The organism is Paenibacillus sp. DS2015, from assembly GCF_050433705.1.
Taxonomy (GTDB): Bacteria; Bacillota; Bacilli; order Paenibacillales; family Paenibacillaceae; genus Paenibacillus_AQ.
The window spans coordinates 115,344-173,014 of the sequence record NZ_JBNPWS010000004.1 but is presented as its reverse complement, the minus strand read 5'-3'; the positions used below and the strand labels follow the sequence as shown (position 1 = coordinate 173,014).

The 57,671-nt window shown below is 40.8% G+C and carries 55 protein-coding genes, 2 tRNA genes, 1 pseudogene and 1 riboswitch (2 of these 59 cut by a window edge); of the genes and pseudogenes, 51 read left to right on the top strand and 7 right to left on the bottom strand.

The window, feature by feature from the left end; all coding sequences use genetic code 11:
• From J2T13_RS05855 to J2T13_RS05820, 8 genes are all read left to right on the top strand, one after another.
• Positions 1-133 carry the 3' portion of a FeoA family protein gene (locus tag J2T13_RS05855; protein ID WP_429369240.1) on the top strand. It extends 119 nt beyond the left edge of the window, so the window shows 133 of its 252 coding nt (coding positions 120-252); its start codon lies beyond the left edge, outside the window; its stop codon occupies positions 131-133.
• Between the two features lie 18 nt (positions 134-151).
• Positions 152-382, top strand: coding sequence for a FeoA family protein (locus tag J2T13_RS05850; protein ID WP_429369238.1), 231 nt, complete (start codon positions 152-154; stop codon positions 380-382).
• 85 nt (positions 383-467) lie between these two features.
• Entirely contained in the window at positions 468-2,522 is a 2,055-nt protein-coding gene (feoB, locus tag J2T13_RS05845; RefSeq protein ID WP_429369236.1) for a ferrous iron transport protein B, read from the top strand.
• Between the two features lie 282 nt (positions 2,523-2,804).
• On the top strand, positions 2,805-3,764 hold the full coding sequence (locus J2T13_RS05840; protein WP_429369234.1) for an aldolase catalytic domain-containing protein: 960 nt from the start codon (positions 2,805-2,807) through the stop codon (positions 3,762-3,764).
• 283 nt (positions 3,765-4,047) lie between these two features.
• Positions 4,048-4,121 (top strand) — tRNA-Pro (locus J2T13_RS05835).
• A gap of 10 nt (positions 4,122-4,131) precedes the next feature.
• Positions 4,132-4,202: transfer RNA gene (locus J2T13_RS05830), tRNA-Gly, on the top strand.
• 269 nt (positions 4,203-4,471) lie between these two features.
• A complete protein-coding gene (locus J2T13_RS05825) occupies positions 4,472-5,212 on the top strand; it encodes a hypothetical protein (RefSeq protein WP_429369232.1) in 741 nt (246 codons plus the stop codon).
• Between the two features lie 261 nt (positions 5,213-5,473).
• The gene (locus J2T13_RS05820; protein WP_429369230.1) at positions 5,474-5,650 is read left to right on the top strand and encodes a hypothetical protein; all 177 of its coding nucleotides are present in this window, start codon (positions 5,474-5,476) and stop codon (positions 5,648-5,650) included.
• Between the two features lie 104 nt (positions 5,651-5,754).
• On the opposite strand, the gene J2T13_RS05815 is transcribed toward J2T13_RS05820, so the two are convergent.
• Complete coding sequence (locus J2T13_RS05815; RefSeq protein ID WP_429369228.1) at positions 5,755-5,901, bottom strand: hypothetical protein; 147 nt, start codon at positions 5,899-5,901, stop codon at positions 5,755-5,757.
• A 112-nt stretch (positions 5,902-6,013) separates the two neighbouring features.
• Between J2T13_RS05815 and abc-f the strand changes: the two genes are divergently transcribed.
• The 4 genes from abc-f to J2T13_RS05795 all read left to right on the top strand — a co-directional run bounded on the left by abc-f (position 6,014) and on the right by J2T13_RS05795 (position 13,785).
• Positions 6,014-7,861 (top strand): ribosomal protection-like ABC-F family protein, encoded by a 1,848-nt coding sequence (abc-f, locus tag J2T13_RS05810; RefSeq protein ID WP_429369226.1) that lies wholly within the window; start codon positions 6,014-6,016, stop codon positions 7,859-7,861.
• 626 nt (positions 7,862-8,487) lie between these two features.
• Positions 8,488-9,522, top strand: coding sequence for a phenylalanine--tRNA ligase subunit alpha (gene pheS / locus J2T13_RS05805; RefSeq protein WP_429369224.1), 1,035 nt, complete (start codon positions 8,488-8,490; stop codon positions 9,520-9,522).
• Positions 9,523-9,549: 27 nt separating this feature from the next.
• Complete coding sequence (pheT, locus tag J2T13_RS05800) at positions 9,550-12,000, top strand: phenylalanine--tRNA ligase subunit beta (protein WP_429369222.1); 2,451 nt, start codon at positions 9,550-9,552, stop codon at positions 11,998-12,000.
• Between the two features lie 141 nt (positions 12,001-12,141).
• Positions 12,142-13,785, top strand: a complete 1,644-nt coding sequence (locus tag J2T13_RS05795; protein ID WP_429369220.1) for a hypothetical protein — start codon at positions 12,142-12,144, stop codon at positions 13,783-13,785.
• 70 nt (positions 13,786-13,855) lie between these two features.
• Here the strand turns inward: J2T13_RS05795 and J2T13_RS05790 are convergent, their stop codons facing one another.
• Positions 13,856-14,242 (bottom strand): cytochrome C oxidase subunit II, encoded by a 387-nt coding sequence (locus tag J2T13_RS05790; RefSeq protein WP_429369218.1) that lies wholly within the window; start codon positions 14,240-14,242, stop codon positions 13,856-13,858.
• Positions 14,243-14,450: 208 nt separating this feature from the next.
• Between J2T13_RS05790 and J2T13_RS05785 the strand changes: the two genes are divergently transcribed.
• Positions 14,451-15,557 (top strand): GGDEF domain-containing protein, encoded by a 1,107-nt coding sequence (locus tag J2T13_RS05785; RefSeq protein WP_429369216.1) that lies wholly within the window; start codon positions 14,451-14,453, stop codon positions 15,555-15,557.
• A 72-nt stretch (positions 15,558-15,629) separates the two neighbouring features.
• On the opposite strand, the gene J2T13_RS05780 is transcribed toward J2T13_RS05785, so the two are convergent.
• On the bottom strand, positions 15,630-15,986 hold the full coding sequence (locus J2T13_RS05780) for a phage holin family protein (RefSeq protein ID WP_429369215.1): 357 nt from the start codon (positions 15,984-15,986) through the stop codon (positions 15,630-15,632).
• 151 nt (positions 15,987-16,137) lie between these two features.
• On the opposite strand from J2T13_RS05780, the gene J2T13_RS05775 reads away from it, so the two are divergent.
• The 3 genes from J2T13_RS05775 (at position 16,138) to J2T13_RS05765 (ending at position 19,690) form a co-directional block, all read left to right on the top strand.
• Complete coding sequence (locus J2T13_RS05775) at positions 16,138-18,504, top strand: endonuclease MutS2 (protein ID WP_429369213.1); 2,367 nt, start codon at positions 16,138-16,140, stop codon at positions 18,502-18,504.
• 42 nt (positions 18,505-18,546) lie between these two features.
• Positions 18,547-18,966, top strand: coding sequence for a DUF350 domain-containing protein (locus J2T13_RS05770; RefSeq protein WP_429369211.1), 420 nt, complete (start codon positions 18,547-18,549; stop codon positions 18,964-18,966).
• A 160-nt stretch (positions 18,967-19,126) separates the two neighbouring features.
• A complete protein-coding gene (locus tag J2T13_RS05765) occupies positions 19,127-19,690 on the top strand; it encodes a hypothetical protein (protein WP_429369209.1) in 564 nt (187 codons plus the stop codon).
• A 99-nt stretch (positions 19,691-19,789) separates the two neighbouring features.
• Here J2T13_RS05765 and J2T13_RS05760 read toward each other — a convergent pair.
• Positions 19,790-20,026: pseudogene (locus J2T13_RS05760) on the bottom strand (amino acid oxidase); the annotation flags it as partial.
• Positions 20,027-20,138: 112 nt separating this feature from the next.
• On the opposite strand from J2T13_RS05760, the gene J2T13_RS05755 reads away from it, so the two are divergent.
• The 13 genes from J2T13_RS05755 to J2T13_RS05695 all read left to right on the top strand — a co-directional run bounded on the left by J2T13_RS05755 (position 20,139) and on the right by J2T13_RS05695 (position 30,193).
• A complete protein-coding gene (locus J2T13_RS05755) occupies positions 20,139-20,375 on the top strand; it encodes a hypothetical protein (RefSeq protein ID WP_429369207.1) in 237 nt (78 codons plus the stop codon).
• Positions 20,376-20,415: 40 nt separating this feature from the next.
• Positions 20,416-20,793 (top strand): spore coat protein, encoded by a 378-nt coding sequence (locus J2T13_RS05750; protein WP_429369443.1) that lies wholly within the window; start codon positions 20,416-20,418, stop codon positions 20,791-20,793.
• Between the two features lie 184 nt (positions 20,794-20,977).
• Positions 20,978-21,478 (top strand): Lrp/AsnC family transcriptional regulator, encoded by a 501-nt coding sequence (locus tag J2T13_RS05745; RefSeq protein ID WP_429369206.1) that lies wholly within the window; start codon positions 20,978-20,980, stop codon positions 21,476-21,478.
• 17 nt (positions 21,479-21,495) lie between these two features.
• Positions 21,496-22,704: an aminotransferase class I/II-fold pyridoxal phosphate-dependent enzyme gene (locus J2T13_RS05740; protein ID WP_429369204.1), complete on the top strand. Its 1,209-nt coding sequence runs from the start codon at positions 21,496-21,498 to the stop codon at positions 22,702-22,704.
• 91 nt (positions 22,705-22,795) lie between these two features.
• Positions 22,796-23,053 (top strand): aspartyl-phosphate phosphatase Spo0E family protein, encoded by a 258-nt coding sequence (locus J2T13_RS05735; RefSeq protein WP_429369202.1) that lies wholly within the window; start codon positions 22,796-22,798, stop codon positions 23,051-23,053.
• Positions 23,054-23,233: 180 nt separating this feature from the next.
• Entirely contained in the window at positions 23,234-23,770 is a 537-nt protein-coding gene (locus tag J2T13_RS05730; protein WP_429369200.1) for a hypothetical protein, read from the top strand.
• 158 nt (positions 23,771-23,928) lie between these two features.
• The gene (locus tag J2T13_RS05725; protein ID WP_429369198.1) at positions 23,929-24,501 is read left to right on the top strand and encodes a cob(I)yrinic acid a,c-diamide adenosyltransferase; all 573 of its coding nucleotides are present in this window, start codon (positions 23,929-23,931) and stop codon (positions 24,499-24,501) included.
• Positions 24,498-25,457, top strand: a complete 960-nt coding sequence (locus tag J2T13_RS05720) for an RluA family pseudouridine synthase (protein WP_429369196.1) — start codon at positions 24,498-24,500, stop codon at positions 25,455-25,457. Before J2T13_RS05725 ends, J2T13_RS05720 begins: the two co-directional genes overlap by 4 nt.
• A 27-nt stretch (positions 25,458-25,484) precedes the next feature.
• Positions 25,485-25,850, top strand: coding sequence for an arsenate reductase family protein (locus tag J2T13_RS05715; RefSeq protein WP_429369194.1), 366 nt, complete (start codon positions 25,485-25,487; stop codon positions 25,848-25,850).
• Between the two features lie 175 nt (positions 25,851-26,025).
• Positions 26,026-26,913 carry a 5'-3' exonuclease gene (locus tag J2T13_RS05710; protein ID WP_429369192.1) on the top strand — a complete coding sequence of 296 codons (888 nt, stop codon included), beginning with the start codon at positions 26,026-26,028 and terminating at the stop codon, positions 26,911-26,913.
• Positions 26,913-28,028, top strand: coding sequence for a phosphodiester glycosidase family protein (locus J2T13_RS05705; protein WP_429369190.1), 1,116 nt, complete (start codon positions 26,913-26,915; stop codon positions 28,026-28,028). The genes J2T13_RS05710 and J2T13_RS05705 overlap by 1 nt, the downstream gene beginning before the upstream one ends.
• 108 nt (positions 28,029-28,136) lie before the next feature.
• A complete protein-coding gene (locus J2T13_RS05700) occupies positions 28,137-29,021 on the top strand; it encodes an ROK family protein (protein WP_429369188.1) in 885 nt (294 codons plus the stop codon).
• A 158-nt stretch (positions 29,022-29,179) separates the two neighbouring features.
• Positions 29,180-30,193 carry an HRDC domain-containing protein gene (locus tag J2T13_RS05695; RefSeq protein ID WP_429369186.1) on the top strand — a complete coding sequence of 338 codons (1,014 nt, stop codon included), beginning with the start codon at positions 29,180-29,182 and terminating at the stop codon, positions 30,191-30,193.
• 61 nt (positions 30,194-30,254) lie between these two features.
• Here the strand turns inward: J2T13_RS05695 and corA are convergent, their stop codons facing one another.
• Positions 30,255-31,190 (bottom strand): magnesium/cobalt transporter CorA, encoded by a 936-nt coding sequence (gene corA / locus J2T13_RS05690; RefSeq protein WP_429369184.1) that lies wholly within the window; start codon positions 31,188-31,190, stop codon positions 30,255-30,257.
• A gap of 457 nt (positions 31,191-31,647) precedes the next feature.
• Positions 31,648-31,772: riboswitch (SAM riboswitch) on the top strand.
• Positions 31,773-31,894: 122 nt separating this feature from the next.
• On the opposite strand from corA, the gene metA reads away from it, so the two are divergent.
• The 20 genes from metA to J2T13_RS05590 all read left to right on the top strand — a co-directional run bounded on the left by metA (position 31,895) and on the right by J2T13_RS05590 (position 54,903).
• On the top strand, positions 31,895-32,830 hold the full coding sequence (gene metA / locus J2T13_RS05685; RefSeq protein WP_429369182.1) for a homoserine O-acetyltransferase MetA: 936 nt from the start codon (positions 31,895-31,897) through the stop codon (positions 32,828-32,830).
• A gap of 27 nt (positions 32,831-32,857) precedes the next feature.
• Positions 32,858-34,042 carry an aminotransferase class I/II-fold pyridoxal phosphate-dependent enzyme gene (locus J2T13_RS05680; RefSeq protein WP_429369180.1) on the top strand — a complete coding sequence of 395 codons (1,185 nt, stop codon included), beginning with the start codon at positions 32,858-32,860 and terminating at the stop codon, positions 34,040-34,042.
• A complete protein-coding gene (locus tag J2T13_RS05675; RefSeq protein ID WP_429369178.1) occupies positions 34,039-35,208 on the top strand; it encodes a trans-sulfuration enzyme family protein in 1,170 nt (389 codons plus the stop codon). Before J2T13_RS05680 ends, J2T13_RS05675 begins: the two co-directional genes overlap by 4 nt.
• A gap of 263 nt (positions 35,209-35,471) precedes the next feature.
• A complete protein-coding gene (gene mqnC / locus J2T13_RS05670; RefSeq protein WP_429369176.1) occupies positions 35,472-36,608 on the top strand; it encodes a cyclic dehypoxanthinyl futalosine synthase in 1,137 nt (378 codons plus the stop codon).
• 243 nt (positions 36,609-36,851) lie between these two features.
• A complete protein-coding gene (locus tag J2T13_RS05665) occupies positions 36,852-37,757 on the top strand; it encodes a putative sporulation protein YtxC (protein WP_429369174.1) in 906 nt (301 codons plus the stop codon).
• Between the two features lie 371 nt (positions 37,758-38,128).
• Positions 38,129-40,066: a threonine--tRNA ligase gene (gene thrS / locus J2T13_RS05660; RefSeq protein WP_429369172.1), complete on the top strand. Its 1,938-nt coding sequence runs from the start codon at positions 38,129-38,131 to the stop codon at positions 40,064-40,066.
• 349 nt (positions 40,067-40,415) lie between these two features.
• The gene (locus J2T13_RS05655) at positions 40,416-40,964 is read left to right on the top strand and encodes a 3D domain-containing protein (RefSeq protein ID WP_429369442.1); all 549 of its coding nucleotides are present in this window, start codon (positions 40,416-40,418) and stop codon (positions 40,962-40,964) included.
• Between the two features lie 118 nt (positions 40,965-41,082).
• Complete coding sequence (locus tag J2T13_RS05650) at positions 41,083-41,268, top strand: hypothetical protein (protein ID WP_429369170.1); 186 nt, start codon at positions 41,083-41,085, stop codon at positions 41,266-41,268.
• A 206-nt stretch (positions 41,269-41,474) separates the two neighbouring features.
• Positions 41,475-42,449 (top strand): cell wall-active antibiotics response protein LiaF, encoded by a 975-nt coding sequence (gene liaF / locus J2T13_RS05645; protein ID WP_429369168.1) that lies wholly within the window; start codon positions 41,475-41,477, stop codon positions 42,447-42,449.
• A gap of 4 nt (positions 42,450-42,453) precedes the next feature.
• Complete coding sequence (locus J2T13_RS05640; protein ID WP_429369166.1) at positions 42,454-43,512, top strand: sensor histidine kinase; 1,059 nt, start codon at positions 42,454-42,456, stop codon at positions 43,510-43,512.
• A complete protein-coding gene (locus J2T13_RS05635) occupies positions 43,513-44,163 on the top strand; it encodes a response regulator (protein WP_429369164.1) in 651 nt (216 codons plus the stop codon).
• A gap of 220 nt (positions 44,164-44,383) precedes the next feature.
• On the top strand, positions 44,384-46,024 hold the full coding sequence (locus J2T13_RS05630) for a S1C family serine protease (protein WP_429369162.1): 1,641 nt from the start codon (positions 44,384-44,386) through the stop codon (positions 46,022-46,024).
• Positions 46,025-46,179: 155 nt separating this feature from the next.
• Positions 46,180-46,869 carry a response regulator transcription factor gene (locus tag J2T13_RS05625; RefSeq protein ID WP_429369160.1) on the top strand — a complete coding sequence of 230 codons (690 nt, stop codon included), beginning with the start codon at positions 46,180-46,182 and terminating at the stop codon, positions 46,867-46,869.
• A gap of 2 nt (positions 46,870-46,871) precedes the next feature.
• On the top strand, positions 46,872-48,347 hold the full coding sequence (locus tag J2T13_RS05620) for a sensor histidine kinase (RefSeq protein ID WP_429369158.1): 1,476 nt from the start codon (positions 46,872-46,874) through the stop codon (positions 48,345-48,347).
• Between the two features lie 43 nt (positions 48,348-48,390).
• The gene (locus J2T13_RS05615; RefSeq protein ID WP_429369156.1) at positions 48,391-49,350 is read left to right on the top strand and encodes a 4-hydroxy-3-methylbut-2-enyl diphosphate reductase; all 960 of its coding nucleotides are present in this window, start codon (positions 48,391-48,393) and stop codon (positions 49,348-49,350) included.
• Positions 49,351-49,573: 223 nt separating this feature from the next.
• Positions 49,574-50,632, top strand: coding sequence for a 3-deoxy-7-phosphoheptulonate synthase (gene aroF / locus J2T13_RS05610; RefSeq protein WP_429369154.1), 1,059 nt, complete (start codon positions 49,574-49,576; stop codon positions 50,630-50,632).
• A gap of 265 nt (positions 50,633-50,897) precedes the next feature.
• Positions 50,898-52,322, top strand: coding sequence for a type I glutamate--ammonia ligase (glnA, locus tag J2T13_RS05605; RefSeq protein WP_429369152.1), 1,425 nt, complete (start codon positions 50,898-50,900; stop codon positions 52,320-52,322).
• A 347-nt stretch (positions 52,323-52,669) separates the two neighbouring features.
• Positions 52,670-53,758 (top strand): 3-phosphoserine/phosphohydroxythreonine transaminase, encoded by a 1,089-nt coding sequence (gene serC / locus J2T13_RS05600; protein WP_429369150.1) that lies wholly within the window; start codon positions 52,670-52,672, stop codon positions 53,756-53,758.
• Between the two features lie 228 nt (positions 53,759-53,986).
• Entirely contained in the window at positions 53,987-54,451 is a 465-nt protein-coding gene (gene trmL / locus J2T13_RS05595) for a tRNA (uridine(34)/cytosine(34)/5-carboxymethylaminomethyluridine(34)-2'-O)-methyltransferase TrmL (RefSeq protein WP_429369148.1), read from the top strand.
• Positions 54,452-54,651: 200 nt separating this feature from the next.
• Positions 54,652-54,903 carry an AbrB/MazE/SpoVT family DNA-binding domain-containing protein gene (locus J2T13_RS05590; RefSeq protein ID WP_429369147.1) on the top strand — a complete coding sequence of 84 codons (252 nt, stop codon included), beginning with the start codon at positions 54,652-54,654 and terminating at the stop codon, positions 54,901-54,903.
• A gap of 348 nt (positions 54,904-55,251) precedes the next feature.
• Here the strand turns inward: J2T13_RS05590 and J2T13_RS05585 are convergent, their stop codons facing one another.
• Both J2T13_RS05585 and J2T13_RS05580 read right to left on the bottom strand, forming a co-directional pair.
• On the bottom strand, positions 55,252-56,319 hold the full coding sequence (locus J2T13_RS05585) for a phosphodiester glycosidase family protein (protein ID WP_429369145.1): 1,068 nt from the start codon (positions 56,317-56,319) through the stop codon (positions 55,252-55,254).
• Positions 56,316-56,723: a hypothetical protein gene (locus J2T13_RS05580; protein ID WP_429369143.1), complete on the bottom strand. Its 408-nt coding sequence runs from the start codon at positions 56,721-56,723 to the stop codon at positions 56,316-56,318. The genes J2T13_RS05585 and J2T13_RS05580 overlap by 4 nt, the downstream gene beginning before the upstream one ends.
• Before the next feature lie 171 nt (positions 56,724-56,894).
• On the opposite strand from J2T13_RS05580, the gene J2T13_RS05575 reads away from it, so the two are divergent.
• Together J2T13_RS05575 and J2T13_RS05570 are read left to right on the top strand one after the other, a co-directional pair.
• Positions 56,895-57,557 (top strand): response regulator transcription factor, encoded by a 663-nt coding sequence (locus tag J2T13_RS05575; protein WP_429369141.1) that lies wholly within the window; start codon positions 56,895-56,897, stop codon positions 57,555-57,557.
• A 98-nt stretch (positions 57,558-57,655) separates the two neighbouring features.
• Positions 57,656-57,671, top strand: partial view of a PLP-dependent aminotransferase family protein gene (locus tag J2T13_RS05570; RefSeq protein WP_429369139.1) — the start only. 1,211 nt of this gene lie beyond the right edge of the window; the window shows 16 of its 1,227 coding nt (coding positions 1-16); the start codon lies at positions 57,656-57,658; the stop codon falls past the right edge of the window.

Sequence of the window (57,671 nt, the reverse complement as noted above, 5' to 3'; positions counted from 1 at the left end):
GGGATTAGGGATGCTTCCAGGAACACAGATTACAATCATTTCAGAGAACGGTGGAAATCTGATCGTGTGTGTAAAAGATTCTAGATTAGCCTTAAGTAAAGGTGTTGCACAGCAATTATGGGTAGTTGTGTAGATGATTGGAGGAATTAGGATGGAAGTAACATTACAAGATTGTAGACCGGGAGATAAAGCTATCATCTTAGCTATTAAAGGGGAAGGACCTGTTAGAAGACGACTTATGGATATGGGGGTGACGAGGGGAACAGAAGTTATCGTTCGAAAAGTAGCCCCTATGGGTGACCCCATGGAAGTGAACATTAGAGGATACGAGTTAACCTTTCGTAAAGCAGAAGCAGACCAAATTATGGTTCAGAAACTATAGCACAACGGGCTGCATACATGTGCAGCTCTTTAAACGCCATACCATTGAGAATCATTATTAATTCTGAATCACAGGAGGATTGTGCATGACCTATAGATTCGCACTTGTAGGCAATCCAAATTGCGGAAAAACAACCCTGTTCAATGAGGTTACGGGGAGTACGCAGCATGTGGGGAACTGGCCGGGAGTAACCGTAGAGAAGAAAGAGGGAAAAGCCAGGAGATTTAAAGAACATATTCAGATTGTAGATCTTCCCGGTATTTATTCTCTGTCTCCGTACTCGTTAGAAGAGATCATCGCAAGAGATTATATATTAGATGAGAAACCTGATGTAGTCATTAATATTGTAGATGCAACGAATATTGAAAGAAATCTGTATTTGACAACACAGCTACTTGAGCTGGGTATCCCCGTTGTCATTGCACTAAATATGATGGATTCGCTTGAAGCGAAGGGTGATAAGATTGAAATCAGCAAATTAGAGAAAGAACTCGGGGTCCCGATCATCCCCACATCAGCTAACAAAGGTATGGGTGCAAGAGAACTAATAGAGAAGGCGCTTCAAATGGTTCAAAGTGTAGCCACAAGCACGGAGACGCTAAGTTTGCCTACTCTAGTTATTTTTGAAGAGAAGGTTGAGGAAAGTATAAGTCTAGTAGTTGATGCCATGATACACAAGTGGAGCAATCATCGTTATCCTCTTCGCTGGGCCGCGGTGAAATTATTGGAAGGGGATGAAACAGTAGTTGTCAAAACCGGGCTAGGTAATGATGCAATAGATGTTATTAGACCATTGCGTGATCAGCTTGAGAAAGAATATGACAATGATATAGAATCTATTTTTGCCGATCAGCGGTATAAGTATATTTCGAGGGTTGTCGGTAGGTCTGTTAGAAAGAAGAGAATCTCGGGAGAGTTAACGGTGTCTGACAAAATCGACAAAATTCTAACGAATCGCATTCTGGCTATTCCCTTATTTCTATTAGTCATGTATGTGATGTTTACAATTACTTTCGGATTTGTTGGGAGCTTCACCATTGATTTCATTGATCACTTCATGAATGTAACTTTAGCGGATATGACGACTACATTATTACATCTAGCAGGGGCTGCAGATTGGCTAGAGTCACTCATCGTTGGTGGGATCATAGCCGGTCTTGGTAGTATTCTTATATTCGTACCCCAGATTATGATTCTATTCTTCTTTCTAGCCATATTGGAGGATAGCGGGTATATGTCTAGGGCTGCTTTTATTATGGATCGATTACTTAGAAAGATAGGACTCAGTGGCAAATCATTCATTCCTATGATTATGGGAATCGGATGTAGTGTGCCAGCGATCATGGCAACTAGAACGTTGGAGAATGAGAAAGACAGAAGATTAACGATCATTTTGACACCGTTTATATCTTGTGGAGCACGTCTACCAGTGTATGCTTTATTTGCCGCGGCTTTCTTTGCAACTTCACAAAGTACAGTCATTTTCTCGCTTTATATTCTCGGCATGGTTGTAGCTATACTTTCTGGTATTTTACTTCGGAAAACGATCTTTAAAGGAGAAGCTGAACCTTTTGTGATGGAACTTCCACCCTATCGTATTCCTACTCTTAAGGGTCTGACGATTCATATGTGGGACCGTGGGAAAGGTTTTATTAAAAAAGCCGGTACAGTCATCTTTGCAGCATCCGTTATTATATGGTTTGGACAAACATTTAGCTTCTCGTTGAGTCAGGTTGACGATGTGAGTGATAGTATTTTTGGAGCAGTAGGAAACTTCATTGCACCCGTGTTTGCCCCGCTGGGCTTTGGAGATTGGAGATCATCGGTTGCGTTACTTACGGGATTCGTGGCAAAAGAGGCTGTTGTAGCTACTATGGGTATTCTTAATAATCTAGGTGAAGTGGGAGAAGATTCAGTACAGCTTATGGCTTCGCTCCAGCTATATTTCACTCCGCTGAAGGCCTACGCTTTCATGACATTCACATTGTTGTATATGCCTTGTATTGCTGCATTTGCGGCTATCAAGAGAGAAATGAACTCATGGAAGTGGACACTCTTTGCTGTGGGATATCAGACGGCAACAGCTTGGATTGTAGCTTTTATCATCTATCAGGGGGGACGGTTGGTCGGGCTAGGGTAGTCGCAGGGAAATTCATGAGAAAGAAGAGATCATAATGATAAATTGGATTCTTGGTGGATTAATCGTGTTCTTCGTATTATGGATTATCCTTAAGAATGTTCGAAGCCTGCACAAGGGGGAAACAGCCTGCTCGGGATGTTCTCTCCAAGAAACCTCTAATTGTTCCTGTCCGCTTACACAACCACTGGATGAATAATTCGGTGGTTTTTATATTGCTTTACATCGCGATCTGCATTAAAGTATGATGAACTAATATTGTAAGGCTGAAAGGAGAAAATATTGATGAAAGTAAACCACAGTAAAATTGTTGATTGTACAATTCGTGATGGAGGTCTAGTTAATAACTGGGATTTCAGTGTTGAATTTGTACAAAATTTATATGCCGGTCTAAATGAAGCCGGGGTTGATTATATGGAAGTTGGGTATAAGAACTCTCCTAAGTTGCTGACTGGTGCTGAGAATGCGGGTCCTTGGAGATTCCTGAATGATGATTTCCTACGGAAAGTGATTCCGCAAAAAGGGAACACTAAATTGTCTGCTTTAGTAGATATTGGGCGCGTAGATGAGAGCGATATCCTGAATCGCGAGGAGAGTATGCTTGATCTGATTCGGGTAGCTTGTTACGTTAAAGATGTAGATAAAGCGCTACAGCTTGTGAAGCTATTCCATGAGCGTGGCTACGAGACAACATTGAATATTATGGCTCTGTCTAATGTTATGGAGAATGAATTAATTGAAGCTTTTGAAATGATCAAAGATAGTGTTGTTGATGTTGTATATATTGTTGATTCTTATGGAAGTCTGGATCACAATGATATCAAATTTTTAGTGGACAAGTTTAAGACTCATCTTCCAAATAAGCGTCTAGGTGTCCATGCTCATAACAATTTACAGCTTGCTTTCTCTAATACACTCGTGGCTTCTGAGCTTGGTGTTGAACTGCTGGATGCATCCGTATACGGTATGGGCCGTGCGGCGGGTAACTGTCCTACGGAATTGTTAGTTTCGCAGTTAAAGAATACGCCTTATAAGCTTCGTCCTGTACTAGATGTCGTTGAACGTTTAATGATTCCTCTACGTGAGAAGGAAGAGTGGGGCTACATCATTCCTTATATGATTACGGGTTCATTGGACGAGCATCCGCGTTCGGCTATGGCTATACGGTCTTCGAAAGATAAGGATAAGTCTGTAGATTTCTATGATAAATTGACGACTCCAGAAGTAACTTTTGAACAAAAATAATATGTATTTACGTACGTTATTACATATACCAATGTAATGTCTGAAAAGGGAATCAATGAGAATTAGCTCTACATTGATTCCCTTTTGTAAAAATATAAGAAAGTATAAGTTTCACTTGATACTATGTTCCTTATATTTCCGTTGAAACGGGTGCCGTCTTTGAAAAAGGACGGCATTGCCGTTTCTACTTGTCTAAATTAATAAAAAAACTTGCAAATGTGATCTAAACATGATATATTATTACTTGTCTTCGGAGAGAGTAATTCATTATCGAAGAGCATAACGGGACGTAGCTCAGCTTGGTAGAGCACCTGGTTTGGGACCAGGGGGTCGCATGTTCAAATCGTGTCGTCCCGATACGACCTTCGCGGGTGTAGTTCAATGGTAGAACTTCAGCCTTCCAAGCTGATAGCGTGGGTTCGATTCCCATCACCCGCTTCCTTTATAAAAAAAAAGCCTCTGCGCTGCAGAGGCTTTTTTTTGTCTTTCGGTAGTTGTATAAATTCTATTCTGGTTGCAACCGTTGTTTGGTTTTAAGTAAGTAATGAAAAATTTCAGGTGAAATGGGTTTTGTTTTGTCGTTTTGTTGTTAGTGATTAGATGACATAATATTAACTCTATTCGTAAATAATGTTAATATTATGTCATTCATCGGTTCATATGCTCTGATATAATTTCTGCTAGGTAGATGAAAGGGGATTATGGTGTTGAAAAAAGAGCTTGCTGTAGTGATGTTGTTGAGTGTCATTTTACTTTCAGGATGTGGACCAGATAAGCCTGCAACGGTGACGCCAGATTCGAGCGAGTCGCCGAGTAAACAAGTAGCAACACAGCGGGTACAAGATACTGATGCAAAAGAGATTGGAACCTCGGAGAATGAAAAGGTGAAACTTTATTCAATAACGGATGGGGTAAAGCTAGATATTAACGGTAACCAAAAAGATTTTGTTTGGAATGTACCTGTTGATACTGGAACTGCTCCGCAGGTATTTTATACGGATGTTACAGGTGACGGAAAAGAAGAAGCCGTAATTATCATCCAGACTGGGCGAGGAACAGGCTTAGACAATTATGATATTCATGTCGTTAGCGACAAGGATCTATCCGAATTCAAAGTCCAAAGCTATGAGGAGATTGTTGCTGATCAGCTTGAAACGCATGTTGCTAAAAAGGGTGACGATACGTTAGCGATTTCAGTTAAAGCACAAGGAAAAGAATATAACTTCAATTATGGGTTTGATCCAGTGCCGGATCACAAGCAAGATAGCCTTGCTTTTGGTGGTGTATATATTTATTATTTGGAGAATCAAAAAATAAAATTGAACCTCGGGGGGGCTGTGGTCGGGTCTACCACATATGTGTGTGATTTTAATGTCACTTATAAATTCGACAGTGCGAAGAATGAATTTGTTGCGGATCAAATTGAAGTTAAACCTATTGAAAAATAGACAAAAAACTTGTCCCAAGTCTTTAGCAAGCTTTTTGTCTGTTGTTCTTAGATGTTGGAATAATTGAAGAACATATGTTGACCTTCCAGGATCTTAGAAGTGACAACTACCCATATATCACTCATTTTATATAAGAGTTTCCCATTTTCAGTTTTGCTATTTGCTTGAAAAGACCGACTTGAGTATAAAACAATTTGTCGCCGATTGGGTTTTGAAAGATGCTCAGAATTTTAGCAACGTTCACGCAGTTTCTCCGTACGTATGACTTTACTGGAGGTCAAACAGAAATTTATCGATGCACCGGATATTTTTAACTCTAGTGCCTTTAAGCAAGCTATAGAGCGTTCCGGATTTGAGGTGGATTCTCAAGAAGACTTTACGGCCCTAACTGCCCCAAAGGGATTATTGATACATGGAATTACGTATGATACAATGTAAGCGTTAAACTAAACAAATTCTAGACAAAGAAGAGGTAACCACGACGCCCATGAAGTAAACCATCTATTTCTCTATAAACTGCATGTAAATGAAACAGGCAGTCTCTACAGTGTGTAGGGGAGAGGATAGGTGTGTCCAATTTTGGGGTTATCGTCATCGTTAGGGTTTGTTGACGATTCTTCTTTGTTGAGCCATATCATCATTTTACTATCCCACTGTAGGCCTGCGCTTACGGTTTTTTGTGTTTTCAAGGTTATGAGTTACGGTGTTAATTCCTTGATGTCGTCCATAACCCGAGAAAATGGTTCAGCAATCCGTCTGTAAAACGAATAGTTGCTGATATTTAAAGAGGGGATGATTTATATGATGAGCATTTTAAAGGGTAGGGGTTTAGGAAAAGAGTGGAATGGTAAATTGTGCTTTGAGCACGTAGACATAGAGATTTATGAAGGGGAAAGAATCGCCTTGTGTGGGAGTAATGGCGTGGGGAAGAGTACTCTTTTTCAAATATTAACTGGTGAGGTAGAACCAAACAAAGGTACGGTTGAGCGTCATTTGCCAGTAGAACATTGGGGAGTTATGCAACAACATGGAGATCACTTGTTGAATTTAACGACATTACAAGCGGCTCAGTATGACAGTCAGGAACTCTGTGAGATCAAGCAGCAACTGCTAGGATGCGAGAATGAGCTTCAGCATATTTCCTCAGATCAGAGTCATTCATTGCTTGAGGCTTATGGGCATTGGATGGCACAATACGAGCAATTAGATGGCTTTAGGTGGGAAATTGAACTAGAGAAGATCTTGACGATGCTTCAGATTAGCTCTGAGCTATGGGGAGTTCCATTCGCCCAGTTAAGCGGGGGTCAAAAAACGAGGGTGCGTCTGGCTTCCCTCCTCGTTCGCAGACCTCAATTCCTCATGTTAGATGAGCCGACAAATCATTTGGACGAATCAAGTATGCTGTGGTTAGAACAATGGCTGTTACATTATGAGGGGACCGTATTATTCGTATCTCATGATAGAACATTCTTAGATCGAGTAGCTACTGGAATTGGTGAGTTAACTGAAGCGGGCTTGAAGAAATATAAAGGAAATTATAGTGACTATCGACGCGAAAAAGATAGGGAATTGAGGGAACAAGAAGCACTTCATAAGAAGCAACAACAGGCTCGTGAAGCGCTAGAAGAATCCATAAGAAGATATCAAGACTGGTTCAACAAAGCAGATCGTGCAGCAACGAAACAAGAAATGCCGAGCACAGTTAGTTATTATAAAGCGAAAGCCAAGAAGAACATTTCTCGTTATCATGCTAAGCAAAAAGAAATGGAAAGGCTTGATGCAGAGAGCGTGCAGAAGCCGCGGAGTGGTCCTAAATTAAACATGCAGATGGGGACGGGGTCTTTTGCTGCACGTAATCTAGTGAGACTTGAGCAGGTTGATTTTGAATTTAAGGGACATCGTATGTTGTTTAATAAGCTGGATTATATTGTAGCTCGAGGGGATCGGATTGCGATTAGAGGGGCTAATGGCACAGGCAAATCGACACTATTGAAGCTGATCATGGGGCATACGATTCCTAACACAGGTGAAGTTCGGCATCATCCAGCACTGACTATCGGATATTTCTCCCAAGAATTAGATGGCTTGGATGATGAACAGACGTTACTGGAAACCTTGTTAGGCTTACCAGATATGACGGAGTCATATGCAAGAACCATTCTAGGGTGTTTTCTCTTCTCGCGTGAGGATGTATTCAAGAAGGTAGGCGTTCTTAGTATGGGAGAAAGGTGCCGGATAGCCTTTGTACAGCTTTATTTCAGTGGCGCTAATCTGCTTGTGCTCGATGAACCGACGAATTATTTAGATATCGTAACACGTGAGGTTATTGAAGATGTTCTTCAAAAATACCCTGGAGCACTTGTTGTAGTCTCCCATGACCGAATGCTTGTACGGAAGCTAGCAAATCGTCTATTGACGTTATCTAACGAGCATGAACCACAAATGTTCGAAGGAACGATAGAAGAAGAGGAAGAACGTATAAGTATGAAAGGGCAGTCAGGGGTGTGGAATTCATCTAATGACAATGCACGAATTGAATTAGCATGGGAGCTGTCAAGATTGTTGAATGAAGATGAAGGAACGGAACAGGAGAATACTTCGAGAATAGAGAAAATTCGCATGCTACGTAAAGATCTGGAAAGGCTATAGGATCTATACTCAATATAAGCATAATTTTAGTGCTGAAAAAGGGACTAGACTTGCCAGCATTCACAATTATGCATATAATAATGATCAATAGAGTGTGTTTTTGTTATTAATGAAATGCAATGATGGAGAAGAGTAAGTAGTGCCTCTATACAGGGAGGAGACGCCTTTAGATTGAGAGCGTTTCTACAGATATAGGCTACTGAAGTTCCCTCCGGAGCAGTTCCTTGAACTTGATCATAAAGAAGGCTTTTTTAATTTATGGTTGATAAGCGTAGAGGGTATCGGTTCACGATCCGTTATAATCGTCTAAAAGTGAGAAAGTGATGCTTGGATGGACAGAAGCCTTAAGTATTATAGCTTCAACTGAGCATGATTTCTAACAAGGGTGGTACCACGGTCTTTTCGTCCCTTTTTTCGGGGAGGAAGGGCCTTTTTTGTTAAAATATAAGAATTTATATGCTGTACATAATAAATGATCCTTATATTTTTACGAGAAACGGATGCCGTCCCTTGAAAGGACGGCGCAGCCGTTTCTTCTTATAATTTATTACTATTTTGGAGCAAAATGGATTATGAATGTTCATTATTTATTGCATTTAAGTGAAATCAGGGGGGCATGAAAGGCTATGAGAGACAAGTTAAAAGCATTAAAAATTGAGGCGTTAGCTCATTTGCAAGATGTGTTAGATCCTCAAACATTAAACGATTTACGTGTGAAGTATTTGGGTAAAAAGGGAGCGTTAACGGAGATTTTACGAGGAATGGGCTCTTTGAGTGCGGAAGAGAGACCCCTTGTCGGACAGGTGGGGAATGAGGTTCGTGCAGCGATTGAGGAAGTTATTGAGGCTAAGCAGAATGCTTTTCAGCGGGCAGAAACAGAACAACGTCTTCAAGCTGAGCAAGTGGATGTTACGTTGCCAGGTAGAAGAATGACCCAAGGAGCCATCCATCCTCTGAATAAGGTTATTCAGGATATGGAAGAGATCTTCATCGGTATGGGTTACAGCATTGCTGAAGGACCTGAAGTGGAGACTGACTATTATAACTTTGAAGCCTTAAATCTTCCTAAGAATCACCCCGCTCGTGATATGCAGGATACGTTCTATATTACTGAGGAGTTATTGATGCGTACTCAGACGTCTCCAGTACAGATTCGTACGATGCAAGCCATGGAAGGTGAGGTTCCAGTCAAAATCATTTGTCCTGGTAAAGTATATCGTCGTGATGATGATGATGCTACTCACTCTTTCCAATTCAATCAAATTGAGGGTCTTGTTATTGATAAGAACATTCGTATGAGTGATCTAAAAGGAACCTTGCAGCAGTTCGTGCAAGAAATGTTCGGTCCGAATACTCAGATTCGTTTGCGTCCTAGCTTCTTCCCCTTCACAGAGCCTAGTGCTGAAGTAGATGTTACGTGTGTGAAGTGTGGTGGAAGTGGTTGTCGGATGTGTAAGCATACAGGCTGGCTTGAAATTCTAGGTTGCGGTATGGTGCACCCGAAGGTACTTGAAATGGGTGGTTATGATCCGGAGGAGTATAGTGGATTCGCTTTTGGTATGGGTGTTGAACGCATCGCCATTTTGAAATATGGAATTGACGATATTCGTCATTTTTACAATAGTGATATGAGTTTCTTGAAGCAATTTGCACGGATTTAATCTCGACAAGAAGGAAGGGAGATAGATATGAAGGTATCAATGGCATGGTTAAAGGATTATGTTGCGTTAGACAATGTTACGGCTGAGGATTTAGCTGAACAGATCACGCGTGCAGGAATAGAAATCGATGAGATTGAGAACCGCAATAAGGGTGTAAATAAAGTAGTGGTTGGGTATGTGAAGAGCAAGGAGAAGCACCCTGATGCAGATAAGTTGAATATATGTATTGTAGATGCAGGACAGGGTGAGGATCTACAAATTGTGTGTGGTGCCAAGAATGTGGATGCGGGTCAGAAGGTCCCTGTAGCCCTTGTGGGAGCTGTCATGCCTGGGGGTATGGAGATCAAGAAGGCTAAGCTACGTGGTGCTGCATCACACGGTATGATCTGTTCAGCCAAAGAATTAGGCATCAATGATAAGTTGTTACCGAAAGAACAACAAGAAGGAATCCTAGTACTTCCTGAGTCTGTAGAGATTGGGACCCCAATAAGTCAATTTCTGGATCTGGACGATCAGGTATTGGAATTCGATTTAACACCGAATCGCTCCGATTGTCTTAGCATGCGTGGTGCTGCCTACGAAGTGGGAGCTATTCTAGGACGTGAAGTGAAAATGCCGTCCCCTGAGAAAGATCTTGTGGAAGTTAGCGATGTCGCGGCAGATCATATCTCAGTAACTGTTAGTGCACCGGATCATTGTAGTCACTATGCAGCCAGATATATTACGAATGTAACGATTAAGACTTCACCACAGTGGTTACAGAACCGCCTTATGGCCGCAGGCGTACGCCCCATTAACAACATTGTGGATATTACGAATTACGTCATGCTTGAATATGGTCAGCCTCTTCATGCCTTTGATGCTGATAAGCTTGCGAATGGCGCAATTGATGTTCGTTTAGCTCAAGCTGGAGAGACATTAACGACATTGGACGGACAAGAGCGGAAGCTTGAGCCTCACATGCTATTGATTACAGATGGCGTGAAGCCTGTAGCACTTGCAGGCGTTATGGGCGGCGCCAATTCTGAAGTCACTGAGAATACAGTAAGTATACTGTTAGAATCAGCTAAATTCGATGGAGGGACAGTACGTAAAACTTCCCGTCAATTAGGTCTTCGTTCTGAAGCGAGCCTACGTTTTGAGAAAGAGGTAGATCCGGGTGCAGTGATTACTGCATTGAACAGAGCTGCTTATTTAATCGCTGTTCATGCTGATGGTTTGGTGCATCAAGGCGTAGTTGAGAGCATCGTTACACCTAAGCAGGAGCTTATTGTTTCGATTACACTGGAAAAACTGAATCGGGTGTTGGGTACAGAACTGTCAATGCTGGAAGTGAAAACGATATTAACTCGTCTTCATTTCGATTGTGCAGATTCAGCACATGGTTTGATTGAAGTGAGCGTGCCTACACGGCGTGGTGATATTACAAGTGATGTTGACCTAATCGAAGAGATCGCTCGTTTATATGGATACGACAATATTCCTACAACACCTATCGAGGGGCCAACAACGCCAGGGGCTTATACGAAGCCACAAGCTTTAAGACGTGATCTACGTAGATTGCTGACGCATGGAGGATGGCAGGAGTTAATTAGTTACTCTTTTACCCACCCAGAGCAAACCGCTGTGTTTCCAGCATTAACTGTGGGGAGTAAGCCGGTTAGATTATCTATGCCTATGAGTGAGGAGCGCAGTGTTCTTCGTACGAGTATCATCCCGCAATTACTAGATGCTATGGCATATAACGTTAACCGCAAACAAACAGATTTGGCATTGTTTGAAATGGGAAATGTATTCTTCTCGGAGGAAGAACAATTAACGACTCAACCGAAGGAAATCCCAGTACTTGCATTTCTACTTAGTGGTAACCTTGGACAGAAGCAATGGAATGTTAATCCAGTGAAGGTAGACTTTTTTGATCTAAAAGGTGCGCTAGAAACATTGTTCGAGCATTTAGGTCTACAACAAGATGTAACCTATGTCGCGAATCAACCCGAGGGGTATCATCCAGGTCGTTCAGCTTCTATCTATTTAGAGAATAATGGAGGAGCTAAGGTATTGTTAGGTACGCTTGGTCAGGTACACCCTCAGCTTCAGCATGATCGAGATTTAGAAGACGTTTATGTGGCAGAAATGTTACTTAAACCTCTTTATGACTATACGAATTATGATGTGAGATATCGCGAATTACCTAGATATCCAGCTGTTGAGCGTGATATCGCTCTTGTTGTAGATTCTCAAGTGGAAGCGGGTGCCCTGCTAGCGGTAATTCGTGAAACAGCAGGTAATTTACTGCAAACTGTGCAAGTATTCGATGTGTATACAGGTAGTAAACTTGGTGATAACAAGAAGAGCGTAGCGATTTCGCTCGTATATCGTCATCAGGAGCGGACGTTGACAGATGAGGAAGTGACTTCGTTGCATGGGAATGTTGTTGCAGCTCTTGAACAAACTTTTGCAGCTGAATTAAGAAAATAGCAGGAATTAAACGAAGTCACATCGAATCCATAGAAATAGAGATTCGGTGTGGCTTTTTTACCAACAAATAAAGGATATAAGATCTTATTCAATATAAAGATAACAGCAAGAATAAACACCCATGTGAAGGAGGGCAAAACAGTGAATATACCTGATCGTACACGTGTCACCGTCGAAATTTACGGGACTTCTTATAAACTGGTTGGAAGTAGTTCAGAATATATGAAAAAAATTGCTAGTTACGTCGACGAAAGAATGAACAGTATATCAAAGAATCATTCACGGCTAGATACACCTAAACTTGCAGTGTTAGCAGCTGTCCACATCGCTGAGGAAGCTATTCAAACGCAGGAAGTTCGCAATGAATTAAAACTACTAACGGGTGAGCGGAGTGAATTAAGAGCTGAGGTTTCTCAGCTTCAAGCAGTTCGTGTTGAACAACAGCAACGGCTTGTGAAGCAGCAAGAAGAATACGAGGATAAGCTCAAGGAGCAAGGAATAGCGTATGCTCAGCTCGAGCTGGCTAAGAATGAGGCTCTTGAACAACTTGGACGGACTAAGGATGAAGCAATCCAACAGCTTGAACGTGATAAGGCAGAGGCTATCCAACAGCTTGAACGTGATAAGGCAGAGGCTATCCAACAGCTTGAACGTGATAAGGCTGAAGCTATCCAACAGCTTGAACAAGATAAGGCTGGAGCTATCCAACAGCTTAAAGGTGATAAGGCTGAACTTATGAAGCAGCTTGAACAACACAAGACTCTCCTTAAGGAGGAGAGTCTTAAGAAAGATCAGTTGGTGCAAAGTCAGGCCAATCTGGAACAGAAGCACAAGCAGAAGATTCAAGATTTAGATAAGCAAATGGTGGAATTACGGAGTAATCATTCGCAGCAACAGGTTAAACTTCGTAATGTGGAACAGGATTTGAAGAAGAGTCAAGAAGGGCATTCTCAATTGATCGAGCAGCATAAGATAGTTGTAGATCGCGAACAAACTTTGAAGACTGAACAGCAATCTCTTTTAAGTAAAGTTACGAAGCAAGAAACGCAATTGAATCAAATGAAGAATGATTTAACAAAGTCTGAGAGTGAACGGCAGACTCTGCAAAAGGCTGTTGGTGAATATAGTGATTCTTCTCGTAAATACGAAGGGGAAGTACACAGATTAACTGCGGAATTAACATCGTGGAAGATGCTTGCCGACAAACGAAATGAAGAGATCTCAGAATTGGAATTAAGGATCCTAGAAAGTACCGAACAGAATGAGACCCTCGAAGTGGGAATGAAGTCACTCCACGATGAACTCACTGTTCAGAAGGAATTGTATGAGCAGACTATGCGTACGTATCAATCAGCTGAAGAGGCAGTGATTGATCTTACTAAACAATATGAAGAGGTACAGGGATTGCTACAAGTATCTAACCAGAATCTTACGACATGGAAACAACAGTATGAAGAGTTATCTCTACAACAATCAGCTTGGGGTGCTGAGCAATTAAAGCTTCAGGAGGAGCTGGATATTTGGCAGCAAGAGATTGCGGTGTCAGAACAACAAGTAGAAACGCTTCAAGGTGAGAAGGAGACTGTAGCGACAGAACTACGAGAGATAGGTGAATCATTCGAGTTAGTAGCGAATCAATATCGACTATTGCAGGTAGAACATGAAATGCAGGTAGAACAGGCTGGACAAATGGAGGAAGAACATCGTCTACTCCGCGAAGAATATGCTAAACTGCAAAGTGAATATAACGAGTGGATTGAATTGATTGAACAGGATCAGAATTGAATGAAGAAAAAAATCCCCTTATGATCCCTAGAAGGATGTTATCCTTGAGGGGGCATAAGGGGATTTAATATTATTCGACAATGATTTTTGAAATCATAGATGTGTGGCCTGTACCACAGAAGACGGAGCAAGTGATTTCATATGTGCCGGCTTTATCTGGTGTAATAACTTTAGAAGAGTTTTTTTGATCAAGTTGAAGGTTCAAGCCTGGAATAAGTACACCATGGTTTCCTTCAGCATTATCAAATATGATTTTGACAGGTACACCCTTCTTGAGATGGTATTCTTTCTGGTCGAAGTTATAGTTAGTCGCCTTAATGACTAACTCCTCGCTTGGAGCAACGCCAGTTTCTGTCAGTCCACTATTTGTGGGAGCTGCGTTGTCATTATTACCTCCACATGCTGCTAAAGATAGAATAAGGAAGCAGGATATGATAATTGCAAGTGTCTTTCTCATAAATTCCCTCCGATAATGTTGGATAGTGTGACAAATACAGTAATATTATACCTCAATATGTGATCAATCGCATGTATTCATTTGAATGATTAGTGAACAAGAAGTAACAAAATGATTTACAGGTATATAGATTTAGTTATAATGGGTATTACATCATATTGGATAAAAGTAGGGGATAGATATTCATACGGAAGTAATACTAGAAGGCGTGTGGCACCGTAAAATTATTAATGCATATTGGGCTATAGTCGGTATGATTTCAATTGCACAAGTCATTCTGATCATGCCTGAAGGACTAGGAATCATGGAATTAAGCAAGTTGGATATTAAATTGAATTGGCGTGCCATTCTTAATGGGGGTATGCTGTTATTGATGGTTTTCATGGAGTTCTGGTTACATTATGGAAGGAAGTTTAAGAAACAGAAGATTGTGATATGTGGATTTTTATTATCCTATTCATTGTATTTCATCGGACCCATGATGTACGCATCACCATTTGTCTTATTGTTGCCTGTGCTAGTTTCTTTGGTATATTTAGACTGGAAATTAGTCGTTAGCTATTCTATCTCTTGTATTCTGTTATACAGCGTTATTTATTTCTTTCTCGAATATACTATATATGCTAAACCGATGTATGAGTTTATTTATACGGAGTGTGTATTTATCGTCTTTATTATGATTGCGAGGACGATTATAATTCGAGTAAACGAATTCAAAGAGCATTTGGAGAACGTCATTAAATCGGAGCAACAATTGATGGTTGAAAAGACGATCTCCGATAAATTATTGAAAATAGACGCGTTAACAGGTTTATACAACCACAAAACATTTCATGAATATTTAGAAGTACTGCTAGAGCAATGCGAGAACAATCAGTTGTCTCTGTCTCTAGCTCTGATTGATATCGACAATTTCAAACAGGTTAATGATACTTATGGCCATAGGGTAGGGGATTTAGTGTTAGAAGATTCAGCTAATAAGTTAACGTCTCTAATGATGCCCAATGATTTCGCAGCACGTTATGGAGGGGAAGAATTTGCAGTTATATTTACGGATAAAACGGCAGATGAAGCTGTAGCGATGGCAGAAGGAATTAGGCAGGGGATTGAACAATTGGTTCATCCGTATATGGAGAACAAACCTATAACCGTTAGCATAGGATTATGCGTATACCACCAAGGTTATGGTAAAGAAAATTTATTCCATAACGCAGATCAGGCGCTTTATGAAGCTAAACGTTCTGGAAAGAATCGTGTGGTAACAGCAGATGAATGTGAAACAAGAGCAGCTATAATAGCCGCAGAGCGGATGTAACCTATGATATTAGACAAGCCCCTGTCATATACAGGGGCTTGTCTTGTGTGTACCAAGGAATAGCGTTGTGCACTACCCTTTACTACGACCAGCTTCATAGGGGGTAGATACCGGAATGAACAGGTCGATAATGCCAATGACTAGTGCAGCAAGTAGAGCACCTAGCATAGTTACGCTAACACCACTGACGATGAATTGGGCGATATAGATCACCAAGGCACTGATGATAAATCCAACAATCCCTCGACCAAAGGGGGTAATCTTTTTGCCAAATATACCTTCTACTACCCAACTCAGTAAGGCAATGACCAGAGCTAACATTAATGCACTCCAGAAACCCCCGACTGAGAATTGAGGTACGATCCAGCCTACAATCATTAATACAATTGCAGCTACAATAAATCGGACGACATGCCCTAAGAAATGCATGTAAAGACCTCCTTTAGACATAAGAACTATGGTATTCGAGAGTTAGTGTATTCAATTTTCCCGAATGTTATGTATTGATGGAATCGTAAATGGCGAATTCGTGGTAATTTCGTTATAATAAAGTGATGATTGAAAGGAGTAGTGAGTATTCTTGGACAATAAGATTTTTAAAACTTTAGATTATCGTAAAATTTTAAATAAATGTGCCGATTTCACTCAGACAACGATGGGAAAGCAGGCTGTGGATGATCTAGAGCCGGTTACTCAGTTGGAGTCTGTAGAATTGTTGTTACAAGCGACAGATGAAGCTTATACGGTAGATCGATTGAAGGGGACACCTTCTTTTGCTGGTATTACGGATATTACGGATGCTTTGAAGCGTGCTCGTATCGGAGGCGCATTAAATCCGCATGAATTGCTATTTGTGAGTAATATGACTTATGGGTCAAGAAGGATCAAGCGTTTTGTTGCAAGCGTTCACGATGAGCAGGAAGTGAACATTCTGTTCACGCTTAGTGATGGAATCTCTGAGCAGAAGCCAATGGAGGATGCCATTAGATCATGTATCGACGATACTTCGGAGGTTATGGATACGGCAAGTTCTGAACTAGCGCAAATCCGCCGCGAATTAAGAACGGGTGAGGCTCGCATTCGTGAGAAGCTTGATTCGATGATTCGTTCTTCAACAGTATCCAAAATGTTACAGGATCAACTTGTTACGATTCGTGGTGATCATTTTGTTATCCCAGTAAAGGCAGAACATCGCTCTTATTTCGGAGGTATCGTTCACGACCAGTCAGGTTCTGGAGCGACATTATTCATCGAGCCAGAGGCTATCATGAATATGAATAATAAGTTGCGTGAGTTACGTATGAAGGAAGAGCGGGAGATTGAAGTTATCTTGCAGAAGCTAACGGCTTTAGTTGGGGATCAATCTGAGTTGCTTGGAATTGATATCGGATTAGTAGGCGAATTGGATTTCATATTTGCCAAGGCCCGATTGGCTCATGTAATGAAAGCTTCAATGCCGAAGATGAACAATGATCGCTACCTCAAATTGAAGAAAGGGAGACACCCCTTAATTCCGCTAGAGCAAGTGGTTCCGATTGATGTGGAGTTAGGAAACGAACATACTTCAATTATTGTGACAGGTCCAAATACAGGGGGAAAGACTGTTACCCTTAAGACGATCGGTCTACTTAGTTTAATGGCTATGTCCGGATTGTTCATTCCTGCGGAGGAAGGAAGTCAATTATGTGTATTTGATGCGATCTATGCAGATATTGGTGATGAGCAGAGCATTGAACAAAATCTGAGTACATTCTCAAGTCACATGACTAATATTATTCGGATTCTGAAACAAATGACACCACAAAGTCTGGTGCTTCTCGATGAGGTGGGAGCAGGTACAGACCCTGCAGAAGGTTCAGCACTAGCGATTTCTATTCTAGAACATATGCATAGATCTGGATGTCGTATGGTCGCTACAACGCACTATAGTGAGTTGAAGGCATATGCGTATGAACGTAAAGGTATTATTAACGCTAGTATGGAATTCGATGTGAACACGCTAAGTCCAACGTATCGGCTTCTGATCGGTGTGCCGGGAAGAAGTAACGCTTTTGCTATTGCAGAACGTCTAGGGTTGCAAGAGAGTATACTGGATTATGCCCGTGGTGAAGTGAAAGAGGATGATATGCGCGTTGAGCATATGATTGCTTCTCTTGAAGAAAACCGCCTAGGTGCAGAGAATGAACGTGAACATGCCGAGCAGCTACGTCAAGAGATGGAGCAATTACGCACGCTTCATCAACGTGAGCTAGAAAAGCTCGAACAACAACGTGATAAGCTAGTGGAGAAGGCGGAATTCGAAGCGTTGGTCATTATTGATAAAGCGCGTACGGAAGCAGAAAAAATCATATCAGAACTCCGGGAACTCGCACAGGCTGAGGGCGCGGCTGTCAAGGAACACAAACTGATTGCGATTCGTAAGCAACTCGAGGAAGCTGAGCCTAAGCTACGGAAGAAGGGCCCAGGTAAAATGCAATCTAAGGCTCCACGTGCTATTGAAGCAGGCGATGAGGTTAGAGTATATAGTCTGAATCAGAAAGGTCATGTGGTCGAACTTACAGGGAGTAAAGAAGCTCTTGTCCAAATGGGAATTATGAAGATGAAGGTAAGCCTCGATGATCTAGAATTGTTAAGCTCCTCCCAATCAGAGAATAAGCAAAAACAGCGTAACGTGACCACGCTTAATCGTACGAGGGATGAACATATCCGAAGTGAACTGGATTTACGAGGTTCTAATCTTGAAGAGGCACTATTGGAAGTAGATCGTTTCATCGATGAGGCCTTCCTTGGGAATTTGACGATGGTTTACATTATCCATGGTAAGGGAACCGGGATATTACGTACCGGAATGCAGGAGTATCTCCGTAAGCATAAACATGTGAAAAGTTATCGTTTGGGTAATTACGGGGAAGGTGGAAACGGAGTTACTGTAGCCGAGCTTAAATAGATTTAGGGTACTGGATCTGGATACGAGGAGGTCAAATCATACATGTTTAATGCGATTGATCGATTGCTGGCACACCCTCTTGGGATACTAATTGGATATTTTTCAGTGGGGATATTGGCTTTAATTGTGTTTCTTTCATGTTTTGAATTGGTGACGAAATACAAGTGCTGGGATGAAATTAAACAAGGGAATATATCCGTGGCTATGGCTACAGGAGGTAAAATATTCGGAATTTGTAATGTGCTGAGATTCAGCATTGAGGCTAAAGTCTCAATTTACGATTCAATGAAGTGGACTTTCTTTGGATTTTTGTTACTGCTTCTTTCTTATTTTCTATTTGAATTTCTAACGCCTGTTTTTTCAATTGATGAAGAAATCAAGAAGGATAATCGGGCAGTGGGGTTAATCTCTATGATGATCTCTATTTCACTTTCCTACTTAATTGGAGCTTGTATATATTAACATGAACACATAGTTTATCTAATGAAAGAGTTGTCCTAAGGTAAATTTGCGGGAGGGCCCATGACTTCATGAAAAATTTGGCGCGTATTTTATTTGTGGCTGCGGTTGTTTTTTTTGCGGCAGGAATTATCTATTTAATGAATATCTAGGAGGATGAATTATGGAAACGAATGTTTGCCCATGGTGTCAGACTGAAATTGTATGGGATGATGAAATAGGTCCCGAGGCAGAATGTCCTCATTGTCAGAATGAGTTGAATGAGTATCGTACGCTTAATATTGGGATTGACGAGGATGAAGAGCAAGAACAACAAGAACGGTCAGAACCCACGGCTGTCAAGCATAGTTCAGAGGATGATATAGATTCTGAGAATTATTGGGATGAAGAGATTAACGGGGCGATCGCAGCATTCCGTGCGCTCGATAAGTATGAGACAACACATGACTTGAGCCTTTATGATGTGACGGTTGCTAAAGTGTTGGACGAGCAGTTGGAAGTACAAGAATGTCCTCACTGTCACGAATACATGTTACTTACAGGCCAACAGAAAATAACGGATTCTGAGTATAAGCCTTTCATATTTAGCGCACTTCAAGCCCCCATTTTGAGTACACCATTCACGGTGAATACGTATATCTGTTCTGGTTGCTTCCATGTGGAGAGCTCATTAAATGACGAAGATCGTATACGTTTCATTAAAGGGTTAAATGCTAAGAAGCTTTAAGTTATGTGGGTGTATATAAATAAATAAATAGATAACGAATAGCCCTTGCCAATAATGGTAAGGGCTGTTTGTTATCTATGTTCAGTATAAGTATTGCCATCAGGTTGGCTGTGCCTTAGTCGTTCTAGTATGGGAGAACAGCTCCATCTCAGGTCGAGGATTGCCTGAAATAACATCAGCTAGTAAATCTGCAATCATACTGGTAACCGTTCCATTGCCTCTAATCCCTCAATAAAATAACAGTGACAGTCCTCCTGCTATAATTCTACCTTCAGGAGTTGTTCTCATATAGAGATAAGAACGAGCTGTTTCCCATATAAGACACCGTTCGTGCCATGTACTCTCCTTTTAATAAATTATGAACTGAGAAATTCTTCACATAGAAAATTTAGGCTCTGGATATACTATTCCTTGTTCAAAATTATTTACTCAGGAGGGAAATGAAGATATGCAATCTATGCAAATGCAACCACTAACCAGTAAAGAATTAGACTATATTATGGATTCTATTTCCAATGAGGATCTGTTGATTAAACAGTGTGCAGCGACAGTAGCAAGTTCACAGAACCCGAATATTCAGCAGGCCTGTCGGAGTTATATTGAAAGTATGGAACATCATCTAGATATGCTCGTTCAATCGCTACAGCAACATCAACAAGTAGCTCCGATGCAACTGCCACAATAATTTTACACCCATAAATAACGAGGAGGAAATGAATACAATGATGAATTCTCAGAGCGCGTCAACAATATTGCCGGAAGAAGATTTGCTAAATACGGTTCTATGCAATTTGAAAAGAACAGTTAGAGAATATACAACGGCTACAACCGAATCTGCCTGTCCCACGATACGTCAGATGTTTACGGATCTAACGAATGATACATTAAGGCTACAGGGAGACCTATTTCACTTAATGCAACAACAGAACCAATATACACCTGCTAGTAAAGCTTCGAGGCAAGAGGTTGATAAACAGCTTCAACAATCTCGAAAAACGCAACAGCAGTCGCATCAATTCGTTCAGCAGAGGTTGGGTGGAGTAGGTCAAACTCAACCGTTGCCGCAGAATCAACCTAATTCTCAAAATTCTAATTATATGTAGTCTTTTCTTGAGATTATTAATCATGTTTAGAGGACCATTCCTTGAGATATTAAAAAGAGGAATGGTTTTTCTATGCATTAACTCTTAATTATTGTAATATAAGTATTAATCTCTTTCCGCAGGTATTCATGATAATCAAGCTATGAATAGATATCTGTGAAAAGCAAGTGCTGGAGGGTGACTTATGAAGGAACTGAACGATCTAAAGTTAAAGGTGTTAGAGCTTTTGAAAGAGGATGCGAGAAGATCCCCTGCTTTACTGTCTACGCTCCTGGGTGTAAGTGAAGATGAGGTCAAGACGACAATAGCCGAGCTTGAGAGTGATCATGTCATTGTGAAGTACGCCGCAGTTGTTAACTGGAGTAAGATAGAAGATGAGAAAGTCACTGCGCTGATTGAAGTGCAGATAACGCCAGAGCGGGGACGTGGATTCGAAGGGATTGCAGAACGAATTTATCTGTATCCGCAGGTGAAATCAGTATATTTGATGTCAGGTGCCTATGACTTACTTGTTGAAGTAGAAGGACGTAATTTAAGGGAAGTGGCGAATTTTGTTTCTGAGAAGTTATCGCCAATTGAATCGGTATTGTCTACCAAAACCAACTTTATTCTAAAAAAATACAAACAAGACGGTATTATCTTGGATGAACATGAAGAAGATAATCGCCTCATGATTTCACCGTGAAGGAAGATGTGAGTGTCATGATCTTAAATGAAGATCTTGCAAAAGAAACTAATAAATCCATGGAATCGTATTTAGCACCGCTCGTTAGGGAAATTGCTCCTTCGGGTATTCGTAAATTTTTCGATCTTGTATCTGCTAGCAAAGATATTATTACGCTGGGAGTAGGAGAGCCAGACTTTATTACTCCATGGCATGTACGCGAAGCATGTGTGTATTCATTGGAACGTGGCAATACAAGGTACACTTCTAATGCGGGAATGCCAGAGTTACGTGAAGCTATTGGCAAATATCTGTATGAGAGTTTTCATGTATCTTATGAGCCAGATAAGCAAATTTTAGTGACGGTTGGGGGTAGCGAAGCGATAGATTTAGCCCTTCGTGCACTCATTGTCCCTGGGGATGAAATTCTTATTCCAGAACCTTGTTACGTATCCTATTCTCCAATTACGGCTATTGGGGGAGGCATTCCCGTCGGAATTGAGACGAATTCTGAGAATGGTTTCAAGTTGACTGCCGAAGCGCTAGAGGCGAAGATCACACTTAAGTCTAAGATTCTGATCTTAAGCTATCCAAGTAATCCTACAGGTGCCATTATGACATATGAGGATTGGCTTCCGATAGCTAAACTGGTAGAGAAACATGACTTGATTGTTATTTCGGATGAAATCTATGCAGAGCTTAGCTATAACGAGAAACATGTTAGCTTTGCAGCTATTCCAGGAATGATGGATAGAACGATATTAGTAAGTGGTTTCTCAAAGGCATTTGCCATGACAGGTTGGAGAATGGGATATGCTTGCGCACACGAGGATATCATTGCAGCCATGCTCAAAATTCATCAATATACCGTGATGTGTGCTCCTGTAATGGGTCAAGTGGCTGCTTTAGAGGCTCTAACCAATGGTCTCGAGGAAAAAGATAGAATGGTTGATTCTTATAATCAGCGAAGACGTCTAATTGTTCAAGGTTTCCGTGATATAGGTCTCGATTGTCATGAACCTCAGGGCGCTTTCTATGCATTTCCTAGTATTAAGAGCACGGGCTTATCGTCGGATGATTTCGCTCAGGGCTTACTTGTAGAAGCAAGGGTGGCTGCTGTACCCGGTACTGTATTTGGTCTCGGTGGTGAAGGTTTTATCCGATGTTCATATGCAACTTCAGTTGCTCAATTGAACGAAGCTCTGGACCGAATCGGTAAATTTGTTGAGCGATTGAAACAAGGTTAAATTATATATCTTTAGAATTATACTTTTATTTATTTTTTTTATGTTATAATTTTCCTCTGTGAGCATAATTAGACTATCTAGGGGGGTTCTTATGTTTTGTACTGATTATGATCTACCCACATATCGCGGAAGTTATGCTGCCGAAGAAAATCGTAATAAATGGTCCACAAATACAGTGTATTTTTCAAGAGATAATGCACTGGAAGCTGAGATTCAATTTCTTCGTAGTAGGATGGAACAATTGTTTACTCAGGAGAAATCTTTTACTTCCGATATTGTCATTGAAATCAGTATTATGTTAGACCAAAAAATAAATGAATATATGAGAATATGTGGCTCTAAAAAATAGTGTTATCCAAGAAGACCCGATATATATCGGGTCTTCTTTTTTTATATATCCTAGATATGATATATTAGAGTAACTATTTAAAAAGGTTGTTCATAAAGTCATCAATTGATCAGGAAGTAATCACCTTCTTGGTGCGGACAGTAGACTTCTTGAGCATGCACTTACAAAGGGGGAGCGGCTTTGAAGGCTATAGGTAGACTTATGATTGTTTTGTCGGCAATCATCATGCTCACTGCATGTGGATCAGATAAGGCTGATGTATCGGTGTTTATTACAGATGATAAATTTGACCCTTCTCAAATTAGCGAGGAACTAAATCAGATATTACAGGAGAAGATGGGAGAGGAACTTAAGGTTAAGGTTACCGCGACTCCTATATTCAATCTACAGAAGTTAATGATAGAGTATGCGACTCATGACCATGATATTATCATTTTGCCTGAGAATGAAATGAAGGTATATGGTAGAGACGGGGCAAATATTGTACTTGATTCTTACTTTGATCCAGAAACCTATTCAGATGGTGTATTTGAGGGTGGTGTTCTGGATGATGACAATAATGTCAAGACAGAGAAGCATTTGTATGGTATTCCAGTCTCTCAGATGAAAGCCTTTCAGGATCTAGAATATACCAGTGTTGGATTATACGCCACAATTGCGGTTTCATCTGATTCGGAAGAGAACGCTGTTAAAGTATTGAAAGCGATGATTGAATAGCGGGAATTGGTAACCCGTACACGCAATAGAAATCTATGATGACCGTATGGTATGTATCAAACCAACACTAGTTATTGTTCAAGTATTTCAAGTACTGATTGGGCTGACGACTCGAGTGTTATAATAGATGGAAATTGTAATTTATAGGAGGAATACGGATGAAGGTGTATACACGAACGGGTGATGAAGGCGAAACTTCGGTAATCGGTGCTAGAGTGAGCAAAGACGATGATCAGGTTGAAGCTTATGGAACGATCGATGAATTGAATAGCTTTGTAGGACAAGTGATTAGTATGATGGGCGAGGATGAGCAATTTACTGATCTAAAGGAGCAATTGTTAGAGATTCAGCATGAGTTATTTGACTGTGGTTCTGACTTAGCTTTTGTAAATCTTAGTGAAAGTAAATACAAAGTATCTGAATCGATGTCAGAGCGGTTAGAGTTATGGCTCGACACGTGTGAACAGGAGAATCCACAACTGGAGCGTTTCATTCTACCTGGGGGAACGTTGCTTTCGTCTACGCTTCACGTATGTCGGACAGTATGTCGCCGAGCAGAGCGTAGGACAGTTACATTAGGTAAGAGTAAGGAGATTAATCCTGCTGTACGTAAATATCTAAATCGGCTATCTGACTACTTCTTCGTCATTGGTAGAACGGTGAATGTGCGTAGTGGAGTGACTGATATTGAATATGTACGTAGTCAAAAAGTGTTTCGATCAGGCAAATGACACTCTCACAATATTATAATCCAATAACATATGTAATTCCCACAGAAGAAGAGGGATGGATACTCAAGGACATATTGCAGCGGAAGTTAGGTGTATCCCGGAAGTTGTTGTCCCGATTGAAACAGAGCGAAGAGGGCATTCAACTGAATGGGGAGAAGGTCTATATCAGTGTTCCTGTTAGGGATGGAGATGTGGTGGAAATCCGAATGGAGCAGGAATCTTCGGATGATATTTTGCCACAGCCCATTCCTTTCGATATTCTGTTCGAGGATGAACATTTGCTTGTAGTGAACAAGGCAGCAGGGATGATCGTTCATCCTACAAAAGGGCACTATACCAATACGCTAGCTAATGGTGTGGTCCATTATTGGATTGAACAAGGACAGCGGTTTCGTTTTCGGCCTGTACATCGGTTAGATCAAGATACATCTGGCGTTATCGTCATTGCTAAGAATCCATATGTACACCAACATATTTCTGAGCAGATGGCAGATAATCAAGTAGACAAGAACTATATTGCCTTAGTTCATGGTTCACCTCATCCCACGGAGGGGATGATTGATGGTCCTATTGATCGAGATCCTGCTGAACCTCATCGTAGAATTGTGACGGCAACGGGATATGCCTCTTTGACACGTTACAGACTTCTTGAAAAGTATAAGAATGCATCCATGATAGCCTTGAAATTGGAAAGTGGGCGTACGCATCAGATTCGTGTTCATATGACATCTATTGGCTGTCCGCTTATCGGGGACACCTTTTATCAGCACCCTTGTTATAGTGAAGATATGGAAATGGGAGAGATAAAGGAACTTGATCAGTATATGGGGCGCCAAGCTTTACACGCTAATGAATTGTCATTCTTTCACCCTATATTGCATCAGTCCATGACCTTTAAGGCCCCACTGCCAATAGATATGCAGCAACTTCTTAATAAATTGCTTGGTTCAATCTAATGATGAATGTAACAGGAGGAATACAAGATGGCTAAACTAACCATATATCAATATCCTAAATGTAGCACATGCCGAAATGCGGTGAAATGGTTGCAGGCTCACGAACATGAGCTTGAATTACGACACATCGTCGAGGAGCCACCTACCGTGTCAGAACTGAAGAATCTGATCTCTTATAGTGGATTAGAACTCAAGAAATTTTTCAATGTAAGTGGAGAGGTCTATAAACAAATGGGGCTAAAAGATAAACTTGCAGAGCTTAGTATGGATGAGCAGATCGAATTACTCTCTTCGAATGGGATGCTCATTAAGCGCCCAATCGTGACAGATGGTGAACAGGTTACGGTTGGATATAAAGAAGATCAGTATGCCAATATATGGGGTAATGCTTAAAGACCCAAAGGATTTACTAGTTATGATATACTATTTAGAATGATCTAAGAATAACTCATATATCTTGATTTTCTTTAGAATCCATAGGTATAGGGTGAGCAAAATTTAGTTCAATCTAATCGTAGAACCCACTTCATTCATTAGTGGTTTCAGATAAACAAGGAGCGGTAAAAGAGTGACACGCAATAATCAACAATCTATTATGCTGGTCGATGGAATGGCCATATTATTTCGAGCTTATTTTGCAACAGCTACGAGCGGTTATATACGGCGAACTAAGGCTGGAATTCCTACGAATGCAGTCTATGGCTTCGTTCGTTATTTTTGGGATGCGGTACAGACCTTTAATCCAAGTCACATCGTTTGTTGCTGGGATCTTGGAGGGGGAACCTTTCGTGCTAAGGAATTCGCTGCCTATAAAGGAAATCGATCGGAAGCGCCGGAAGATCTGGTGCCGCAGTTCGCTTTAATTCGTGATGTAGTGGATAGCTTTGGAATCCCTAATATTAGCTGTCAAGGTTATGAAGCAGATGACTGTATAGGTACCTTAGCATCGCTATGTAGCAAGGACATGAATGTAATGGTCCTAACGGGTGATCATGATTTATTACAGCTTGTGAGCCCTCAGACCAGTGTGATTATTATGAAAAAAGGGCATGGGAATTATAAAGTATATACGCCTGAATCTTTGTACGAAGAGAAACAGTTACTTCCACGTCAAATTATTGATGTTAAGGCGCTAATGGGTGATGCTAGTGATAATTATCCTGGCGTACGTGGTATTGGTGAGAAGACGGCGATGAAGTTAGTTCAAGAGTATGGGTCCGTAGAGGGCGTTCTAGAGAATCTTAATCAGTTAACGACGAGTGTACGAACTAAGATTGAGAATGACCTGGATATGCTACATCTATCACGGAGACTTGCTGAAATTCATTGTGCCGTTCCTATCGAGTGTGAATTAGAGGGTTGTCTGTTAGCGCTTGATCAATTCGTCATATCATCTAAATTTGAAGAGCTTGAAATGAAAAGTCTATGTGGACTGATGGGAGTGGAAGTAGTTTAGTGAAGATATCTTGGGGAAAACTCAACAGAAGAAATATAAGTATAGGTATACTAGCTATGATCATGATAGGGTCTTGGTTAGTTCCTGGAAGCGTGGATACTTCTTATGCAGCATCTAAATCAGCAGTTAAAAGTGAAACGAAGAAAGTAACGGTTAGCGGACGAACCTTCACAGTTCAGACGGTGACGATTCCGAAAGGGACACCGGTTACCTTAGGACTAGCGAAAGGTCAGGTTGGATCAACACAGGATTTCAATGCTATTGTAAAAGCGTATGGAGCTCAGGCAGCTATCAATGGTGCTTTCTTCGAAGCTTATGGTGGGCCAACAGATCCTTATGGTAATCTGATTGTAGAGGGTAGAATCGCACATATTGGACGTTACGGTACGACCATTGGCTTCAAAGCCGATGGTTCAGCCCTAATGGAGAGTTTGTACATAAGTATTACGGGTAGGGTTACAGGAACAAAGGGACGGTCTCAGAGTTGGTATGCAACCTTTGTCAATCGCACACCTGCACCGAACGCGAGTAACAGTATATTATTTACGCAAGATCGTGGGACACGTGTAGGCTTTAAAGGCGGGATTGCTGTTGTGGTTGAGAATGATAAAGTTAAGAGAAAAGTAATCAATGACAATGTGGCCATTCCTCCCAAGGGATATGTTCTCATATATAGTGGTACACAGAAGCCGTTGGCTGATCGGTTCGAAATCGGAGCAACAGTAGAGATGAATATCTCATACAAAGATCCCAAGGGTAACTCTATTCCGTGGGAAGAGGTCGTTACAGCTGTAGGGGCAGGACCCCGCCTTGTGAAGGATGGTAAGGTCGCTTTATCACCTGCTGCAGAAGGATTTCAGGATCAGAAGATTTTGAGTAGTTCTGCTGCACGTAGCGGTATTGCCATTAAGTCAGATGGATCAATCATGATTGCAACTGTATCTGGAGCAACGATGAAACAATGGGCTGAAATTATGAATAAAATGGGTGTCAAGCAGGCTATGAATCTGGACGGTGGAGCTTCTTCTGCCATGTACGGAAATGGTAAAGTCATTACGCAAGCAGGACGATTACTAAGTAATACGTTAGTTTTTGGAAGTAACCTCAATAAATAGTAACAGCAATGGCTATGAAGTGATTCAGTATATGAATATGAGGTTGACTTGTTTGGAATAACCGAGCTATAATGCCGATGATCTTAAGTATGTAGGAGGAATATTATCTTGAATAATTTACTTGGAGCTATTGAAGCTGGAGGCACTAAATTTGTATGTGGCATAGGAACGGGTGATGGAAAAGTTGAGGAAAGAATAAGTTTCCCGACATCAACACCGGCTGAGACGATGGCAAATGTGGACTCTTTTTTTAAAGGTAAAGGGGTGAAGGCTATCGGAGTAGGATCATTCGGTCCAATCGACCCTGTGAAGGGAAGTCCTACCTATGGATATATAACTACAACACCTAAGCCACATTGGAGTCAGTATGATATTGTAGGGCATTTGAACTCACAATTTAATGTTCCCATCGGTTTCGATACGGATGTGAATGGTGCTGCTCTTGGTGAACATCTATGGGGGGCTGGACAGGGTAAAGACAGCTGTCTTTATATTACTGTAGGTACAGGCGTAGGAGCAGGTATTGTCGTCAATGGAGGGCTAGTCCATGGTCTATCTCATCCAGAGATGGGACATATATTAGTGCGTCGCCACCCAGAGGATTCATTCGAGGGGTTCTGTCCTTATCATAACGATTGTTTGGAAGGGCTTGCAGCAGGTCCTGCCATTAATAAGCGTTGGGGTGTTCCAGCAGTTGAACTAAGTGCAGATCATCCAGCATGGCAAATGGAAGCCTACTATTTAGCCCAAGCCTTAATGAATTACATATTGATATTATCTCCTGAGAAGATCATTATGGGTGGTGGTGTCATGAAGCAGCAACAGCTGTTCCCACTTATTCGTAAGGAGCTTAAACAATTATTGAATGGTTATGTTCAACATTCAGCTTTAAACGACGAGATTGAACAGTACATTGTCTCACCACAACTAGGTGATAATGCAGGTCTCTCGGGGGCACTGGCATTAGCGAAGATGGCTTTGGAAGAGGACTAGGATCTCAGGGGATTACTTAATTATTATTGACGATATGGTAGTTTATGTTATTATTGGATTAACAGTATAGCAATGAAATGATGAGGAAGCACCTCTCTTACTTTTATGTAAGAGAGGTGCTTTTTTTGTGTTGTACTGAAACAAGGGAGGTGTATGTCATGCAAATCGTATTTATGAATCGTCTGGTAAAGGGATTGGGAAACAATGAGATACTAGCAGCACAAGTATGGATCGGGGAGGAGGAAGGCGTTTGGCATTTAGGTTGGAGAGATTTACTTTTAAATGATGAAATAAATGACAGCGTCTGGTATGAAGGGGGGGCGTGGAATGAAATGTTATGCATTTATCGACATGGTCTGTCAATGAAATTAGTGGAAGGTTATCGCCCTTTAATTGAAGGTGTGTTTCATGAAGATGAGGAACTACGAGGTAAAGGGAATACAGTGCAGAAGTTATATTGTTACAGTGAGCTCCATTTTCAAGAGGATCTTTATGCGCAATTAAGCACTTGGAGACGAAAGAGAGCAGTATCTGAACATAAAGCCCCTTATTTCATTGCTAGCAACAAAGTCCTCCGGCTTATTAGTACTTTCATACCTCATAATGCAGAGGAGTTGTTACAATTACCAGGAGTTGGTGTCAATAAAGTAGAAGAGTACGGTGCAGATATATTAGAGATCACCTCTTCCCTGGAACGCAATCATTGTTTTCCCTTGGATTGGGTGTACACGTCATTAAGTGAAGAGGCGTATATGTCGTGGGTATTTAAACAGAAGGAACAGAAATATAAAGATGAACTTGATAAATATAGAATGCACCATAAGCTACTACAGGGTATTTCTGAGAGGAAAAATTTAGATGAGCTAAGTCAGGATTGTAATATGAAACGTAAAGAGTTAATTGAGGCTTTGGAAGAACTAGAGAAAGAGGGGTATAGTACAGAGACCTTGATAGAGATGGAATTACAGGGCATGAATAATGAGGAACAAGTGGCTGTATGGTCAGCATTTGAAGAGTTGGGGGACATCTTCTTGAAGCCTGTACTGCTACGTGTGTATGGAACCGAGAAGGAATCTGTGAAGGTTGGGAATATAGATCAGCTATACGAACGCATACGGATGATCCGCATCCGCTTTCGCAGAATGTTAGACTCTAGGAGAAACGTAAGTTAGCATAACAAAGGACGAAGAATTTCTGCATTCGGAGCAGTTCTTCGTCCATCTGTTGTATGATTTAGATCCAATCTTTTTTGCGGAACGTATAGAACATCCCGAAACCCAGTACCACCATAAAGCCAAGGACCACATAATAACCATATTTTGATTCTAGCTCTGGCATATGGACAAAGTTCATACCGAAGATACCAGTAATAAGTGTTAGAGGCATGAATATGATGGTAATTGCAGTGAGTACTCTCATAATTTCGTTCGCGCGGTTGTCGATACTAGACTGATATGCTTCACGTAAGTTACCCATGAGATCGCGATATGTTTCGAAAGCTTCGGATACTTTCACTGTGTTCTCATAAATATCGCTAAAATATTTCTGTAACTGATCGTCGATCAGTCGAAGATCTTTCTTGTTCAGGATATTAATCACTTCTTTTTGTGGAACAAGAGCCTTCTTCAGCCATAATATTTCACTGCGTAAACCAATAATTTCAATCAAGTGGGTTTTCTTAGTGCGCATCAGGATATCTTCTTCTAATTTCTCGATCTTGGCTTCAATGCGGTCACCGACAGAGAAATAATTGTCTACAACTAAGTCAATAAGTAGATAAAGAAAACGATCCGGTTCGCTGACTTCTTGCTCCCAAAGTATTGGTTTTAATGTACGAAGTTCATTAATTTTCTGATTGGTAACCGTAATAATATAATGTCTTCCTAAGAATACGCTAAGTGCGCGTAGAAATATTTCTTCATCATCAAATCGAATACTATTAATGACTATGAAGTAATGGCTCTCATATATCTCAATTTTAGGACGTTGTTCATCTTCATGTAGGCAATCTTCTACTGCTAAGTCATGTAGTGAGAATAAAGGTTGTAGCTCTACAAGATCTTCTGCATCAGCATCAATCCAATAGAATCCTTCTGTGGGTGGGGTCAATGTTAATTCAATGTTATCAATTGGGGTAAATACACCTTCATTTACCAAACGTATCTTCATCTATTATCACTCCTTCATCCCCAAGATTGCGTGGGGAAGCGCCAAATACGCGCATACGAAAGAGAATGGTCTGTCGGAGGGAGCGGGAGGCATTCGTTAAATACTCTCCACATGGAAATGAATAATACCCACTACCGACAAGCTTATTCTCAAGGTATGCGATTGTAATGCAAGTTGAATCAGCTCAGGCCTGGGGTCGCCATCCATCTTCCATGTCACCTCTTTCATTTTCCGATTTTCAATACTTGTATAGTATAACGCCCGGTCATCGACCTTACAAGAACAATTATGATCAGCTAATTCTAGTCTACAGACTATTCAATAAGTAAGGGAAATGTGAGTGGGAAATATGAAAATGAGTTCTGGTTCTTGACGAAGACGTGTAGATGATTTAAAGTTAATCTAAATTACATGTTTAATGTGATTTATTAAATTACAAATAAATGAATACAGCGAAATCTTATCAAGAGCAGGTGGAGGGACAGGCCCGATGAAACCCGGCAACCGGCGTTTAACAACGTACGGTGCTAATTCTTGCAGGAAATGATGCCCATATTGGCTTCGTTTGCTGAGAGATGAGAGAGGCGCATATATTAAGCAATTATGACCTTTCTCCTGAATTTGGATAAGGGTCATTTTTGTTTAAAAATGGCTTTCCTCAGAAATGATTATCGCCAGTTTCAGCCAAAGGGAGTGTAATCATAATGCCGATTAAGATTCCAGATGCGTTACCTGCTAAGGAAATTCTAGTGGGGGAAAATATATTTGTCATGGATGAGAGTCTTGCATACCATCAAGACATACGCCCACTACGTATTGCTATTCTAAACTTAATGCCTACGAAAGAAACAACAGAAGCTCAAATTCTTCGTCTGCTTGGAAACTCACCCCTTCAAGTAGATATTGTGCTACTTCATCCCAATTCCCATACGTCCAAGAATACATCTGAGGAATATTTGAGAACCTTCTACAAAACGTTCGATGAAGTGAAATTCACTCGCTTCGACGGATTGATTATTACGGGTGCTCCTGTCGAACAAATGGAATTCGAGGAAGTTAATTATTGGGGTGAACTACAAGAGATATTCGAATGGAGCAAGACGCATGTCACTTCAACACTTCATATTTGTTGGGCTGCTCAGGCTGGACTGTACTATCATTTCGGTGTTCCTAAGTGGGAACTGGATGAGAAAATATTTGGCGTATTTCCTCATACGGTGGCCTTGCCAAATGTGAAGCTGCTGAGAGGATTTGATGAATTATTTCACGTTCCTCATTCTCGTCATACAGAGGTTCGACGGAAGGATATCGAAGGGATCGACAAATTAGAAATTTTATCAGAGTCTGAAGAGGCTGGTATATATTTAGTAGCTACAAAGGATGGCAAACAAGTTTTTGTGACCGGTCATGCGGAATATGATCCCTTCACACTGAAGTGGGAATATGAACGGGATATTAGCAAAGGAATGGATATGGCGCTTCCACAACATTATTATCCTAATGATGATGCTGATCGGGTTCCCCCTGCTGTATGGAGAGCACATGCTAATTTATTATTCGCAAATTGGCTGAATTACTATGTATACCAAGAAACACCTTTTGATATAGGCGAAACTGCTGAAGTCTGGCCACAAATATAGTGAGGGATAGAATAGGGAGGATATAGTATGGAGAAGAGGTCGTTACAAATTGAAAGTAGATTGGCGCAAATTGGTTCTATTGAAGAGCCTGTGACAGGAGCCGTTAATTTTCCGATCTATCAAGCTACTGCATTCCGTCATCCTGGACTTGGTAAGAGCACAGGATTTGATTATTCTCGAACAAAGAATCCAACCCGTAAGGTATTGGAGGATGCAGCTGCCGAACTTGAATCAGGAGATGCAGGGTTTGCATGTAGCTCAGGAATGGCTGCGTTGCAAACGGTTTTTACACTTTTTGGTCAGGGGGATCATCTGATTGTATCTCTGGATTTGTATGGAGGGACATACCGTCTATTAGAACGTATTCTTTCTAAATTTGGTGTAAGTGCCTCTTATGTAGACACGAATGATTTAGATGCTTTGGAGACGGCAAGACGTTCTAATACAAAAGCAGTTTTTATAGAGACGCCAACCAATCCATTAATGATGATTACCGATATAGAAGCCGTCTGTGCATGGGCACAACGACATGAATTACTTACCATCGTGGATAACACATTGATGACACCGTTCTTTCAACGGCCGCTCGAATTAGGGGCTGATATCGTTGTGCATAGTGCAACTAAATATTTAGGTGGTCATAATGATGTATTAGCGGGTCTGATTATTACTAAAGGACAAGAGTTGTCTGAAGAAATGTCCTTTCTGCACAATTCCATTGGAGCTGTTCTCGGTCCGACGGATGCTTACCAATTAATGCGTGGAATGAAGACTTTAGCACTTCGGATGGAACGTCATGAAAGTAATGCAGTTCAGATTGCTCAATATTTGCTCACGCACTCGGCAGTAGCTGAGGTATATCATCCTGTTCTACCGGATCATCCAGGTCATGATATTCAGAAAAAGCAATGTAGTGGGAACACGGGAATATTCTCATTCAAAGTGAAGGATGCTCGCTATGTTGAACCTCTATTAAGAAATGTCCGTCTGATCGCTTTTGCAGAGAGCTTAGGCGGAGTAGAATCCTTAATGACATACCCAGCTGTGCAAACTCATGCAGACATTCCACTGGAAATTCGCGAAGCTATTGGTGTAGATGATCGTCTTCTTCGTTTTTCGGTAGGTATAGAACATGTGGATGATTTAATTGCAGATTTAGGTGGAGCACTTGATGCAGCGCGTCAAGAAATCGAAGGAGGAGAACAACGATGAGTGAATCCCAGAATTCGTCCCGTAATGAACTGAACTTTGCGACGAAATTACTCCATTTTGGGTCGGAAATTGACCGTACTACTGGAGCTTCAAGTGTACCCATTTATCAGGCATCAACGTTTCACCATGAAGATATTTTTAATCCACCACAGCATGATTATAGTCGTTCAGGGAATCCAACTCGTCAAGCGTTGGAAGATTACATCGCTTTGTTAGAAGGTGGAGACCGAGGATTCGCATATTCTTCCGGAATGGCGGCGATTTCTAGTACGTTTATGATGTTCTCATCGGGAGACCATATAATCGTGACGGAAGACGTGTACGGGGGGACATACCGATTATTAACAAGTATCTTAAGTAGACTTGGTATTGAGACTACGTTTGTAGATATGACAGATGTAGATAACGTGAAGGCTGCATTGAAGCCTAATACCAAGGCTGTATATATGGAGACACCTTCTAATCCTACCTTGAAAATTACAGATGTTGCTGCGGTTACAAGCTGGGCGAAAGAACATGATCTGATTACGCTGTTAGATAATACGTTCATGACTCCGTTATTTCAGCGTCCAATAGAGCAAGGTGTAGATATTGTGTTACATAGTGCTACCAAATTTCTTGGGGGTCACAGTGACGTTCTTGCAGGTCTAGCGGTAGCTCGGACAGCTGCCCTAGGCAAAGAATTGAAGCAATTGCAGAACGGATTAGGTACGGTGCTTGGACCTCAAGACTCATGGTTACTTATTCGTGGAATGAAAACGTTAGAAGCGCGGATGAACCATAGTGAGATTAGTGCAAGGAAGCTAGCTAATTGGCTGGATGAACGTAGTGATATCGTCAATGTATTCTATCCAGGTTTAGCGAATCACCCAGGCCGTGAGAATCACGAGAAGCAATCCACAGGTTACGGGGCGGTTGTATCCTTCGACGTAGGCTCTGGTGAGCGGGCTAAACAAGTGTTGAATAGTGTTAGACTACCGTTGGTTGCAGTAAGTTTAGGTGCTGTTGAGAGCATATTGTCTTACCCCGCTATGATGTCTCATGCAGCTATGCCACCTGAAGTTCGAGCAGCACGTGGGATTACAGATGGATTACTTCGATTCTCGGTTGGACTAGAGCATATTGAGGATTTGATCCAAGATCTTGATCAGGCATTACGAGGATAATAATTACAGAAGGGTTGTCTTAAGGTGTGTCTTAAATGGCATATAATTAAGATAACCCTTCTTTTGGATCGTCTGTATGTAGTATGAAAATGTAGGTTATAGCTGTCATCCTACACGACTATTATTCAAGTAATACTTCAAATTAAGTTTTTCTATCCTAGACAGTATGTTAATATGGAAAGGTCAACATATGGTGAAACGTTAGTTCATCTTATATATGTGAGACTATCCTATAAATTTATATTAAGGGAGGTTACCAGTCGATGAGTACGGTAGACCGTATCCTAGATAGAGTACTAAAAGGCGAACGCCTTGAACTGGAAGATAGTGTTAGGTTGTTTGAAAGTGATGAGATTGAGAAGTTAGGACATACAGCTGATATTCTCATGAGACGTAAACATCCAGATCCGATCACAACTTTTGTTATAGGTCGCAATGTGAACTATACGAATATATGTGATACATATTGCCGTTTTTGTGCATTTTATCGTAAGCCTGGTTCACCTGAAGGGTATGTATTACCTGATGAAGTGATTTTTCAGAAGATTAAAGAAACCGAAGATGTTGGCGGTACTGAAATTCTAATGCAGGGTGGAACCAATCCCGATCTTCCATTCAGCTATTATACAGATCTCCTTAAGGCCATTAAGCAACGTTTTCCAAATATTACGATGCATTCCTTCTCTCCGGCAGAGATTACTAAGATGCAGGAAGTTTCAGGAGGGCTCTCTTTGGAAGAGGTTGTACGTCTGCTTCATGAAGCTGGACTCGACTCTCTTCCTGGAGGCGGGGCTGAAATTCTGGATGATCGCATACGTTCGAAGATTAGCCGTCTCAAAGGGACTTGGCGTGAGTGGATGGATATTATGCAGATCGCGCACAGACAAGGGATGAACACAAGTGCAACGATGGTTATTGGATTTGGTGAAACGATGGAAGAGCGTGCCCTACACATGTTGCGAATCCGCCAAGCTCAAGATGAATGTATTAGTAATAAGTATAACTCAAAAGGTTTCTTAGCATTCATTCCCTTTACTTTCCAACCTGATAATACGAACTTAGTGCGTGAGCGTGAAACGCCTGAGGCGTATCTTAAGACTGTTGCCATGGGGCGTATTATACTTGATAACGTGCCACACTTGCAGTCCTCTTGGGTAACAATGGGACCAGAAGTAGGGAAATTGTCTTTGAGCTATGGATGTAACGATTTCGGAAGCACCATGATGGAAGAGAATGTGGTTTCATCAGCGGGAGCTGTTCATAAAGTGAACATAGAATCGATTCTTACCTTGATCCGCGAAGCAGGTAAAATTCCAGCCCAACGGAATACGAAATATGATATCTTAAAAGTGTTTGAAGAAGGAACACATGCCGATCGTGACTTTGTTATGCAGAACTAATATTTATATACACGAGCCCTGCTTTCTTAACTGAAAGTGGGGATTTTTTTAAATTGATGCATTTAATCTATCCGAATAGCGGTCTTTCTACGGTCTACAGCATTGAAATTCAATAACTATCCTTTTCAAACCCTTAGAGAGAGGGTACCTGAGAAATCTTAGCTTGTTTTCCAATAACCCCTTCCGTATATCCCTTGTTCAGAGACCATATACTTAACAAGGATAACGAAAGGAGTGATCTCCATGGAATGGTTCAGAATAACCGTTAAGACAGTTTCCTCTCAAGAAGAGGATTCTTTCTACCGTATCGTTACAAAAAAAAATAAAGAACTACATAAAAAATTCAAATCGTTGAAATTGAGTCACACTACCCATGAAGGATTATCGGTATGGAAATGTACTGGGAGCGAACAGAAGGTATCCATGGGAGATGAGAAAGGCTCCTTATTTCATTCGGTGGCTGAAGCAGTCGCTGAAATCATATTAGAAATCAAAGAAAAACAAATAGTGGAGGGGCTTCTTGATAAAGAGTTCGATTTCTCAGGTAAGGAGGAATCTGAACGTATTGTGGAACATTGTTTATCTCTATTGGCCAAAGGGGAAGAAACACCCAATGAATCATGGAAACGTCGACATAAAAAGTTAATAAAGCCTATAGAGCTATGTCTGTTGGAGTATCCAACCTTTAATCTTGATGGTTTTATATCGTTCAGGCAAAAGGAATACGCATCAGAGTTGAGAGAAATTGTGGAATATGCCGTGGATGAATTTCTAGTTGATCGACAATACGAGGAATTTGTAAGTTTGCTTAAGTATTTTGTGTATTTTCAAGAGCCGCAAATTCCAGTGGTTCATGTGGTTCATAAGAGCGGGCAGGAGCTCTTATTGTTTGACCAAAATATGAATCGGCTTGAAAAAAGGCCGGAAGATGGCGTAGTTGTGGAGAGACTGGATCAAAAGGACATGGAAATGGAAGATGTCGTTGTCAGTACACTCATTTCTGTTTGTCCTGCAAAAGTGATTATCCACACGCGAGAACCTCACATGCCAGCGATAAAAACGTTGGTCCAAATTTTTGATAAAAGAGTTGAAATATGTCACCTTTGTACAGAATGCCAAGCTTTTTTTAAAGAAAAAGAGAAGATATAACTTGACGGTTCATATCAAGCAGAACTATAATGATTGATGAATTCACCAAAAGCTTTGACAAAGATATGAGCCATCTAGACATGGACCGTAAAGAGAGAGGGAACAGAGGCTGAAATTCCCTTCGGTTACCAGCTATGGTTTACCCCTTTGTAGCTGCGATTATGAACCTCAACCGAGAATATCAGTTGAACAGTAAGAATTGCCGGATCATACCCGTTATATAATGCTGATGAAGGACTTGAATATACATATGTGAGTAAATGTATATCCAACTGTTGAATTAGGGTGGAACCACGGGTATAACACTCGTCCCTTTACTGGGATGAGTGTTTTTTGTTGTCTTTTTATAGAATTTTAGAGGAGGAATTGACGTGGCAGTGAATATTAAATTACCGGACGGATCCGTTCGGGAGTATGCAGAAGGTGGCAGTATTGAAGATGTTGCAGCCTCTATTAGTAGTGGGCTTAAGAAGAGTGCTGTAGCGGGTAAGTTGAACGGACAAGTGGTGGATTTATCCACAACGCTAGAAGAAGGTGCCTTGATCGAGATCGTGACTTTGGATTCTGCTGAGGGATTAGAGGTTATGCGGCATAGTACAGCCCATTTGATGGCACAGGCAGTTAAACGGTTGTTCGGAAATAAAGAAGTGAAGTTAGGGATTGGACCCGTTATTGAAGATGGATTCTATTATGATATGGATCTAGAGCATCCGCTTAATCCAGAGGACTTGCAGAAGATTGAGAAGGAAATGGAACGAATTATTAATGAGAACTTGCCAATTACGCGTAAAGAGATCAGTCGTGAAGAAGCGCTACAAATATTCGGCGAACTTGGCGATCCATACAAGCTGGAGCTTATTAATAATTTGCCTGAAGACAGCATTATATCGATGTATGAACAAGGTGAATTTTTCGATCTATGCCGGGGACCTCACGTACCATCCACAAGTAAAATCAAAATCTTTAAGCTCATGAATGTGGCGGGTGCATATTGGCGTGGAGATAGTAAGAATAAAATGTTGCAACGGATTTACGGAACAGCTTTTGTTAAAAAAGCTCAATTAGATGAGCACTTGCACTTCCTAGAAGAAGCCAAGAAACGTGATCACCGTAAACTAGGTAAAGAACTGAAGATGTTCACTTTTTCCCCACTTGTGGGTCAAGGACTTCCACTTTGGTTACCAAGAGGGGCTAAACTACGCCGTACATTGGAACGGTATATTGTAGATTTGGAAGAAAGCTTAGGGTACGACCATGTCTATACTCCTGTTCTGGGTAATGTTGAACTGTATAAGACATCCGGTCACTGGGAGCATTATCAGGAAGACATGTTCCCGATGATGGAACTTGATAATGAAGAGCTGGTGCTTCGGCCTATGAACTGTCCTCATCACATGATGGTGTATAAGAGTGATATGCGTAGCTACCGTGATCTTCCAATCCGTATTGCGGAGCTTGGAATGCAACATCGTTACGAAATGTCTGGAGCTCTCACTGGATTACACCGTGTTCGCGCGATGACACTGAATGATGCACATATCTTCTGTCGTCCAGATCAGATCAAGGAAGAATTCAAACGTGTCGTTGGACTGATCACCAAAGTGTATGAGGATTTCGGAATTAAGGAATACCGATTCAGATTGTCTTATAGAGATCCAGAAGATACTGAAAAGTATTGGCCTGATGACGAAATGTGGGAAAATACTCAACGTATTCTCAAAGAAGTTGTAGAAGAGATGGGACTTCCATACTTTGAAGCGATAGGTGAGGCTGCATTCTACGGTCCTAAGTTGGACGTACAGGTTAAGACTGCATTGGGCAAGGAAGAGACATTGTCAACAACTCAAATTGATGTTCTATTACCTGAACGCTTTGAATTAGAGTATATTGGTGATGATGGTCAGAAACATCGTCCTGTCGTTATCCACCGTGGTATTCTAGGCACAATGGAACGGATGACTGCTTTCTTGCTGGAGAACTTTGCGGGAGCATTGCCGCTATGGCTGTCTCCAGTTCAGGTTAAGGTTATTCCTGTGTCGGGTGCTTTTGAAGGATATGCCAACGAAGTGGTCGATAAACTGAAGCTTTCGGGTATCTCTGTAGAAGCTGATCTTCGCAATGAGAAGCTAGGATATAAGATTCGTGAAGGACAGCTTGAAAAGATTCCTTACATGTTCGTTATCGGTGAGAATGAGATGAATGATCAATCGGTATCGGTACGTAAGCGCGGTGAAGGTGATATGGGTGCTAAGCCACTTTCTGAAGTAATTGCCATGTTAAAAGAAGAAATTTCAAATCATGTTATTTAAGTAACGCTTATTTCATTAACACTTATTCCATTAACACACATTATATTTAGTTTTAGAGAATCCTTTGCCATGTATATAAATCTGAAGTTATGGGAAACCTCGCTAGTAAGGGGGAGATTTTCTTATGAACCAGGTAAAATCATGGCAGAGGATTTTGTTATGTGTTGGATTGTTAAGTGTGCTTGCAGGGGGAAGTAAGACACATGCATTCATGTTCAGTGAAGGACTCCATGAAGATTCATATATGAAGAATAATGATAGCAATTACATTTACTCATGGGCTACTGCATTCTCATGGGCTAACGCTTACTTAACGGCTAGCGTATATACGATTAGTAATAAGGTACTTGTGGCTGACCCATCACTTCAGAAACTTGCACCTAAGAACCCAGTAACGAAGAAACCAACAGCAAAGAAACCATCACCCAAAAAACCATCACCATCTATAGCGGTGTCGGCTCCACGCGCAGAGCAAGTCATTGATGTCGTTAAAGTATCTGCTACAGGATACAGTGCAGGATACGAATCTACCGGTAAAAGGCCAAGTCATCCTCAATATGGAATCACCTATTCAGGTGTAAAAGTGAAGCGGGACAAAAATACCTTATCCACAATTGCAGCTGATCCCAAAGTATTTCCTCTTGGGAGTGTTCTATATATTCCTGGATATGGCTATGGTATTGTTGCAGATACGGGTTCTGCTATTAAAGGAAGAAAGATAGATCTGTATTTCGATTCTGTTAAGCAGGTCTACAAGGAGTGGGGCAAGAAAGATGTGGAAGTGCTTATTATTAAGCGCGGAAGTGGAAAATGTACGGAAGAAATGTTGGCCACATTAGGTAAAGCTATTCAAACCTATAAATCGTTACCGGCTTTCGTGTTGGAAGAAGCCATATGATAATTATTTTGTCGCCTTCTGCATAATAAACTGACAATATCGCATACTACGGACTGGGATAACTTCATTAGCCCATTTATGTATGTCAGTATATCCAGTTGAAGAGGAGGTGGATCTCATGGCTAACAATCAAAATCAGAATCAAAACCAGGCCCCAAAGAAAGTACAAGACAATTACAAAACTCCTGATGAAAAGTTCAACGCTGAGTTTGGTGAAGATAATGGTGCTGCAACTCCAAAAATCCAGAAACCAAACAAAGTTCAGGATAACTACAAAACTCCGAATGAGAAATCTAATTCTTAATAAAGGTTTATAGAGTATTGAAGGGAGTATCCCCAAAGCCAAGAAGTTGGTTAGGGGATACTCTTTTTTATTTGTGTGAATTTTATGTAATTATTATCCATGCGTATCAGTCTCAAGACCGAGAACAGGATCATTCCTCCGCCGCTATTGAAATAGCAGAATCTGATGTACAATTTAGTCAATGATAAAGATAAGGGGATATGATGATGAAAAAATCGTGGTTCGATCGTATATTTGGCGGAGCGATATTGATCGGTATTGGGTTACTATTTCTACTTCAACAAATGGATATAATCGATGTAAGTATTGGAGGACTAATCTCCACCTATTGGCCACTTATTTTAATATATATAGGGTTCAAGAATCTTGTAACTTCACATAGTGAAAAAGGTTCCTTTCTAGGATCCTTTATCATGATCATCGTAGGGGTGTATTTTCAATCACGTTCATTAGGCTGGATTGGGGTATCCCCAGGTGATTTTTTCAGATCTTTAGTCCCTGCTGTGTTAATTATATGTGGTATTTATGTGATTATAAAACCACGGCATCCTAAGGGGAGTAAGCATGTAGAGCAACCGATCAAACCGGATTTATTTCCACCCAATCCATCGGAGTTACCTGAAACACCAACTGAATCGACACTTGATCAACAATTTGAAGAGAAGTTCGGTATTTCTTTTGCAGATGAGAAGAAGGAGCGGGCACAAGAAGCTAAGGAACATAATCGTCGTGAGCGAGAAGCAGACGAAGAAGAGCATCAGCATTATAATCGTGAAAAGAATAAAGGATCTAAACATGGTGAGAGAGTGAATAAGTCTACTTTTATCGGGGATGTGCATATGGGCCGAGATTACTTCGAGCTTAAACCAACGAATGTATCACAATTTATTGGGGATACAGTGATTGATCTTACGAATGCTCAAATTCCATATGGGAAGACAAGAATTAATATCTCTGCGTTCATCGGTGACATAAAAGTGTATATACCTGAAGATATGGATTTAGGAGTGAAAGTGAACTCCAGTTCTTTTATCGGAGATATGGCTGTTCTATCGGAATCGCGGAGCGGATTTATAAGCTCAATCCAATCTTCAACGCCTTTTTTTAGAGATGCTCAGAAGAAAGTCATCATTAATGTGAGTGCGTTTATTGGCGATATCAAAGTGACCAAGGTAGGTTAAGCGGATGGTGACTATATTTAAAAGTACAAAATGGGTGCTTCTATTCTATTTTTTATTAAGTGGTGTCGTGACGTCAGGTGTCATATATATGGGCAACTACATGGGGTATATTGAGATAAAGGATAGTCGTATGTGGTTATTTTACTCCTTGGGTATCGTTATTTTCATAGTGGTAATTGGTTATATGGCAGGGCAACGGATTCAGAGAGGGATAGATTTGCTCGATCTTAATATGCTACAGGTTGCTAAAGGTAACTTGTCAGTTCGGATGCCGGTGGTGGAGGATCAATCTTTTGCTCGCGTATACCATGAGTTTAATATGATGATGGAAGCCATGGAGAAGAAAATGAAGTTGCTTCAGCGCATGGGTGAACAGGAAGTGATGGAGCAAGAGAAAGCATCAGAGAATGCCGTTCTAGAAGAGCGGCGTCGTATGGCCCGTGATTTACATGATACGGTGAGTCAGCAACTTTTTGCCATTCACATGTCAGCTTCGGCCTTGCCTAAAGTGTTGGTCAAGAATGAAGAGCAGGGTAAAGAGGTGCTAAAGCAATTAATTGAAATGTCACATATGGCCCAAAAACAAATGCGCGCCCTTATCGCTCAGCTTCGCCCTGTCGAACTGGAGGGGAAAAGTCTTTCACAGGCAATAGAAAAGTGGTTTCCTGATTACTGTCGGCAAAATGGGCTTAAGGGTGTGAATGAGCTTGAGTTGCAGGGGGACATCTCGGAGGCGATTGAGCATCAGCTTTTTCTCATTATACAGGAAGCCATGGCGAATATAGTGAAACATGCACATGCAGTATTGGTGAGTATGTCATTACGTGAGGGAACCCATCAGGTGGTACTTAGCATTAGTGATGATGGGCAGGGTTTTGACGGAAAATCACATAAACAGGGATCCTATGGTTTGTTAACGATGCGCGAACGGGCAGAGAAACTCGGCGGTCAAGTTGAAATTATAAGTAAGAAGGGCGCAGGAACAACAATCCGCGTACATATTCCAAAGTTTAACCAAAGAGACAATGAACATGATAATCATTCAGGTGAGGTGGAGGTATAGATGGAGAATAAGATTAAAGTGTTGCTTGTGGATGATCATGACATGGTACGAATGGGTCTCAAAACGTATTTAATGCTGGAACCAACGTTTGAGGTAATTGGTGAAGCAAGTCACGGTCAGGCAGTGATTGAAATGCTACGGGATGGTGTTCCTGAGGGTCCCCCAGATTTAATATTAATGGATTTGATGATGCCAGTCATGAATGGCGCAGATACGACAAGAGCGGTTCTAGCGGAGCATCCAAATATTAAAATTGTGATTCTAACCAGTTTTCTTGAAGATGATCTTGTAGTCGATGCCATTGATGCAGGTGCTGTAAGTTATGTACTGAAAACAGTGTCGGCGGATGAGTTAATCTATGCATTGAAAGGTGCCTATAGAGGAATGCCAGTCATGACAGGTGATATCTCCCAAGCTTTAACACGCGGAATACGGCAGCGTATGGTGCAGAAGGATTCATCAGGTCTAACTGAACGAGAGAAGGAAGTTTTATTGCTGATTGCTGAAGGGAAAAATAATAAGGATATCGGAGAAGAATTGCATATAAGCATCAAGACGGTTAAAACACACGTCAGTAATTTGCTTATGAAATGTGAGCTCGAAGATCGAACGCAGCTTGCTATATTTGCCCATCGTAAAGGATGGGCTTAGTTACTATACATAATCTTAGTTGGAACTAGTTATAAAGATTCTAAAAAAATCAAGTGGTGGGCATCATCTTTAGAGGATTCTATATAGTCAAATTATTTCATATGTTTTATCTACCTTTAAATTGTTTTTAATGTGCTATTAAGGTTTATAGTACATGATAAGAACAGTTAAATAATATCCCTCCTCCATAATGTGAGGTCAGGGTATAGGAGGTTTATATATGAATGATCATAAAGACAATAACAGATCCGGACATTCGAATGAAGAGTTGGAACAGGAAATGAACAAACACCAGGAATCTTCTGAATCGGGTTCTTCATATTATTATTCTTATGGGCCTTTTCAGTCCATTGGCAAAGACAATGGACTGAATAACGAAGTGGATCCATACCAACGTAGGTATGATGACGATGTTGAGATTACTACACCACAGCCAGTGAGACCTTTGCCTTCCATAAATTCATACCGACCAACAAGTGGTGAGCAGTCTAAGGAAATGAATAACGGCAATAACGGCAATAACGGATCGGGTGGTAATGGGAATTGGCAGTATAGTAAACGTCCAAAGAGCTCTTTCAAGAGTATCGCAATTTCCTTTCTAGCCGGAATGTTGGTCATCAGTGGTCTGATGTTTACAGCAGATTATACGAATATGTTTACTGGTGATAGAGAGTCAGTATCGGTTTCAACGCAGGAGCAGGCTGTAAACGATGTAGCTCCTTCGACAGCTGTTACTACATCGCTTCCGCTATCGAAGCCAACCGATGTATCTACAGTAGTTCAAGAAGCTAGTCCAGCGGTTGTTAAGATCGCAACGTTAGTTAAATCTAGTAGTAGCAGAAGTGGACAACAGACTAATCCGAATTCCACGGACCCGTTCTCATATTTCTTCGGAGATCAATTCGGTAGTGGAAGTAGTGGGAATAACAATGAAGATGAGGATTCCTCTGCAAAGTCTGGAAGTGGATCTACGGATCAATTGGTTCCTTATGGTATAGGTTCAGGCTTTATCTACGATAAAGAGGGTTACATTCTAACGAATCAACACGTTGTTGATGGTGCTGATGTGATTCAAGTTACATTGGAGGGCAATAATAAACCCTATGAAGCTAAGCTCTTAGGATCAAGTAAGGAACTGGATTTAGCTGTACTGAAGATTGAAGGATCCGATTTCCCAATTGTCCCTTTGGGAGATTCTAATAGTGCTAAAGTCGGTGAGCCTGTTGTGGCTATTGGTAATCCACAAGGATTTGATCATACGGTTACAGCGGGTGTACTTAGTGCAATGGAGCGCAGTATCGATATCAACGAAGAAGATGGTAGTGGAACTCGTAAATATGAACATTTACTTCAGACCGATGCATCAATAAATCCAGGTAATTCGGGTGGGCCATTGTTAAATCTTCGCGGGCAAGTTATTGGAATTAATGTCGCAGTGAGCGCAGATGCACAAGGTATTGGATTCGCGATTCCTACAAGTGTGGTTTCAGAAGTTGTAGATAAGCTTGAGAGCAACCAAGAAATCCCTAAAACACCTGTACCCTTCATTGGTGCCTCTTTGATGACTATGACGGATGAGGTTGCTAACCAAATGGGATCAACGGTGAAAGAAGGTTCCTTCGTTTCCGAAGTGATCTATAAATCCCCAGCGTACGTTGCAGATCTTCGTCCGTATGATATCATTGTGGGTATCAACGGTACGAAATATCCTACGAGTCCGGATCTTATCGAGTTCATTCAGACGAAAGAAGTGGGAACAAAGATTACTCTCAATATTGTTCGGGATGGCAAAGAAATCGATCTTTCGGTGACGATTGGAAATAAGAATGACTTCGATACAACTACAACTAAAAAACAATAGTTACAAAAGAATAATAGCAGACAAATATCCTGAATCTTTAATAGCAATAGCGGAAGGGTTCTCTCCTTTCGCTATTGCTGTATCATAACGTAGAATATAGATAGAGAGAAACTTGATCATGTTATAAACAGATGTTAATAAAGGGGCTAAGACTCATGCGTTCGACTATTCTAATTATTGATGATGATGAGAAAATTATATCCATGCTTCGCAGAGGACTTGCTTTTGAGGGATACGATGTGGTAACAGCAAGTAATGGGGCAGAAGGTCTTAACGTTATTCTTGAAGGAGAACCTGATCTCGTTGTGCTGGATGTCATGATGCCCGTAGTAGATGGCTTTGAAGTATGCCGACGTATGCGAGAAGGTGGAAGCAAGATACCCATTCTGATGCTTACAGCGAAGGATGAAGTGGAGCATAGAGTGAAAGGATTAGATCTCGGAGCTGATGATTATTTGGTCAAGCCATTTGCGTTAGAAGAAATGTTAGCCCGTGTAAGAGCTTTATTAAGACGTAAGCCTGAACAGAATGAAGCTGGAGACAATAAGCTTACCTATGCAGATATCATTCTTGATATGGATGCAAGGGAAGTGTTACGTTCAGGGGAGCGAGTAGAACTGACGGCTAAGGAATTTGAACTTCTAAATTTATTCATGCAGAATCCGAAGCGTGTGTTATCTCGCGATTTAATTATGGATAAAATATGGGGATATGATTATAGTGGTGAATCGAATGTACTTGAAGTCTATATCGCCATGCTTCGCCAGAAGATGGAGGATAATGGTAGAAGTCGGCTTATTCAGACTATTCGTGGGGCAGGATATATCCTGAGAGGTGACAATTAAGTATGTCCATTCGATTACGGCTGACCGCTTGGTATACAGCCATTCTAGCCGTTACATTGATTGTATTCGGCTGTGTCATTTATGGCGTAATACACTATTATACTTACTCAGAAGTTGAGAAGAAAATTAATCGGCAGATTATACAGATTATACGAAGTCAGTCAACGGTTATAAATTTAAATGATGGAACATATAACTTTTTATTTAAATCTCCAAGTAATTTTCAGGACACCCAGACTTTTATACAAGTTTATAACTATACGAATGGTGAGATTATATCTGATGATAATCTAAAACGAATGGGTATGCAAATACCTGTTCCATCGCTGGAAAGTAAGATTACAGTAGGTGAATTAAGTCATATTCAAATTGAAAATTATTCATTTATATTGTATCAGCAGCCAATATTTGCTCAGAATGGTCCTCAGAATGGACAAATGATTGGACTTCTTCAAGTAGCTGCATTTACTGGACCGGAGCAAGTTTTACTTAATCGACTACAAAATATACTGATCCTTGGTTCTTTGATTATGATTATTTTTGCATCTACCTTAGGGTTGTTTCTGGCTCGGAAATCTATGCGACCGATTGGCAAAGTGATAGAAGCTGCTAATCAGATTCAGAAGGGGGCGGATCTTAGTGTTCGGATCGAGTATGATGGACCCGAAGATGAGATTGGTCAGTTGATTGGAACTGTCAACAATATGCTGGAACGAATGGATGGATTCTACAAGGAATTAGAAGACTCCTATGCAGCGCAGCGCCGTTTCGTATCGGATGCATCACATGAATTGAGAACCCCGTTAACTACGATTCGTGGCAATGTGGATTTATTACAGAGAATGTGGAGTAAGGAACCAGAAGATCGTTCGAATCTAGATGAAGCGGCATTAAAGGCAATGTCAATTGAAGCGGTTGGCGATATTGCGGATGAGGCGAAGCGAATGAGTCGACTGGTAAGTGATATGCTCTCATTAGCAAGAGCAGATACGGGCCATACCTTTGAAAAGGAACCTGTTCCGCTCGAGGTATTGGTTGAAGAAGTTTCTCGTCGTGCTCAATTCCTACCTCATGATGCAGAATGGATAACAGGAGATCTATCTACCTTGAACGGATTGTATGTCTATGGGAATAAAGATTATTTACAGCAAATGTTGTTTATTTTCATTGAGAATGCATTTAAATATACGCCTGAAGGTCATGTCCTCTTAGATGCATTCCGTTATCAGGATCAAGTTGGAATTCGTATATCTGATACAGGGATTGGAATGGATAAGAATGATGTTCCGCTTATATTCGAACGTTTCTATCGTGCAGATCAATCAAGAGGTGTGACGGAAGGGATCGGCTTAGGTTTATCTATTGCTAAATGGATTATAGATGAGATGGGAGGATCAGTTGAAGTCGTAACTCGCTTAGGTGAAGGGACGACATTCATCATTTGGTTACCAACAATCTTTCATGCTCCCCTTGAATAAGCTATAATAGGTGGGAAAGTAAAAAGAAAAGAGGGTGAGACTTGTGGAGGTTCTTAAAATTTCTCCTCGGGGATACTGTTATGGAGTCGTAGATGCGATGGTGCTTGCTCGCCAAGCGGCTCAGAATCTAGATCTTCCTCGGCCTATATATATATTGGGTATGATCGTGCATAACGCTCATGTAACGAATTCTTTTGAAGATGATGGCATTATTACATTAGATGGCTCTAATCGTCTGGATATTCTGGACCAAGTGGATAAGGGTACGGTTATTTTTACCGCTCATGGCGTATCACCAGAGGTTCGTAAGATTGCCCGTGACAAAGGATTAACGACTGTAGATGCAACTTGTCCTGATGTGACGAAGACGCATGTCCTTATAGATGAAAAGGTTAGCGACGGGTATGAGATTATTTATATTGGTAAAAAAGACCACCCAGAACCTGAGGGTGCACTTGGTGTTGCCCCTGGGCATGTTCATCTCATTGAGAAGGAAGAGGAAATCCATGATCTTGTTCTCAATACAACGCGTATTGTGATTACCAATCAGACGACGATGAGCCAATGGGATATTAAGCATATCATGAAGAAACTGCTACTGAAATTCCCTACAGCAGAAGTTCATAATGAGATCTGTATGGCTACTCAAGTCAGACAAGAAGCGGTAGCTGAACAAGCAGGTCAAGCGCAACTAGTCATTGTTGTCGGAGATCCTCGGAGCAATAACTCCAACCGACTTGCGCAAGTGTCAGAAGAAATTGCTAACGTCAAGGCTTATCGTGTGGGAGATGTAACTGAAATCGATCAGGCTTGGCTACAAGGGATTAGCAGAGTAGCTGTAACTTCAGGTGCATCTACTCCGACACCTATTACGAAGGAAGTCATTACGTATCTTGAGCAATATGATGCAGCGAATCCAGAAACATGGGAGATTAAGCGGACTGTGAATATGAAAAAGCTGCTTCCATCGGTGAAAGTGAAAAGTAGTACCTCTACGTCGTAACCAGAATAAATAGGTTAGAAATGAAAAGGCAGACTTAGATTGAACATAAGCCTGTCTTTTCATTGTTTATGTGCGCGGATAGAGGATTTATGCTTGACGGAGAATAGCTGTATGCGGTATATTTGCTTTAGCGATTAAAAGCATAAAAGCATAAAAGCGAACAAGCGTTTAAGTGGAGAAGTATTTCTATCATATAACTCATATTCGAAGGGACGGAATAAAAATGATCGTAATTATGTCTAATGCTACATCAGATGAGCAAGTTCAGGAAATTGTAAAGGTCATTGAACAAGAAGGGTTACAAGTACATGTATCTCGTGGCGCAGATCGTACAGTTGTTGGGTTAATTGGTACTGTAACTCCCAAACTTGCGGAGCACCTTCGTCAAATGAATGGTGTGGATAATGTAGTTAAGATTTCTAAATCCTATAAATTGGCTAGCCGTGATTTCCATCCCGAGAATACCGTTATTAATATAAAGGATGTACAAATTGGTGGTGACGAGATCGTTATTATGGGCGGTCCTTGTGCCGTAGAATCTCCTGAACAGATTGATGAAATAGCTCGATTAGTTAAAGCTGCTGGTGGTCAAGTTCTTCGTGGTGGAGCATTTAAGCCGCGTACAGGGCCATATAGTTTCCAGGGTGTGGGTGTAGAAGGTTTAATTATGATGGCAGAAGCAGGAAAGAAACATGGTTTATTAACGATAACAGAGGTTATGACACCGGAATATGTGGATGTATGTTCTGAATATGCTGACATCTTGCAAATTGGAACTCGGAATATGCAAAACTTTGATTTGCTTCGTAAACTCGGAACGTGTGGGAGACCTGTGCTACTTAAGAGAGGATTCAGTGCGACATATGATGAATTACTGAATGCAGCTGAGTATATCCTTGCGGGTGGGAACCCCGATGTTATGCTATGCGAACGAGGCATCCGTACATTCGAGTCATACACGCGTAACACGCTAGATTTAGCTGCTATTCCAGTTCTGCAACAACTCAGTCATTTACCTGTAATCTCTGATCCAAGTCACGGTACGGGACGCAGAGAGCTGGTAGAACCTATGGCTAAGGCATCCATTGCAGCTGGTGCTGATGGTATGATTATTGAAATGCATACTGATCCAGACAATTCGATGACAGGAGATGGCGTGCAGTCGCTGTTCCCAGATCAATTTGCAGCCTTATTGAAGGATATCGAGAAATTAGCTCCGATTGTTGGTAGAACATTCAACACGGAGAAGGCAGCGGCAGAAGTATTCGTAATTAGAAATTAATCACTTAAAGTGCTAAATAAAATAATATGAATATCCGTTAAGGAGTCCACCTCTGAAAAAATCAGGGATTGTGGGCTCTTTGTGTTGAATAAGGACAAAGTCTCTCGGAATACAATGTCAGGTTATCTCACACAATCGAAAGAAATACCTTACATAGATATTGACGCTGAAAATTTTGCGTTTTATAATGACGACAGAAAATAAATGTTCATGAACATTCGCATGATGAATATAAGTTAATGTTCGGAAATTGGGAGGAAAAGACATGTCAGTTGAAAATGTATTGAAAAGTATCCAGGATAATAATATTGAGTGGGTTGACTTTCGTTTCGTAGATTTAGCAGGACGTGCTCATCATATTAGTTTACCATCTTCCGAAGTTGATGAAGAAACGTTTGTGAACGGAGTAGCGTTTGACGGTTCTTCTATTGCTGGATTTCGAGGTATCGAAGAATCAGATATGGTAATGATGCCAGATCCAGAGTCCATATTCATCGATGCTTTCACTGCACACCCAACTTTAAATATTATGTGTAACATTCATACGCCAGATGGCGAACGTTATGAGCGTGACCCACGTAGTATCGCTGATAAAGCAGAAGAGTTTCTGCAAAAAAGTGGCGTAGGCACAACAGCATTTTTTGCTCCAGAATCCGAATTCTTTATTTTTGACGATGTGCGTTATGAAAGTGGTATGAACAGTTCTTCTTACTTTGTAGATTCTGAAGAAGCGGCATGGAATACGAATCGCAAGGAAGAAGGAGGCAATCTTGGTTTCAAGGTTGGCGTTAAGGGAGGATACGTACCAGTTGCTCCTATAGACAAACAACAAGACATCCGTAGCGAAATGTGTCGCTTGCTTGAAGAAGCAGGACTACGTATTGAGCGTCATCACCATGAAGTAGCAACTGCAGGTCAAGCTGAAATTAACTTCCGTTTCGATACCTTGAAGAAGACAGCTGATAATCTTCTTAAATATAAATATATTGTGCATAACACGGCACGCCAATATGGAAAAGTAGCGACCTTTATGCCAAAACCGATTTTTGGAGATAACGGAAGCGGAATGCACGTTCACCAATCCATCTTTAATGGCGATACACCTCTTTTCTATGAAAAAGGTGGCTATGCGAACATGAGTGAGATGGCGTTACATTATATCGGTGGTATTCTATACCATGCTCCTGCATTAATCGCGTTAACTAATCCATCTACAAACTCATTCAAACGTTTGGTTCCTGGATACGAAGCGCCAGTAAATCTGGTGTACTCCAAAGGAAATCGTTCGGCAGCGATACGCATCCCAGTGGCTGCTGTAACGCCTAAGGGTTGTCGTGTTGAATTCCGTACTCCTGACTCCACGGCTAACCCGTATCTGGCATTCTCAGCTATGCTAATGGCTGGTCTAGATGGTATCAAGAGAAAGATTGATCCAATTGAGCTTGGATATGGACCTATGGACACTAACATCTATGAATTATCGGAAGATGAGAAATCCAAAATCCGTAGTGTTCCTGCTTCCTTGGAGGAAGCATTAGATGCATTGGAAGCAGACTACGAATTCCTTACTGAAGGTGAAGTGTTCACTAAATCCTTCATCGACAACTTCGTTTCTCTGAAACGCACTGAAGCTAAATCAGTAGCAATTCGTGTTCATCCACATGAATATGGTCTTTATTTCGATTGTTAATCCAATATTTAGAAATGTATTATTCAACAAGTCCTTCGGGTTATTTATACCCGAGGGATTTTGTTTGAATATATGAAAAGGTTAAGTTCGACTATTCTTTATAAATAGTTTTACCTGAAACGGTAAATGTTCCTCTAAGGATGGCGAAGCCGCTTTTTCTGGGCAAGTACCCTTTTCGCACGGTGTCGCTTTAGTCCGATAAATAAAACATAGCAGGCCTATAAATAAATTAAATGTCCCGTTAGATGTAAGATCGTGCATAACCTACTTGATGACCTTGAGTATTACTGCTATCATAGCGATATCATATTTAGAGAATAAGAGATAGGGAAAGCGGGGATATACACATGACTAAGAGAGCCTATAATTTTAATGCCGGACCGGCTGCATTACCGTTGGAAGTATTGGAGCGTGCACAAGCTGAATTTGTGGATTTCCACAACACAGGCATGTCTATTATGGAAATGTCACACCGTGGTAAAGTCTATGAAGGAGTTCATAATGAAGCCATAACGCGGTTACTTTCTTTACTTGGTAATCCAGAAGGGTACAAGGTACTGTTCTTACAAGGTGGGGCAAGTACACAATTTGCTATGATTCCAATGAACTTCTTGAGCGAGGGTAAAGTTGCAGCTTATGTACATTCGGGAAGTTGGGCTGATAAAGCGATTAAAGAAGCGAAGTTACTAGGTGAGACTACTGTATTGGCTTCTTCAGCAGCTGACAAATTTATGACTATTCCTAACCTAAGTGATGTTGTTATACCTGAGAATGCTGCCTATGTACATATTACTTCTAATGAGACTATTGAAGGTACTCAATATCAGACGTATCCAGAGACAGGAAATGTACCTCTTATTGTTGACATGTCTAGTGATATTCTAAGTCGCAAACTTGATATCACTCAGTTCGACCTCATTTATGCAGGCGCGCAAAAAAACCTAGGACCATCAGGTGTAACGATCGTTATTGCGAAGGAAGAATTACTTAACGAATCACCTAAAGGTGTGCCATCCATGCTACGTTATGATACGCACCTTTCGAATAATTCTCTTTACAATACACCGCCGGCTTTCTCAGTATATATGGTTAATGAAGTTCTTAAATGGGTGGAAGAGCAAGGTGGTATTGAAGGTGTAGAAGCTAATAATAGGAAGAAAGCTAGTCTAATCTATGATACAATAGATAATAGTGATGGCTTTTACCGAGGACCTGTTGATTTAGCAAGTCGTTCTATCATGAATATTACTTTCCGCCTGACTTCCGAAGAACTAGAGAATAAGTTCATTAAGGAATCAGAGCAAGAAGGTTTTGTAGGTCTAAAAGGACATCGGAGTGTAGGTGGATTGCGAGCTTCAATTTACAATGCTGTTCCTTATGACAGTTGTAAGGCTTTGACTGATTTCATGGTTCGTTTCCAAAAAGACAATGGTTAACAGGTAACAAGGTGATGAATTTTAATTCAAATTTCCGACCTTCCGCCTATGGCGGGAGGTTTTTTGAAGCGATCATTCCTATTTGTTTTCACTGATGTTTGGTAATCGTGCATTGGTAATTGTTCACGGATAAACGTACAATGATAAAAGACGAACGCAGTGGGCGTTGATCTATGAATCTTTTATGGGGTTCAAATAAGTGGGAAAAGATAGGTGGATGAGGACATCATGGCTTTACATATCGTGTTAGTCGAACCCGAAATACCAGCTAATACGGGTAACATTGCTAGAACTTGCGCTGCAACAGGTGCACATTTGCATTTGGTGCATCCTCTAGGATTTCGTACAGATGATGCAACGTTGAAGAGAGCAGGATTAGATTATTGGCATGCAGTTCACATTGAATACCATAATTCTTTTGCAGAAGTTCAAGAGAAGTATGCAGGGAGTCGCTTTTTTTATGCTACAACTAAAGTTGATCAGAAATTTACTGATTTCAGCTTTCAAGATGAGGACTTCTTCGTATTTGGTAAAGAGACTAAAGGACTACCTCCGGAATTGCTTGCGGCGAACCCGGATACGTGTATGACGTTACCTATGTCAGATAAGGTTCGTTCCTTGAATCTTTCTAATTCTGCTGCTATTATCATCTATGAAGCACTACGGCAGCTAGATTTTCCAGGTATGGAGTAAGATCGATCTGGTCGGAGATTTTTTGGCCAATTAGGTTGATTATAATAAAAAAATAGTTAGATAGCAGGATTCGACATCCTTATATCGAACTATTAATAAAGACTCATTTTTTTTTAGTTAAAAGTATGATTCTTATATTTAGAAACTGCTTCAAATTAGTAAAGATTCATAATCGTTAATAGGAGAGGTGTACTTCCATAATGAAACCTGCTGGTGTAGTTCGTAAGGTGGATCAGCTGGGAAGAATTGTCTTACCTAAGTCTCTGAGAAAAAGGTATCAGATGAATGAAGGCGACCCAGTTGAAATTTTGGTACAAGGAGAACATATTATATTGGAGCGTTACCGCCCAAAATGTGTTTTTTGCGGTTCAATAGAAGAAGTAAATGATTTCAAAGATCGTTATATTTGTGCCCCATGTCTGTCTGAAATGACACAATTGCTTCAAGCATAGGCACACAACAAATGGCATCGCGAATATTCGCGATGCTTTTTTGTAAAGTGTAGATGTTTATTTTCTATTTGGCATTACTAAGTGATGATAGAGGACTAATGGAACAACCTCTAATATTAAAAAAAAGCTTCCCCAGGAAAGAGGAAGCTTTACGTTCTTACAGACCCTTAGTTTTATCTTCGTTGTAAGAGGATGTAAGAATGCCCGTCACGAATAACGCGAGCACAAGCATAATAATCCAAAAAGTTAATGAGAAAGACATCCAAGCCACCTCCTGATCATACTACTTACAAGTACCTTATAATTACTATTATAACCAGCTTGATCGGAAAAATAAATACAATATCATTATTTAAAAAATAAGAAATTTGTCGGAACCTGGCGAAGATTACCATCTGAAGGTTTATTGATGATTTTGTCTTTCAGAATAAGGGATGATGAGCCTCCGCCATCCAAGTTATAGGCATTACGAACGCCTAAGTTAAACAACTTTTTTTGTAGCTCTTTCAATGTAGCACCCGAGCTTCCATTCTCATTGTATCCATCGATGACAAGAATGAGTAATTGATCATCCTTATAGTTTCCTATGACTGTACGTGGTGCCCTGACTGGTGAAGTCTGCCATTTCACGGGAATCGGTACTTTATGACCATCGGTAAGGAGAGTGGGTACAAATGTGGCACCAAATGAAGGCTCAAGGTCATCTAGGTCTTGTTTCTTCTGAAATTTACCGCCGATAAGTTTACCTGATTGATTTAGACCTACGAAGGAAAGATCTTTGTAACTAGATTCAAAACCGGTTACATACTGACCGTCCATTACGGTTGTACTTAGGGGGTAACGTTTGCCACCACCATCGGCAAAACCTCCAGCATTAATACCAGCTACTGCATCATTACGCTTAACAGCTTGTAATGTCGTCTCCGATCCACCTACAGTGTTACTACCTAAACTCATTTGCATCGCTGTTGGATCTTTGAGCTTCACCTTCATGGCATATCCGCGATAATAACCTGTATTCACTTTGAAAAGTTCAATTGTAATCCGGTCACTGTCTACACGTTCGTAGGGCGTACCTAGCTTTGTAGAAATTTTTTGATTATAGATTTGCTCTGGTATTAGGGCTTGTACACGTGCTAATTGAACAATAGAAGATGTCGTATCTAGTGTACTTTGATAAATTTTCGCTGATTTACGAATGGAGGACAGAGTCCCTTGCGCCATGTTCTCAGCTTGTCCTAATTGCTCGGAGATCGATTGTGTCTGTGAATCTAAAGTTAGGCTAGGGACAAATGCTTGGGTATCTGTATCCCATTGTAGAGGTGCTGAGCTGATGATGAGCCACAGGAAAAGGCCAAAGAAAGGTGCTGTTAGTATTAAAAAGAAACGATTGACATGTTTAACTTGCAATGTCATTTGAGAAGATCCATTTTCTTTTGCAACGTGTTCAACTGATTTTTGACATCGTTCAGCTGAGTATATAACTTGTTGCTGTTGTCAGTTTTACTTGTAGCATTATCTTTCGTGAATGTAAGAAGTTCATTGAAAGACTGCACCTTGCTATCAAGTTCACCTACTTGTGTAGATATGATACTTAGTTGTTTCTCATAATCAACTTTTAATAGTGTCATTTGTTTCTGTGTTTCCCGCTGTAATTGCTGGAGCATGTCTTGCTTCAAATGATTGCTATATAAATAGGTAGCAGTAATACCCAATGCGATCAATACGATCCATACTAGCAAGAATAGTTTTACAGAGGGACCACTTTTAGTTTTACTTCGTTGGTTATAATGCGTTGTGGTCTTCGTGGAAGACTGCATTTCATCACCTCAATGCTTTTTTATCGAATTCTTATTCTATCATTACCCTATTGATTTCGCAAAATACGATATAAAATACGAGAATAACTAGAATTACATTTCCATTTATGGAAATATTGATATACAATCTTTTTGTTGCTTATTTATCATAAGTTCAGGGGGTCTTTTACAATGCCGAAGGTTTGGCGAGTTGTAATCATAGATAGTCAACCGACACGAATGCTAGGAACGAAGCTAATATTAGAGGAGCAGGAGAATTTACAGGTACAGGGGATGTTCTCTTCTTTTGAAGACGGTATACATTTGATTGAAGAGTTGAAGCCTGAACTCATCCTATTGGATGATTATCTACCTGAAGGTAAATCAGAGGTATTGCTTGCCCAAATAAAGTATCAATCTCCAGGAAGTGAAGTCATCATATATACAGACGATGAAGGACTTTCTGTGGTTCATACGATGTTCAGTTTAGGAGCAAGTGGTGTTCTGTCTAAGCAGGCAACTTCTTCACAGCTTATTCTGCTCATTGAAGGCTTGCGTGCGGGGTTCACATTATTACCGCTTGATTGGCTGAAGCATGGGATTTGGCCTATTGTTGCTCCCATGTCCAAGCAAGATCTATTTGAATTAACAGAGATGGAAATATTCATATTGGAACGAATTATTCAAGGAATTACATACGATAAAATAGCTCTAGAGGTTGAGGTTAGCAGGAGATCTATCGATAATTACTTACGGAAAATTTATGTGAAGTTAAATGTATCGACGCGTGCACAGGCCATAGAGAAATACACTCTTCATTCGCAAACGCAAATCCATAGCCCGATGTACGCTTAAGGAATCCATTTTATGTGAATTAAGCATATTTAAAGCTTGAACCGAATACGATTGAGGGGTTAACCAAAGATAAATAGATAGATGGAGGAGGAGAAATCATGCGGTACTCTTTTA

What these genes read in the sequence shown, in the direction of transcription:
- serC (WP_429369150.1), top strand. Translation starts at nt 52,670, where the DNA reads ATGACTAAGAGAGCCTATAATTTTAATGCCGGACCGGCTGCATTACCG.
- trmL (WP_429369148.1), top strand. Translation starts at nt 53,987, where the DNA reads ATGGCTTTACATATCGTGTTAGTCGAACCCGAAATACCAGCTAATACG.
- J2T13_RS05770 (WP_429369211.1), top strand. Translation starts at nt 18,547, where the DNA reads ATGTTTAATGCGATTGATCGATTGCTGGCACACCCTCTTGGGATACTA.
- liaF (WP_429369168.1), top strand. Translation starts at nt 41,475, where the DNA reads ATGAAAAAATCGTGGTTCGATCGTATATTTGGCGGAGCGATATTGATC.
- aroF (WP_429369154.1), top strand. Translation starts at nt 49,574, where the DNA reads ATGATCGTAATTATGTCTAATGCTACATCAGATGAGCAAGTTCAGGAA.
- J2T13_RS05635 (WP_429369164.1), top strand. Translation starts at nt 43,513, where the DNA reads ATGGAGAATAAGATTAAAGTGTTGCTTGTGGATGATCATGACATGGTA.
- J2T13_RS05625 (WP_429369160.1), top strand. Translation starts at nt 46,180, where the DNA reads ATGCGTTCGACTATTCTAATTATTGATGATGATGAGAAAATTATATCC.
- J2T13_RS05740 (WP_429369204.1), top strand. Translation starts at nt 21,496, where the DNA reads ATGATCTTAAATGAAGATCTTGCAAAAGAAACTAATAAATCCATGGAA.
- abc-f (WP_429369226.1), top strand. Translation starts at nt 6,014, where the DNA reads ATGATGAGCATTTTAAAGGGTAGGGGTTTAGGAAAAGAGTGGAATGGT.
- J2T13_RS05735 (WP_429369202.1), top strand. Translation starts at nt 22,796, where the DNA reads ATGTTTTGTACTGATTATGATCTACCCACATATCGCGGAAGTTATGCT.
- J2T13_RS05840 (WP_429369234.1), top strand. Translation starts at nt 2,805, where the DNA reads ATGAAAGTAAACCACAGTAAAATTGTTGATTGTACAATTCGTGATGGA.
- J2T13_RS05620 (WP_429369158.1), top strand. Translation starts at nt 46,872, where the DNA reads ATGTCCATTCGATTACGGCTGACCGCTTGGTATACAGCCATTCTAGCC.
- J2T13_RS05675 (WP_429369178.1), top strand. Translation starts at nt 34,039, where the DNA reads ATGAGTGAATCCCAGAATTCGTCCCGTAATGAACTGAACTTTGCGACG.
- J2T13_RS05765 (WP_429369209.1), top strand. Translation starts at nt 19,127, where the DNA reads ATGGAAACGAATGTTTGCCCATGGTGTCAGACTGAAATTGTATGGGAT.
- J2T13_RS05680 (WP_429369180.1), top strand. Translation starts at nt 32,858, where the DNA reads ATGGAGAAGAGGTCGTTACAAATTGAAAGTAGATTGGCGCAAATTGGT.
- pheS (WP_429369224.1), top strand. Translation starts at nt 8,488, where the DNA reads ATGAGAGACAAGTTAAAAGCATTAAAAATTGAGGCGTTAGCTCATTTG.
- pheT (WP_429369222.1), top strand. Translation starts at nt 9,550, where the DNA reads ATGAAGGTATCAATGGCATGGTTAAAGGATTATGTTGCGTTAGACAAT.
- J2T13_RS05585 (WP_429369145.1), bottom strand. Translation starts at nt 56,319, where the DNA reads ATGACATTGCAAGTTAAACATGTCAATCGTTTCTTTTTAATACTAACA.
- J2T13_RS05820 (WP_429369230.1), top strand. Translation starts at nt 5,474, where the DNA reads ATGACTTTACTGGAGGTCAAACAGAAATTTATCGATGCACCGGATATT.
- J2T13_RS05750 (WP_429369443.1), top strand. Translation starts at nt 20,416, where the DNA reads ATGAATTCTCAGAGCGCGTCAACAATATTGCCGGAAGAAGATTTGCTA.
- J2T13_RS05665 (WP_429369174.1), top strand. Translation starts at nt 36,852, where the DNA reads ATGGAATGGTTCAGAATAACCGTTAAGACAGTTTCCTCTCAAGAAGAG.
- J2T13_RS05720 (WP_429369196.1), top strand. Translation starts at nt 24,498, where the DNA reads ATGACACTCTCACAATATTATAATCCAATAACATATGTAATTCCCACA.
- J2T13_RS05790 (WP_429369218.1), bottom strand. Translation starts at nt 14,242, where the DNA reads ATGAGAAAGACACTTGCAATTATCATATCCTGCTTCCTTATTCTATCT.
- J2T13_RS05850 (WP_429369238.1), top strand. Translation starts at nt 152, where the DNA reads ATGGAAGTAACATTACAAGATTGTAGACCGGGAGATAAAGCTATCATC.
- J2T13_RS05715 (WP_429369194.1), top strand. Translation starts at nt 25,485, where the DNA reads ATGGCTAAACTAACCATATATCAATATCCTAAATGTAGCACATGCCGA.
- J2T13_RS05755 (WP_429369207.1), top strand. Translation starts at nt 20,139, where the DNA reads ATGCAATCTATGCAAATGCAACCACTAACCAGTAAAGAATTAGACTAT.
- J2T13_RS05650 (WP_429369170.1), top strand. Translation starts at nt 41,083, where the DNA reads ATGGCTAACAATCAAAATCAGAATCAAAACCAGGCCCCAAAGAAAGTA.
- corA (WP_429369184.1), bottom strand. Translation starts at nt 31,190, where the DNA reads ATGAAGATACGTTTGGTAAATGAAGGTGTATTTACCCCAATTGATAAC.
- J2T13_RS05580 (WP_429369143.1), bottom strand. Translation starts at nt 56,723, where the DNA reads ATGCAGTCTTCCACGAAGACCACAACGCATTATAACCAACGAAGTAAA.
- mqnC (WP_429369176.1), top strand. Translation starts at nt 35,472, where the DNA reads ATGAGTACGGTAGACCGTATCCTAGATAGAGTACTAAAAGGCGAACGC.
- J2T13_RS05725 (WP_429369198.1), top strand. Translation starts at nt 23,929, where the DNA reads ATGAAGGTGTATACACGAACGGGTGATGAAGGCGAAACTTCGGTAATC.
- glnA (WP_429369152.1), top strand. Translation starts at nt 50,898, where the DNA reads ATGTCAGTTGAAAATGTATTGAAAAGTATCCAGGATAATAATATTGAG.
- J2T13_RS05640 (WP_429369166.1), top strand. Translation starts at nt 42,454, where the DNA reads ATGGTGACTATATTTAAAAGTACAAAATGGGTGCTTCTATTCTATTTT.
- J2T13_RS05780 (WP_429369215.1), bottom strand. Translation starts at nt 15,986, where the DNA reads ATGCATTTCTTAGGGCATGTCGTCCGATTTATTGTAGCTGCAATTGTA.
- J2T13_RS05590 (WP_429369147.1), top strand. Translation starts at nt 54,652, where the DNA reads ATGAAACCTGCTGGTGTAGTTCGTAAGGTGGATCAGCTGGGAAGAATT.
- feoB (WP_429369236.1), top strand. Translation starts at nt 468, where the DNA reads ATGACCTATAGATTCGCACTTGTAGGCAATCCAAATTGCGGAAAAACA.
- J2T13_RS05695 (WP_429369186.1), top strand. Translation starts at nt 29,180, where the DNA reads ATGCAAATCGTATTTATGAATCGTCTGGTAAAGGGATTGGGAAACAAT.
- J2T13_RS05745 (WP_429369206.1), top strand. Translation starts at nt 20,978, where the DNA reads ATGAAGGAACTGAACGATCTAAAGTTAAAGGTGTTAGAGCTTTTGAAA.
- J2T13_RS05575 (WP_429369141.1), top strand. Translation starts at nt 56,895, where the DNA reads ATGCCGAAGGTTTGGCGAGTTGTAATCATAGATAGTCAACCGACACGA.
- metA (WP_429369182.1), top strand. Translation starts at nt 31,895, where the DNA reads ATGCCGATTAAGATTCCAGATGCGTTACCTGCTAAGGAAATTCTAGTG.
- J2T13_RS05630 (WP_429369162.1), top strand. Translation starts at nt 44,384, where the DNA reads ATGAATGATCATAAAGACAATAACAGATCCGGACATTCGAATGAAGAG.